This window comes from Micromonospora sp. DT201 (genome assembly GCF_049841575.1).
Lineage (GTDB): Bacteria > Actinomycetota > Actinomycetes > Mycobacteriales > Micromonosporaceae > Micromonospora.
In genome coordinates this window covers 83,602-126,110 of the sequence record NZ_JBNCKP010000012.1, presented here as the reverse complement: position 1 = coordinate 126,110, position 42,509 = coordinate 83,602, and the positions used below count along the sequence as shown (strand labels likewise).

At 69.2% G+C, this 42,509-nt stretch carries 31 protein-coding genes and 2 pseudogenes (1 of these 33 running past the window's edge); 12 read left to right on the top strand and 21 right to left on the bottom strand.

The annotated features are described in order from the left end of the window. From ACLQ28_RS20385 to eccD, 7 genes and pseudogenes are all read right to left on the bottom strand, one after another. Positions 1-1,753: pseudogene (locus ACLQ28_RS20385) on the bottom strand (hypothetical protein); the annotation flags it as partial. Between the two features lie 89 nt (positions 1,754-1,842). Beyond that, positions 1,843-4,293, bottom strand: a complete 2,451-nt coding sequence (locus ACLQ28_RS20380; protein ID WP_425687865.1) for a hypothetical protein — start codon at positions 4,291-4,293, stop codon at positions 1,843-1,845. Between the two features lie 66 nt (positions 4,294-4,359). Continuing rightward, positions 4,360-4,815: a hypothetical protein gene (locus ACLQ28_RS20375; protein WP_425687864.1), complete on the bottom strand. Its 456-nt coding sequence runs from the start codon at positions 4,813-4,815 to the stop codon at positions 4,360-4,362. Between the two features lie 232 nt (positions 4,816-5,047). Next, entirely contained in the window at positions 5,048-5,338 is a 291-nt protein-coding gene (locus ACLQ28_RS20370; protein ID WP_363719791.1) for a WXG100 family type VII secretion target, read from the bottom strand. Positions 5,339-5,369: 31 nt separating this feature from the next. Then, a complete protein-coding gene (locus ACLQ28_RS20365) occupies positions 5,370-5,699 on the bottom strand; it encodes a WXG100 family type VII secretion target (protein ID WP_363719789.1) in 330 nt (109 codons plus the stop codon). Between the two features lie 84 nt (positions 5,700-5,783). Continuing rightward, on the bottom strand, positions 5,784-7,187 hold the full coding sequence (eccB, locus tag ACLQ28_RS20360; protein ID WP_425687863.1) for a type VII secretion protein EccB: 1,404 nt from the start codon (positions 7,185-7,187) through the stop codon (positions 5,784-5,786). Positions 7,188-7,190: 3 nt separating this feature from the next. Beyond that, positions 7,191-8,549, bottom strand: a complete 1,359-nt coding sequence (gene eccD, locus ACLQ28_RS20355) for a type VII secretion integral membrane protein EccD (RefSeq protein WP_425687862.1) — start codon at positions 8,547-8,549, stop codon at positions 7,191-7,193. A gap of 262 nt (positions 8,550-8,811) precedes the next feature. Between eccD and eccCa the strand changes: the two genes are divergently transcribed. Beyond that, positions 8,812-12,744, top strand: coding sequence for a type VII secretion protein EccCa (gene eccCa, locus ACLQ28_RS20350; RefSeq protein ID WP_425687874.1), 3,933 nt, complete (start codon positions 8,812-8,814; stop codon positions 12,742-12,744). 70 nt (positions 12,745-12,814) lie between these two features. On the opposite strand, the gene ACLQ28_RS20345 is transcribed toward eccCa, so the two are convergent. Both ACLQ28_RS20345 and ACLQ28_RS20340 read right to left on the bottom strand, forming a co-directional pair. Further along, positions 12,815-14,056: a S8 family serine peptidase gene (locus ACLQ28_RS20345; RefSeq protein WP_425687861.1), complete on the bottom strand. Its 1,242-nt coding sequence runs from the start codon at positions 14,054-14,056 to the stop codon at positions 12,815-12,817. Positions 14,057-14,209: 153 nt separating this feature from the next. Next, positions 14,210-15,517 carry a LysM peptidoglycan-binding domain-containing protein gene (locus ACLQ28_RS20340; protein ID WP_425687860.1) on the bottom strand — a complete coding sequence of 436 codons (1,308 nt, stop codon included), beginning with the start codon at positions 15,515-15,517 and terminating at the stop codon, positions 14,210-14,212. 200 nt (positions 15,518-15,717) lie between these two features. On the opposite strand from ACLQ28_RS20340, the gene ACLQ28_RS20335 reads away from it, so the two are divergent. After that, complete coding sequence (locus tag ACLQ28_RS20335; protein WP_425687859.1) at positions 15,718-16,080, top strand: hypothetical protein; 363 nt, start codon at positions 15,718-15,720, stop codon at positions 16,078-16,080. Between the two features lie 21 nt (positions 16,081-16,101). On the opposite strand, the gene ACLQ28_RS20330 is transcribed toward ACLQ28_RS20335, so the two are convergent. The 7 genes from ACLQ28_RS20330 to ACLQ28_RS20300 form a co-directional block, all read right to left on the bottom strand. Continuing rightward, positions 16,102-18,120, bottom strand: a complete 2,019-nt coding sequence (locus ACLQ28_RS20330; protein ID WP_425687858.1) for a hypothetical protein — start codon at positions 18,118-18,120, stop codon at positions 16,102-16,104. Next, entirely contained in the window at positions 18,117-19,325 is a 1,209-nt protein-coding gene (locus tag ACLQ28_RS20325; RefSeq protein WP_425687857.1) for a VWA domain-containing protein, read from the bottom strand. The genes ACLQ28_RS20330 and ACLQ28_RS20325 overlap by 4 nt, the downstream gene beginning before the upstream one ends. Continuing rightward, on the bottom strand, positions 19,322-21,652 hold the full coding sequence (locus tag ACLQ28_RS20320) for a DUF5682 family protein (RefSeq protein WP_425687856.1): 2,331 nt from the start codon (positions 21,650-21,652) through the stop codon (positions 19,322-19,324). Before ACLQ28_RS20320 ends, ACLQ28_RS20325 begins: the two co-directional genes overlap by 4 nt. A 3-nt stretch (positions 21,653-21,655) precedes the next feature. Next, complete coding sequence (locus ACLQ28_RS20315; RefSeq protein ID WP_425687855.1) at positions 21,656-22,771, bottom strand: ATP-binding protein; 1,116 nt, start codon at positions 22,769-22,771, stop codon at positions 21,656-21,658. Continuing rightward, complete coding sequence (locus tag ACLQ28_RS20310) at positions 22,768-26,454, bottom strand: DUF4132 domain-containing protein (RefSeq protein ID WP_425687854.1); 3,687 nt, start codon at positions 26,452-26,454, stop codon at positions 22,768-22,770. Before ACLQ28_RS20310 ends, ACLQ28_RS20315 begins: the two co-directional genes overlap by 4 nt. A 143-nt stretch (positions 26,455-26,597) precedes the next feature. Continuing rightward, entirely contained in the window at positions 26,598-27,314 is a 717-nt protein-coding gene (locus ACLQ28_RS20305; protein ID WP_425687853.1) for an oxygenase MpaB family protein, read from the bottom strand. 240 nt (positions 27,315-27,554) lie between these two features. Further along, a complete protein-coding gene (locus ACLQ28_RS20300) occupies positions 27,555-27,956 on the bottom strand; it encodes a response regulator transcription factor (protein WP_425687852.1) in 402 nt (133 codons plus the stop codon). Positions 27,957-28,068: 112 nt separating this feature from the next. Between ACLQ28_RS20300 and ACLQ28_RS20295 the strand changes: the two genes are divergently transcribed. From ACLQ28_RS20295 to ACLQ28_RS20285, 3 genes are read left to right on the top strand one after another with little or no spacing between them, the layout of a single operon-like run. Next, positions 28,069-28,782, top strand: a complete 714-nt coding sequence (locus ACLQ28_RS20295) for an ABC transporter ATP-binding protein (RefSeq protein WP_425687851.1) — start codon at positions 28,069-28,071, stop codon at positions 28,780-28,782. After that, positions 28,779-29,528, top strand: coding sequence for a hypothetical protein (locus ACLQ28_RS20290; protein ID WP_425687850.1), 750 nt, complete (start codon positions 28,779-28,781; stop codon positions 29,526-29,528). Before ACLQ28_RS20295 ends, ACLQ28_RS20290 begins: the two co-directional genes overlap by 4 nt. Then, entirely contained in the window at positions 29,525-30,166 is a 642-nt protein-coding gene (locus ACLQ28_RS20285; protein WP_425687849.1) for a hypothetical protein, read from the top strand. The genes ACLQ28_RS20290 and ACLQ28_RS20285 overlap by 4 nt, the downstream gene beginning before the upstream one ends. Before the next feature lie 6 nt (positions 30,167-30,172). Here ACLQ28_RS20285 and ACLQ28_RS20280 read toward each other — a convergent pair whose 3' ends face one another. From ACLQ28_RS20280 to ACLQ28_RS20270, 3 genes are read right to left on the bottom strand one after another with little or no spacing between them, the layout of a single operon-like run. Beyond that, positions 30,173-30,835 carry an RraA family protein gene (locus ACLQ28_RS20280; protein ID WP_425687848.1) on the bottom strand — a complete coding sequence of 221 codons (663 nt, stop codon included), beginning with the start codon at positions 30,833-30,835 and terminating at the stop codon, positions 30,173-30,175. Continuing rightward, the gene (locus ACLQ28_RS20275) at positions 30,832-31,548 is read right to left on the bottom strand and encodes a PIG-L deacetylase family protein (protein WP_425687847.1); all 717 of its coding nucleotides are present in this window, start codon (positions 31,546-31,548) and stop codon (positions 30,832-30,834) included. The genes ACLQ28_RS20280 and ACLQ28_RS20275 overlap by 4 nt, the downstream gene beginning before the upstream one ends. After that, a complete protein-coding gene (locus ACLQ28_RS20270) occupies positions 31,545-32,480 on the bottom strand; it encodes a DUF6282 family protein (protein ID WP_425687846.1) in 936 nt (311 codons plus the stop codon). Before ACLQ28_RS20270 ends, ACLQ28_RS20275 begins: the two co-directional genes overlap by 4 nt. A gap of 295 nt (positions 32,481-32,775) precedes the next feature. On the opposite strand from ACLQ28_RS20270, the gene ACLQ28_RS20265 reads away from it, so the two are divergent. The 4 genes and pseudogenes from ACLQ28_RS20265 to ACLQ28_RS20250 form a co-directional block, all read left to right on the top strand. After that, positions 32,776-33,792 carry an ABC transporter substrate-binding protein gene (locus ACLQ28_RS20265; protein WP_425687845.1) on the top strand — a complete coding sequence of 339 codons (1,017 nt, stop codon included), beginning with the start codon at positions 32,776-32,778 and terminating at the stop codon, positions 33,790-33,792. 77 nt (positions 33,793-33,869) lie between these two features. Beyond that, positions 33,870-34,649 (top strand): ABC transporter permease, encoded by a 780-nt coding sequence (locus tag ACLQ28_RS20260; RefSeq protein WP_425687844.1) that lies wholly within the window; start codon positions 33,870-33,872, stop codon positions 34,647-34,649. A 7-nt stretch (positions 34,650-34,656) separates the two neighbouring features. Next, positions 34,657-36,666 carry an exo-alpha-sialidase gene (locus ACLQ28_RS20255; RefSeq protein ID WP_425687843.1) on the top strand — a complete coding sequence of 670 codons (2,010 nt, stop codon included), beginning with the start codon at positions 34,657-34,659 and terminating at the stop codon, positions 36,664-36,666. Continuing rightward, positions 36,642-37,307, top strand: a pseudogene (locus ACLQ28_RS20250) (glycoside hydrolase family 18); the annotation flags it as partial. The gene ACLQ28_RS20255 and the pseudogene ACLQ28_RS20250, both read left to right, overlap by 25 nt. A 55-nt stretch (positions 37,308-37,362) precedes the next feature. On the opposite strand, the gene ACLQ28_RS20245 reads toward ACLQ28_RS20250, so the two are convergent. Then, on the bottom strand, positions 37,363-38,202 hold the full coding sequence (locus ACLQ28_RS20245) for a helix-turn-helix transcriptional regulator (RefSeq protein WP_425687842.1): 840 nt from the start codon (positions 38,200-38,202) through the stop codon (positions 37,363-37,365). A gap of 103 nt (positions 38,203-38,305) precedes the next feature. On the opposite strand from ACLQ28_RS20245, the gene ACLQ28_RS20240 reads away from it, so the two are divergent. Further along, the gene (locus ACLQ28_RS20240; RefSeq protein ID WP_425687841.1) at positions 38,306-39,013 is read left to right on the top strand and encodes an SDR family NAD(P)-dependent oxidoreductase; all 708 of its coding nucleotides are present in this window, start codon (positions 38,306-38,308) and stop codon (positions 39,011-39,013) included. A 276-nt stretch (positions 39,014-39,289) separates the two neighbouring features. Here the strand turns inward: ACLQ28_RS20240 and ACLQ28_RS20235 are convergent, their stop codons facing one another. Further along, positions 39,290-40,126, bottom strand: a complete 837-nt coding sequence (locus ACLQ28_RS20235) for an endo alpha-1,4 polygalactosaminidase (RefSeq protein WP_425687840.1) — start codon at positions 40,124-40,126, stop codon at positions 39,290-39,292. A gap of 755 nt (positions 40,127-40,881) precedes the next feature. On the opposite strand from ACLQ28_RS20235, the gene ACLQ28_RS20230 reads away from it, so the two are divergent. Together ACLQ28_RS20230 and ACLQ28_RS20225 are read left to right on the top strand one after the other, a co-directional pair. Next, positions 40,882-42,210, top strand: a complete 1,329-nt coding sequence (locus ACLQ28_RS20230) for an alpha/beta hydrolase (protein WP_425687839.1) — start codon at positions 40,882-40,884, stop codon at positions 42,208-42,210. A 45-nt stretch (positions 42,211-42,255) separates the two neighbouring features. Next, positions 42,256-42,509: the 5' portion of a hypothetical protein gene (locus tag ACLQ28_RS20225; RefSeq protein ID WP_425687838.1), read on the top strand. Its footprint extends 172 nt past the window's final position; 254 of the gene's 426 nt are visible here — the first part of the coding sequence; it begins with the start codon at positions 42,256-42,258; its stop codon lies off the right edge, out of view.

Sequence of the window (42,509 nt, the reverse complement as noted above, 5' to 3'; positions counted from 1 at the left end):
GGATCGACACACCACCGGAGCCCGGTAGGCCGTCGATCGGCGACGGAATATCGTCGAAGTCACCGGCGCCGGGAAGCCCGGTCGGCGGCTTGGCCGCCTGATTGCCATCACCAGGCCGACCGTTCAGACCACCCAAACCAGGAAGACCACCCAGACCACCACCGAGACCAACCCCGCTACCTCCACCGGGCAACTCGGCACCACCACCGGTCAAGCCGCCTGCGCCGGCACCACCGCCCGGCAGTCCACCGGCGCCGACACCACCCGGCAGTCCACCGGCGCCGACACCACCACCCGGCAGGCCACCAGGGCCGGCACCACCGCCGGTCAGGCCACCTGCGCCGGCACCACCGCCGAAGTCGGAACCAGACGGCAGTCCTCCGGTTGATCCACCCGCACCGCCGTCCAGACCACCGCCACCGACAAGGTCCTCCAAACTGGGACTGCCACCACCACCAACGCCACCACCACCACCGACGTCGGCCAGCCTGGAACTGCCACCACCACCGAGAACATCGGCCAGGCTGGGAGTGCCACCACCACCGCCACCGAGACGACTACCGCCACCGGCAACGTCGCTCAGCTTCGGGCCACCACCACCACCGCCACCGAGCTTGCCGAGAATGTCGTTCAGGTTGGCACCACCACCGCTACCGCCAGCGCCCGCGGTCGGCGGCGGAATCGGCACGTACGTCTGCAGGTCGACCATATTCGTGTAGGAACGCTCAAAACTGTCCCGCAACTCCTTGAACCGCTCAGACATCGCAAGATGCAAAGTGGCCGCAGCCTTGACGAAGGCCGCATGCATTCTCGCGTCAAGCTGCTGCAACGCCTCAGCCGGCTTCTTGAAGTCGTATATACCCGGCTTAGCGCCATCGCCGATGTCGATCTCAATCAGCCACTCTTTGAGGTCTTCCCAAACAATCAGGTCGCCGTTGTCCCATGCCGTGGTGTTCCAGCCCTCGGTGGTTAGCCCCAAATCGTCGATGGATTTCTCGATAGCGTGCATCGCCCGCGCGACCATCGTGTTCGGTTGATTTTCCGGCCGACCCGCGAATTCTGCCCACACCTGGCGGATCTGCGTCCAGAAACGCTGCGCGGCATCACCGTTGTCATGCAGCATCCGCACCCAGTCGTCGGAGGTCTGAAGATCCTGCCGCAACAGCTTCATCTCGCCGTGCAGATTCTTCATCGCATCCGACAACGCCTGGGACGAAGAGCCCTGAAAACCCGAACCGCCGGAACCGAGACGGTCGATCTCGGCCTGGATGCGCTGCGCCGAACCGTCCAACCACATCGACAGATTGTAGAACGACTCCGCCGCCGTATGGAAACTCTGCGGATCCAACGGCAACGGAGTAGGCGGAGCGTCCAAAATGTCCCGCGAATGGGTCCAGAACTCATTCCAGAAATATTCGTGCGGCGAATAGCCGCCACCCGACTTCGAGAACCAGTCGACCCGCCCCTTGATAATCCAGTACGCCTCATGCGAGGCATAGTTGGCCGATACGTAACGAGCGGTCCTCCGGTAGATGGTGAACTCGTTCGCGTTCACCGTACCCATCGAGTCGTTCCACGGCTGGTTTCCGGACTTGATATAGGTACCCGCCAGGGTCAAACTGAGCCAGCCCGGCCGGGTGAACCGCCGACTGTCCATGTCACCGGCGCCGAGCACGTCGATGAGACCCTGCTCCCAGGCCGGCAGACCCATCGGGTCGGTGCCGGGCAGCGTATTGGGATTCGGCTGGGTCATCGGAGTTCTCCACTGAATGCAGAGTCGAGTGGATTCACGCCAGTTCTGACCTGGGCACCCTGGTTACGAATTTTCATGCTCAAGTCCTTCTAGCTTTGCCGGTTGTTCTGCCGGCCGGTTTCCCGGGCCGGGCCGTACGGGGACGCGGGCGTGCCGGGGCCGCTCGGCGACCCGGCAGTACGCTCCCCCACCGAGTCCGGGACCTCATCACGGCCAATGACCCCTGGCATGACGTTCGGATCCGTACCCCACACCTCTTCTTCCTCGGCCAACCAGGTGGTGCGCTCACGCTCCTTCTCCTGCTGACCACCACCTGCTCCCCCCATGCCACCCATCGGCGGCATCATGGGCGGGAACCCTCCCGCGGCTCCGCCCGCACCCGCCGCCCCGGTAGCCCCCGGGATCAAACCGTCCATCCCAGAGGTAGGGGCCACCGGCGCCGGGCCGAGCGCGCCGACCATCAGACCATTCGGCAACGGGGCACTGGGCTGCCCGGTAAGACCGCCACTACCGGACCCCACACCACCCACACCACCCAACTCCGGCAGATCGCCGCCAGCGCTACCACCGAAGAAGTCGTTACCCCCCACCCCACCCACACCCGAACCACCCAGGCCGGGGAACGAACCACCCGAACCCGCACCACCCAGATCGGGAATCGACACACCCGAACCCGCACCACCCAGACCCGGGAACGAACCACCCGACCCCGCACCACCCAAACCGGGAATCGACACACCCGAACCCGAACCACCCAGACCCGGGAACGAACCACCCGCACCCGGCAGGCCATCGATCGGCGACGGAATCTCGTCGAAGTCACCGGCCCCGGGAACCCCGATCGGCGGCTTGGCCGCCTGATTGTCATCACCAGGCCGACCGTTCAGACCACCCAAACCAGGAAGACCACCCAGACCACCACCGAGACCAACCCCGCTACCCCCACCGGGCAACTCGACACCACCACCGGTCAGGCCACCAAGGTCGACACCACCGCCTGGCAGCCCACCGGCGCCGACACCACCACCGGTCAGACCACCGGCACCGGCGCCGGCACCACCGCCGAGGTCGAGACCAGACGGCAGTCCTCCGGTTGATCCACCGACACCGCCCTCCAGACCACCGCCACCGACAAGGTCTTCCAGACTGGGACTGCCACCACCACCAACGCCACCACCAATGTCGGCCAACCCGGAACTGCCACCACCACCGAGAGCGTCGGCCAGGCTGCCACCACCACCGCCAACGTCGGCCAACCTGGAACTGCCACCGCCACCGCCACCGCCACCGCCACCGAGAACGTCGGCCAGGCCGGAACTACCACCACCACCACCGAGGCCACTACCACCACCGGCAACGTCGCTCAGCTTCGGGCCACCACCACCACCGCCACCGAGCTTGCCGAGAATGTCGTTCAGGTTGGCACCACCACCGTTACCGCCAGCGCCCGCGGTCGGCGGCGGAATCGGCACGTACGTCTGCAGATCGACCATATTCGTATAGGAACGCTCAAAACTGTCCCGCAACTCCTTGAACCGCTCAGACATCGCAAGATGCAAAGTGGCCGCAGCCTTGGTGAAGGCCTCGTGCATCCTCGCGTCAAGCTGCTGCAACGCCGTAGCCGGCTGCTTGAAGTCGTAATCCCTCGACCCAAGACCATCGCCGATATCGATCGGAATATACCAGTTCTGGAGGTTGTCCCAAATGGTCAGATCGCCATTCTTCGCGGCGCTCAGGTTCCAGCCGTCGGTCTTCCTGCTGAGGTCGTCAATAGACGACTCAATATCCTTCATCGCCCGCGCGACCATCGTGTTCGGCTGGTTTTCCGGCCGACTCGCGAAATCTGCCCACACCTGGCGGATCTGCGTCCAGAAACGCTGCGCGGCATCACCGTTGTCATGCAGCATCCGCACCCAGTCGTCGGAGGTCTGAAGATCCTGCCGCAACAGCTTCATCTCGCCGTGCAGATTCTTCAACGCATCCGAAAGCGCCTGCGACGAAGAACCCTGAAAACCCGAACCGCCGGAACCGAGACTGTCAATCTCGGCCTGGATGCGCTGCGCCGAACCGTCCAACCACATCGACAGGTTGTAGAACGACTCCGCCGCCGTGTGGAAACTCTGCGGATCCAACGGCAACGGAGTGGGCGGAGCGTCCAAAATGTCCCGCGAATGGGTCCAGAACTCATTCCAGAAATATTCGTGCGGCGAATAGCCGCCACCCGACTTCGAGAACCAGTCGACCCGCCCCTTGATAATCCAGAACGCCTCATGCTTGACGCCGCCCGTGTTCGACACCGAAGCAGCGGTCTTCCGGTAGAGGGTGAACTCGTTCGCGCCCGGCGTGCCCATCGAGTCGTTCCACGGCTTGTTGCTGGCCTTGATGTAGGTGCCGGCCAGGGTCAAGCTGAGCCAGGCGGGCCGGGTGAACCGCCGACTGTCCATGTCGCCGGCGCCGAGAACCTCGATGAGACCCTGCTCCCAGGCCGGCAGACCCAACGGGTCGGTGCCGGGCAGAGTACTGGGATTCGGCTGAGTCATCGAGGTTCTCCACTCAACGCAATGACATCCGCGTCGCCGTCATGAATGAGGTGCGCCGGATCTCGCTCAGGTAGTGGAGCCGCCCTTACCGCCCGCGCCACCCGCACCGGCGCCACCCGTGCCACCGGTGCCACCCGGGGCACCGGTGCCACCCGGCGCACCTGGGGCACCCGGCGTACCCGGCGCACCCGGCGTACCCGGCGCACCCGGAACCGAGGTCGGACCGCCGAAATACGAGTTGAACGCGGCGTACGAGCCGTTCGCTCGCTCGACGTCGTCGCTCGACGCGATGATGTGGGCAATGCCCTGGGCGTGGCTCGACAACCTCTGGTCGAAGGTGGTCAACTTCTGGTCGGCTTGGCCGCCGACCGTGGTGATCCTCGTCTTCACGTTGTTGCCGGCCGTGAACTTGTCCGAGCCAGCCCGGATCTGCAGGAGGCTGAAGCGCTCGCCGTGCGGATGGCCCGGGTCGAGCGGATTCACGCCGGCCCTGACCTGGGTAACCTGGTTACGAATCGTCATCAGCTTCTCCGCCAGAGCCCGGAGGTAAGGCTCATCGACTTTGATCTTGTCTGGCACGGCAACAGGTCCTTTCGGAGATCCAAGGCGGTATTCGTTGGAGAAGATCGATCGGGCGGCACGAGCGCATCGTCCCGTGCCGCCCGCCGGATGCGCGTCGCGCGCTCATCCTTGATCAAACAGCCAGCCGAGGGGCGGACATTGGACGACCGCTGTCCGCCCCGAAGGTGACAACTCAGCGCTGGAAAAGGCCCGCGCCCCGCTGGTCGGTGTCCATGTAGTTGTTGTTGATCTTGACCAGGTTGCTGGCGTGACCCCGAAGCGCGTTCTGCATCTCCGTCATGCCCTGGCTCCACAACTGCTGGGCCTGGTCGTAACCGTCGATCGCCAGACCGCTGTTCGCGTTCTTGAAGACCGAAGCCCGCTGCTCAAGCTGCTCCAGCGACGCCGCCAGCTTCTCGGTGATGCTCTGGAGGCTGGTTGCGCCGTCATCCATTGATGAGGTACGAACCGAATAGTTAGCCATTACGCTTTCCTCCTCGAATTCCGGGTGAGAATCAGGTCCAGCTCGCGGCCGCGGTGGAGACCGGCTGAAGCTGAGCGTGCATGATGTTGTCGTCTTCGGTGCTCTGGGTCAGGTTGGCAAACTCGTTCATGCTGTCCCGAATCGACTCGAGCGCGGCCGACACCTTCTGCAGACCGGCCTTCCACTCGTCGAGGCCGGCGCTGTAGGTGTTCGACGCCTTGCCCTGCCAGCCACTGGCGAGGTCGCCCTGCGTCGCGTTCGCCTGGTTCAGCGCGGTGGCCTGGTCGGAATAAGCGGTACCGAACGCCCTGATGAGCTCGACGGTGGTCGCCTCATCGGTAATCTGCAATCCTGCTGGCATGACACACTCCTAACTGACCGGAAATCACATCAAGCTGAGTACGGGATGACTCATTTCCTGGACGGACGGGCATCTGCCTGTCAATCACCCCCTCGCCGAGGACGGATCGAGCAGCGGCCCGGTCGGCAGCATCTCCAACAGCCGACGCGGCACCGGGCGGGCCACCGTGGTTGGAAAGCCGAGCTGGGCCGCCACCGCCGCCGAACCCACCGGATACTTCACCCCGGTGTCCGTCAACAGGTAGAGACCGGAGCCGGCCGCCTGGCTGGCCCGACCCGCCAGCACAAGACCGCCGAGGCCCGGTGCCACGGCCACCGCGTTGACGGTGCGCGAGCTGAAGGTGACCCCCGCACCGGCCTCCACGTTGCGGGTGGGCGGCACCGGTAGATCCACCGTCACCTCAACCCCACCGTCCGCGATGGACTGCCGCACGCACCAGGTGCCTTGATCCGGGGTGGCCGCCACCCGCGGCGGGGTCGTCGGGAGGTCCGCCGCGAGCGCGGGTCGGCGGGAGACCGGCAGCGTGGCCAGCGCGCCAGGGCTGAGCTCGCTCGGCTGCACCGGCCGCCCGGCGTACGCCTTCGCGGTCTCGGGATCGGCGGCGGCGACCGTGTACGCGAATGGGGTCAGCTCGGCCAGCCCGTCCTGCTGGAGCAGGTAGTGCCGCTCCGGGTTCCCCGGGGTGTGCGCGGTGAACAGCTCACCGACAAGGGTTTGTCGACCGTCGACCATCGGCCCCGGCTTACCCCGCCCCGGTACGTCAGGTGGCCCGATGTCCGGCCCCACCGGGACCGATTCCAGCCAACCAGCCCAGACCGGGAACGCGCCTCCGTCGAAGCCGAGCACCCGGGTCAGCCAGGGCTGGGTCAGCCGCAGTCGCCGCCCTTGCCACACCAGGAAGGTCTGCTCCTCCGATTTGACCAGGATCGCCTGATTCGAGGTGAGCGGCCGATCGTCGCGCGGCCCGTCACTCGACTCGATGTGCAACGTGGCTACCGAGTAGACGGTGCCGGCCTGGTCCGGTTCGACCACCGCGCAGACCGTCCACACCTGCTGATCGACGGTGCCGGCGGTTGGCAGCGCGTCCGGCGCGCCGACGATCCCGAGCGGCTGACCGTGCGCCACCTCCCGCATCGACTTGCGGGACACCGTGACAACCTTCGGCTCCTTGCCGAACAGCATTCGAGCCGAGGTGTAGTTGAGCACCGGCCGGAGCAGCCCGTCGACGTAGACGTACCGGGTGCCGGTCTCCTTCTCCACCACCAGAACGCCGGGCTGTCGCCACGAGCTGGCCCCACCCGGAAACAGCGCGCCGACGACAGTGAAGCCCACCACGACGAGCGCGGCGACCAGCACCCCGACGATCGTGCCCAGCACCATCCGGCGGTTCGGGTTCTCCAGGCCGTCCGGCTCGGCACCGACCAGGGCACCGGTCAACCTGCCCAGCACGTACGTCTGGGCCTCCACCTGGTCACGACGCGACTGCACGGCTCAGCCCGCCAGCGCCCGGACGGCCTCGTACACGCCGAGGGCGGCGAGCAGCACCGGGACCAGGGCCACCGTGGAGACAAGTTGCAGTATGTCGCCGATCCGTCCCCAGTACGGCATGAGCCGACGCTCCGGCAGCCAGCGGCCCAGGGCGAAGAGCACCAGGCCGCCCAGCAGCGGCACCGCGACGGACAGAGCCAGCCGAACGGGTGTAGCGGCCGACGCCACGCTGATCAGAGCCAACACCACCAGCCCGGTGACCGCCGGCAGGGCGTGCGCGAGGCGGTGCCATCCGCTGGTCATCGGCCGCAGGGCCAGCAGCCGGATCAGGCAGACCAGGGCGAGCACGGTCCACGGCGCCCAGCCGCCGGCGCGGGCGAGCACCACCAGACAGACCCCGACGACCAGCGCCATCCCGGCGTACAGGCCACTCATGTACCGGTCGGCCACCGCGGTCCGCGCCAGCAACTGCTCGCTCGGCTCCGGGTCGATGTCCTCCTGCAGGTGCTCCGGCTCCGTCGGCAACGGCGGCAGGTAGATGCGGGCGAGTCGGAAGGCGAGCAGCGGCACCCGGATGGTCGCCACGGTGGCGACCACCGCGATCACCGCAGCGGCCTGCCCCGCGTTGAGCGAGACGAACGCCGCCAGGGCCGACCCGAGAGCGCTGAGGAGCCCGGCCGAGATGATCGCGGCAAAGAACGGTCCCGCCCAGCCGACCAGCATCGCGGTCAGCGCAGCCGTGGTCACCACGGCCACCGAGGCGCTGAACAACTGCGGCGAACCGACGACCAGGGCCGAGCTGTCCCGGGTCAGATCGGGAACGATCATGCCGGCCAGCCCCGCGTACCCGATCGCGCCCACCGCCGCCACGATGCCGAACGCCCGGTCCGCCCCGGCCCGGGTGAGCCCGAAGGCGCCGCCCATGCAGAGCAACAGGACGACACCGGCGCAGATCGCCCGGCCCAGGGGCGGGCCGGACAGGGCCAGCACGGTGGCCCCGAGCGCCAACACGATCGCGAACAACCCCAGGGCGCTCCAGCGGATCATCTCCGGCCGCCACAGGGCGGAACGGCCGCGTACTCCGGTGGCGAGGCCGTCGGCGAGGTCATCGAAGTCCACCGGCGGAATCTGGTCCGAGCGAGGACGTAGGTAGACGGTCTCGCCGTCCTGAAGCCCGAGCAGGGCAGCCGTGCTCTCCTCGTCCAGCGGCGGACCGCCCAGCCGTTGTAGCACCCAGCCGCCATGATCGAGCCCCGCGTCGGCGAGGTTGCCACCGAGGTGGTGCAGCAGGGCGGGAAGCAGGTCGGCGACCAGCACGTTCGTTGGTACGGCGACATCGATCTGCCGACCCGGTCCAGACACGACGAGTCGGCACATCTCCACAGGCGCGGCGACGCTCACGTCCCCCTGACGGCCCGCACCCGCCGCTGGTTCAAATTTTCCTTCATCAGCTTTCGGAACACTTTGACCCGATCGGGTCTCCGGTACGTCGTAGCAGGGGTGGGCTGGTCAGATCTGACGGCCCGACGTGAGCAGAGGATGCGGGCGTCACACCCGCTACGTGGAAGGCTGCCCCTTGAGTACGGTGCTGTTCCGACGCCCCGCACGCCGCAGCGGCCCGGAGATGCCCTCCGGTGAGATCAGTCTCCAGGAGCCCCCGGTCCTACCCGAACCGCAGGGCGGCGGGATGCGGCAGGCGATGATGGTGCTGCCCATGGCCTTGATGTCCGGGGTCATGGTGCTGATGTTCATCAACCGCAGCGGCGGGGCGTTCACCTGGATCATCCTGGGCCTGATGGCCGTGGCGATGCTGGGCATGGTGCTGGCGCAGTTCGCCGTCGGAGGCGTCGAACGCAAGGCGAAGCTGGGCGGTGACCGTCGCGACTACCTGCGGTACCTCGCCCAGAACCGCAAGCGGGTTCGTCAGCACGTGCTGCGCCAACGGGAGGCCACCGGCTGGCAGCACCCGGACCCGCGCTCGCTGTGGTCGCTGGCGATGACGTCGCGGCGGTGGGAGCGGCGGCCCACCCACCCCGACTTCCTCGAAGTCCGGGTCGGCACCGGCGACCAGCGGCTCGCGGTACGGATCACCCCTATGCAGACCAAGCCGATCGAGGACCTGGAGCCGTTGGCGGCGAAGTCGCTACGCCGGTTCATCCGCGCCTACACGACCATCCAGGAGCAGCCGATCGCGCTCTTCCTGCGCGGGTTCGCCCAGATCCGGCTGGCCGGAGAGAAGACGCAGACCCGTCCGGTGGTCCGGGCGCTGATCGCGCAGCTGGTGACCTTCCACGCCCCGGAGGAGGTCCGCCTGGTGCTCTGCGTCGCCGACGACGGGTTGGCCGCCTGGGAGTGGACAAAGTGGTTGCCGCACCTGCAGCATCCCACCAATCAGGACGCCGCGGGTGCCGCACGGCTCGTCGCGGCCACCGTCGAGCAGGTGGAACAGTTGCTCGGCGAGAGCTTCACCACCCGCCCCCGGTACGAGACGGGTGCCACGCCAAGCCGGGACGAGCCGTTCGTGGTCGTACTGCGCGACGGCGGGCGGCTGGGCAACGGCAGCCGGATGGCGACCGCCGGTTACCGCAACACCGTCCTCATCGACCTGGACGACCCGACCCCGGCTGCCGGCAAGGGCGCGCTCTGCCTGGAGGTCGACGGCGACAACCTGCTCATGGTGCGTCAGGACCGGGTCGGCAACGAGGTTCGCAACCGGTTCGCCGCGCCGGACCGGATCGGATCGGGCCACACCACGGTGCTGGCGCGGCTGCTGTCGCCGTACCGATTGGGTGTGGTCACCGAGACCGCGGCGGACAACCTCAAGTCGGACTTCGACCTCAGCGCGATGCTGAGCATTCCCGATCTGCGCCATATCGACCTGGACCGGCTATGGGCGCCCCGGCCGGTCGCGCAGCGGCTGCGGGTGCCGATCGGCATCAACGCCGAAGGCACCCCCGTCGAGCTGGACCTCAAGGAGTCCGCGCTCGGTGGCATGGGGCCGCACGGGATGCTCATCGGCGCCACCGGGTCCGGCAAGAGCGAGTTGCTGCGGACGTTGGTGCTCGCCCTGGCCACCACCCACTCCTCGGAGACGCTGAACTTCGTCCTGGTCGACTTCAAGGGCGGCGCCACCTTCCTCGGCCTCGACCGGCTACCGCACACCTCCGCGGTGATCACCAATCTCGCCGACGAGGCCGCGTTGGTCGGCCGGATGCAGGACGCGCTCCACGGCGAGCTGGTCCGACGCCAGGAACTGCTCCGCCAGGCGGGTGGGTTCAGTTCGGTGCTGGAGTACGAGCGGGCCCGGCTGCAGGGCGCGGTCCTGGACCCGTTGCCCACCCTCTGCGTCGTCGTCGACGAGTTCAGCGAACTGCTCGCCGCCCACCGCGACTTCATGGACCTGTTCGTGATGATCGGCCGACTCGGCCGGTCCCTCGCGGTGCACCTGTTGCTGGCCAGCCAGCGCGTCGACGACGGCCGGATCGGTCAGCTCGAGTCGCACCTGTCCTACCGGATCGGACTACGGACGTTCTCCGCCATGGAGTCCCGGTCGGTGATCGGGGTGCCGGACGCGTACGAGTTGCCGCCCGCCCCGGGCAACGGCTACCTGCGTACCGACGTGTCGACGCTGATCCGGTTCAAGGCCGGCTACGTGTCGGGCCCGTACCGCAGCACCACCAACCGGGTACGCCAGGAGGTCGTGCAACAGCAGGTGGTGCCGTACTCGCTCGAACACGTGCCGTACCGGCAGCCCGAGCCGGCTGAGCCGGCGGACACCCCGGAGGTGGAGGAGGGCGAGACCGGGCCCTCGGCAGCGCCGAGCGTGCTCCACACGGTGGTGGAGCAGCTCATCGACCACGGACCGCCGGCACACCAGGTGTGGTTGCCTCCGTTGGCTGCCACGCCAACACTGGACCAGCTCCTGCCGAGCCTGGTCCCCGATCCCGACCACGGGCTCACCGCGGCCGGATGGCCCGGCAACGGGCGGCTCGCCGCACCTGTGGGCTTCGTCGACAAGCCGTTCGAGCAGGTCCGTGACCTGCTGATCGCCGACCTCTCCAGCGTCGGCGGTCACGTCGGCATCGCCGGTGGACCGCGCAGCGGCAAGAGCACCCTGCTCCGTACGCTGATCAGCAGCCTCGCGCTCACCCACAGCCCGTACGAGGTGCAGTTCTACTGCCTCGACTTCGGCGGTGGCGGGCTCGCCGCGATGGCCGACATGCCGCACATCGGCAGTGTCGCCAGCCGGCTCGACACCGACCGGGTCGGCCGCACCATCGCCGAGGTGACCAGCCTGATCAGTCAACGAGAGCGGCGCTTCGGCGACCTCGGCGTGGACGGCATGCCGACGTACCGCCAGATGCGCGCCGACGGACGGATCACCGACGACCCGCTCGGCGACGTGTTCCTCGTGGTGGACGGCTGGTTCACCCTGCGTCAGGAGTTCGAGGCCCTGGAGAGCGCGGTCCGGCAGATCGCCGCGCAGGGCCTCAACCTGGGCATCCACCTGATGCTCACCGCATCCCGGTGGTCGGAGGTCCACCACGCGATGCGCGACCAGATCGGCACCCGGCTCGAACTTCGCCTCGGCGACCCGGTCGACTCCACCATCGACCTGCGGATGGCCGCCACCGTGCCGCAGATTCCCGGCCGTGGCCTCACCGCCGACAAGCTGCACTTCCTGGCAGCGCTGCCGCGGATCGACGGCGTCGCCGACCCGGACAGTCTCACCGACGGGGTACGCGCGCTGGCGGCGATGGTCGGCGACTTCTGGACCGGCCCAGCGGCACCACCGGTGCGTACGCTGCCCGCGCTACTGCCGGCCGAGTCGCTGCCCGAGCCGCACGGCGACATACGGATCGCCCTGGGTTTGGACGAGGCCGGGATGCAGCCGGTCTGGCACGACTTCGCCGACCTGCCGCACCTGACCGTGCTCGGCGACAGCGAGAGCGGAAAGACGAATCTGCTGCGCCACCTCGCCCAGTCGGTGACGAGCCGGTACACCCCGGAGGAGGCGCGGCTCTTGATCGTCGACTACCGGCGGCAACTGTTCGACGCCGTTCCAGAGGCGTACCGCCTGGGGTACTCCGTCTCCGTCGACTCCACCAAGCAGACCATCGCGGACGCGGTCGCCGGTCTCGGGCCCCGGATGCCCGGCTCCGACGTGACCCCGGAACAGCTCCGACGTCGGGACTGGTGGACCGGCCCCCGGCTGTTCATCCTGATCGACGACTACGACCTGCTCGCCGGCCACGACAACCCGCTGCTGCCGCTGGTGCCCTACCTGTCGCAGGGTGCGGACATCGGCTTCCACCTGGTCCTGACCCGCGGCGCGGCCAACGTCATGCGGATGTCGATGGACCCGCTGATCCGCCGGCTCCAGGAAACCAACAGCCCCGACGTGGCGCTCTCCTGCCCGCCCAGCGAAGGTCCGTTGCTCGGCAACACCAAGGCGCGCCACCTGCCACCCGGTCGGGCGCTGCTCTGCACCCGCCGGGGTGCCCGGCTCATCCAGACCGCCTGGCGGGAGCCGGCGGCGGCGGAACAACCCGCATGACGTTGCGTGGGGGCTGGACGGACGTCCGGCCCCCACGCCGTCCTGAACCACCAGCCGCGCGAGGCGGCGCTCAGGAGCGCCAGCGGCGGCGCCGACCCCATTTGACCGTCACCATCAGCAGGTACGCGGCGACAGCCACGCCGACCGTGCCGGTGGCCGCCCAACCGGCGATCCTCTTCGCCGGGTCGGCCGGTGCCGGGGCCCGCATCGGGACGAACGCCGCCTGCTCCTTCGGCTGGGGCGTCTCGGCGAGGTCAAGCACGGTCATCGCGCTGTACAGGTCGAGAGTGCCGTACCCGACCTCGGGTGTGGGCCACTTCCCGAGTGGGTGTTCGGCGGTCAACTCCAGCCGACGTCGCACCTCGGCCTCGGGAAGCTGCGGGTAGTAGGCGCGCACCAGCGCGGCGGCACCGGCCGCGTACGCCGCCGCCACCCCCGGGCCGCCGACCGTGTAGTGGCCGGCCCCCCTGGGCGCGACGGTGACCGCACCGGCGGCCGGGGCGAGCAGGTCCACTCCGGAAGCTTCCACGGACTTCTCAGTCGGTACGCCCTTCATGTCGATCCCGCCGACCGCGAGGACGTTCGGGTCGGAGGCCGGGTACCACGGCGGAGGATTCTGCCCGACCGCCGACGGCTTCACGTCGGAAACGGAGGCGACCAGCACGATGTCCCGGGCCAGGGCCGCACGTACCGCCGCCCGCAGATCCGCGTCCGGTGTGGGGGTGCCGACGCCGAGCAGGACGACGTCCGCCCCGGCCGCAGTCGCCGACCGGATCCCGTCGGCGATCGCTCCCGGCGCAATCTCGCCCTTGCGGTCCACGATCCGGATGGGCAGGACGGACACACCGGGGGCGACCCCGACGAACACGCTTCCGGTGACCGGTCGCGCCGCCACGATGCCGGCCAGCGCGGTCCCCCGACCGAGGCAGTCCTGATCGGCCCGGCCGCCGCCGACCACGTCGGTGCCGCGCTGGACCGCCCCGGTCAGCCCGGTGGCCGCAGCGCTGACCCCGGTGTCGACCACCGCGACCACGACGCCGTTTCCCCTGCTCAACGGCCAGACGTCGGCCGGGGCCATCCGGCCGACCGCCCACGGTGTGGTCTTGGCCGCGACCGGTGACTCGCCCACACAGGCGCCGTTGCTGACCTGCGGCAGATCGGGTGGCTGCGGCTCCGGCGCGTACCGGGCCAGCGTGGCCTCGTGCACCGCACCGAAGGCTCCGCCGCTGGCCCGGGCCGGCTGCGCCGGCAGCGCGCCGCTACCGCCGATCAGCAATAGTGCCGCGACGGTCACCCGCACCTTCGCCCTCACCGGTGCCCACCTCCGCTTTCCTGACACACCCGCGACTCGCCGCATCGTCGACTGCACAGCGGCACTCGTCCCGACGACGCTGCCGACCGCTTCCCGGTTCAATTTCGCGGAAAAGTGGCGCAGCGCTCGGGGCCTTGCGGGCACCCTCGTCGGCTACTGCTCGGTCACCAACATCGACCAGCGGCCCCGCAGCACCTCGCCGACCAGCACCGGCACCACCTGGTGCCGGGTACGGGCAGCCAGTCCCCGTGCGGCGGCCAACTCGGCACCCCGCAGCCCGCCGCTGAACAGCACTCCCGGTGCGCCCAGGAGCGCGATGTCGTGGTCGTCGACCGGGTACGCCTCCAGCCGCCGATAGCCGGACGGCAGGTCGGCGCCGAGCGCGTCCCCGACGACGGTCACCACCACTCCGGCCTTGCTGAGCTGCTCCGCGAAGGCCAGGGCCTCCCGGCGGGCGGCCGTTGGCGTACCGGTGACGGTGAAGATGCCCGGTGCGGCGCCGAGGTCGACGAAGAACCGCCACTCGTCCTGCCGGCCAAGCACCACCGGCATCGTCGCCGCCGGGAGCGGCTCGTCCCCGAGCCAGGCGTACGGGGTTCCGGAGGTTTCGGAGTTCATCCCGAGGAGTCGTACGTTGAGCCGGTCCGGCAGATCTCCGGCCAGCGGTCGGAGGTCCACCACCACCCGGCCTGACGTGTCCAACGTCGGTCGTCCGGGTGTCACCGGACCGCTCTCCTCCGGGTTACTGGGTGCCGGCTCGGCCGCACCCGACGTCGGAGCGTCTGACGCCGAAGCGGCCGGTGCCGAAGCGGCCGGTGCCGGATGGGCCGGCCGGGCCGCAGGCTCGACGGCCGTCCCGGCCGGTACCACCGGATCGCGCTCTACTGGAGTCGCCCGCCCGGCCCCATCCACCGGCGCGGCGGTGTTCCGCGACCGGCGACCGCCGCGGAGCAGCCGCAGCACCAGCGCGATCACCAGCGCCATCACCAGCAGGCCGGCAGCGCCGATCAGGTAGGGAGTGGCCCCGCCGCCTGACGATTCGGCGCTGTCGTCGGCGGAGCGGTCCGGTTCAGCCGGGGACTGTGCCGGCAGCGGGCCGATGCTGACGCCCGGCCCGGTCGCGTCGGGTGGCAGTTGGAGAATCCAGCCCGGCTGCAACGCTGACAACGGATCAGCGAGTTGCCCGCCGTCGGGCTGGCGACGGTCCCGGTTGAGGTCGAACAACTCCCGGAACCGGTTGCCGTCGCCGAGTGTCTGCGCCGCGATCTGGTACAGGTACTCGCGCACACCGTTCTGGGGCTGCCCGACCACGTAATACCGTGGCACTCCGGGGCTGACCGCCGGGCCGGTCGCGCTCGGAGTGGGCGTCGGTGCCGGTGCGGCAACTGCCGCCGAGGGCACGAGCAGCGGCCCGGCCAGCGGGACGATGCCGAGTAACAACAGAACGAACCCGGACAGCACCCGACGCCTGACGGTGCCGGGCCGCGACCCCCTCCGGCCCCACTCGCCCCGAGAAGGCCGGGTCATGACCCCGCTGCCCATTTCCGCACCATCCTTCGCTGATCCACACCGCCAGTGGTCCGCCCAGACCGTACGCGAGCCAATCCGAGCACGAGACGCGGTAGCCTCGTCCCGGCCTCGTCAGCCGCGTGGAGGTGGGTGTGGACGTCTCGTACAGCCTGGTCGGCATCCTCGACGAGGACGGCGCCACCGTCCACTACCGCAGGGTCGAGCTGCCCCTCGACCCCGACACCACGGTCGCGGTCGTGCGGGCCATGTTCCGTCGAATGTTCACCGCCGACCCGACCACCCTTGACCGGTACCGCCTGCCCGACAATCCGTCACCTGACCCCCGTCACCCGCACCACAGGATCCCGCCGCGGGTCCAGGCCGACCTGCGCGCCGTCGTCCCCGCCGAGCAGGACAAGTGGCTCTACCTGGTGAACCCCTACACCAACCAGTTCCACGTCTTCGAAGCCGACATTGACCGCGCCTGGCAACACCACGGCACCCACGACCTCTGACCCGACCGCGGCTCCCACTGCTCAACACAGCTCGGCCGCCAGGCTGAGCCGCAGGTAGGCGTCGACCCATGCGCGGGCCGCCTCTTCCCCCCGATCGGGGCCCAACGTCCCGGCGAACCGCTCCACCGCGTCGCTGATCCGGGGCATGCCAACGGTCGAGAGCGTGTGGGCTGAGCCGCGCAGCCGATCGGTGAAGGTCGTGGGCAGGTGCGCGAACCCCCGATGAGCCACCTCGGCGAGCAGCGCGAGTTGCTCCCGTACGGTGTCCGCCAGCGCGTCGGACCCGCTCGACTCGATCTCCTCGACGGCCGCGCCGCTGTGCGCTGGTGCGAGGTCGGGCACGACCAGCCGACCGTCGACGGCGAACGCGAACGGGTCGACCAGAAGCTCACCACCAGTGCGACGTACCGCGCCACTGACGTACCGCACCGGGCCGTGCGCACCACGCAGTGTCGCCGCGATCGTGTCCAACCGGCCGGGCGTCACCGCCGCGTGGGTAGCGGTGATCGTGGCGGTGTTACCCGCCTGGTCCGCCACCACCGCGTCGAGCCGCTGCTGTCCGGCCGAGTAGCGCAGCGACCGGATCTCGGCGATCTGGACGGCGCGCACCAGCTCCGCCTCCACCCGGGGACGCACCACCGCCGGGGGCAGTGCGGTGAGTTCCGCGGAGAGAACGGCGAGATCGGTCACCGTCACGGCCCGGGGGAGGCTGCCCCACAGGCCCGGCGAGGGGCCGACCGTGGTCTGCGCGACCCGGCTGGTCGCCAACCGGATGGTCCGGTTGGCGCTGCGGATCGCTGACTCGGTCACCACGACCCCGTTGCCGAGGGCGCTGAGGGTGGCACCGCCGACGCGCCGGTTGGCCAGTGTCGGTCCGTCGACAGCTCCGGTCCAGGCCCGGCGCAGCACCAGGACGGTCGCGCTGTCGGCGTGCGCGAAGAAGACCTCGGCCACCCGTTCGTCGCCGATCGCCCGGACACGGCAGCCGAGGCTGTCCAGTCGGACCCGACGCAGGGGCGTTTCGGCCGGCTCCTCAGTGCCGAGCACCCGACTGCGTGGGCTGGCCCCAGCATTGGCCACGGCCCGGTGCCGGGCGTGCAGTTCGGCGAGCAGCCCGGCCACCGTGTCCGGACGGTAGCGGGTGCTGCGGTCGTGATACGCCGCCAACTGCCCGGCGAGATCGTCGACCGCCAGCAGCGGCCACCGCAGGCCGGCCGCGTCGAGTTGGCGGCGTACGTCGGCGATGACGGCCGAGATGCCCGGGCCCAGGTGCACCGCGCCGTCGCGCAGCACAGCGTCGGCGAGTTCCAACGCGGGTTCCAGACCGGTGCGGCGCATCCCGGCGGCGGTTACGCCGCCGACCTCGACCTGCGCCTCGGGCACGCCGGGAACGGTTGCGTCGGCGACCCGGAACGCCCAGACGGCAAGAGCGATCACGTCGTCGCGCGCGCCGGCCACCACATCGGTGTGCACGAACCCGAGGTCGTGCGGTACGAGGAAGCGCACCGTCGCGGTGCTCAACTCCACCTGTGGCACCGGATCGGTGGCGCTGGCACGCCGCACCCGGGCCACGTATCCGGCGTGTTCGGCCCGCCGGGCGGCGGCGAGCAGCCGCGTGCCGATTCGGGTGGCGAGCATCTCGTCGGTGAACGATCCCGGCGACCAGTCGGCCACCGCCGCGGCGGGCTCGCCCGCGTCCTCAGCAGGTGCGGCGACGGTTGGATCGGCGTCGGCACCAGCGCCGGCGTCGCTGTTCTGCCGCTGGTAGGTGAGCACGAGTGCGACCAGGTGGCGACAGGTCCCGTTGGCGCCGCAGCTGCAACTGCCCGTGTCGAGCCCGCCGGTGGGCAGGCTGGTGACGACGGCTTCGGCGAAACGACCGCGCACGGTGCCGTCCGGGTCCAGCTCTACCGCCGGTGGCGCCTGGTCGACCTCCTTCGCCGCCCGCTTGACCAGCCCTCGGTTGGTGAGCGCGGCAAGCGCCTCCGGGGTCAGGGCCAGCAGGTCGGCGCGCGAGCGGGCAACCGCCTCCGGGCTCATCCGCCGACCGTCTCGGCGACGAAGTTGGCCAGCTCCCCCGGGGTCATCGCACCCACCGAGGCACCGACGTCAGCCAGCCGCTGGGCGGTTTCCCGGTCGTACGACGGGTTCGCCTGCTCGTCGAGCGCGGCCAGGCCGAGCACCCTGGTGCCCTGGGAGACCAGGTCGCGGACGATGCGCACCAGCCCTGCATCGTCACCGCCCTCGTAGAAATCCGTGATCAGCACGACGATGCAGCGGCGGGGTTGTTCGATCAGCTGGGCGGCGTAGTGCACCGCCCGGGCGATGTCGGTGCCCCCGCCGAGCTGCACCTTCATCAGCAACTCGACCGGGTCGTCGATGTCGCTGGTCAGGTCGACGACATCGGTGTCGAAGGCCACCAGATGCGTCCGCACACCGGGCAGACCCCAGAGGCAGGCCGCGGTCACCGCGGAATGGATCACCGACGCGGTCATCGAGCCGGACTGGTCGACCAGGAGAACAACCTGCCACTGGTCCAGGTGCCGGCGGGCCCGCGAGATGAAGTACGGCGACTCGATGAACAGTCGCCGCTCCTCGGGCCGGTAGTGTCCGAGGTTCTTCCGGATCGTCCTGGTCACGTCGAAATTGCGGGCCTGTTTGAACTGGCTCGGGCGGCGTAGGCGCGTACCGGAGAAGGCCTGTCGCACCTCGGTGGCGAGCTTCTCCACCAGCTGCCGTACCACCGTCTCGACCAACTGCCGGGCCAGTGCCAGCACCTCGGGATTCATCAGGTGCTTGGTACGCAGCACAGCCCGCAGTAGCGCCGGGTTCGGCTCGACCCGACGCAACACGTCCGGGTCGGTGACCACATCGAAAATCTCGTAGCGTTCCACCGCGTCGCGCTGCAGTCGCTCGATGGTCTCCTTCGGGAAGAGCCGGTTGATCTCGTCAAGCCAGTCGACCGTGGCCACCTCGGACGGCCCGGCCTCGCCGGTGCGAATCTCCCGCCGATCGAGGTCCTCGTCCCGGCCGTAGAGCCAGTCGAGGGCGGCATCCCGGGCTCTGGCTTCGGCGCTCATCCGCTGACCGCCGAGGCACGACGACCCCGGAGCGCCGAGGACCAGCCGCCACCGTTCGAGAGTCGGGTCCAGCGCACCGGGCGGCCCGCCGGAACCTGGCCCGCTTGCGTGTGCGCGGATCGGTTCGGAGTGGGTGGGCGAGGGATCCACTGCCCGGTCGGTCATGGGGTGAGCAGTCCTTCCCGAGTCAGCGCGGCATCCACCCGCGCGTCGAGTGCGAGCCCCGCGGCGGCCAGGTCGGCGGCCACCGGAAGGCGCAACAGACCGCGCCCCGAACCAGCCATGCCACGTCGCGCGAACAACCTGCCGGCGATGGTCTCCCGCTCGCGGGGCGGAAAGAACTCGAAAGCCTGCCGCAGTGCCGGCAGCGCCACCGCGAAGTCCCGGTCGTCGAGCGCGCCCAACTGGTCGTCGAGCACCTCGAGAATGCCCTGCTGCCCCAGCACCTCTTCCCGGGCAAGGGCGAACAGCCCGGCCAGCCAGTCGCCGACCGACGACGGCACGAAAGCGCCGCGAACCGCGCGCACCGGGTCGCCCATGTCGTCGGGGCTGAGTGACCAACAGAAGCCGAACGCGGCACCGCGCAGGTCCGGGGGAACCTCGGGATCCACGGCGAGTCGTCCGGCGACCGCCAACGCGGCGTCCCGATCGAGGTCGACCGCGCTGGTGGCGTGCACGATCGCGTCACGCACCGCCACCAGCGCGGCGATCCGCGGCAGGTCGGCTGGTGCGGCGCCACCCCGGATGCCCTCGGCCAGCCAGAGTGCTCGGGTCACCCCGGCCTTGATGACCACGCCGAGCGTGTCGCTGCGCGCCGTGCCGAGCAGCCGGTCATGACGCCAGAGCGCGAGCATCACGGCCAGCATTCGGCCGATCGCCCCGATCTCGGGGGCCGCGGCGATGGCCCGGCCGACTTCGGCCAGGACCCGGGCCGACAGTTGCGCAGCCCCGGCCAGTGCGGCGTCGAAGACCACCTCGGCCAACTGGTCCACGTCGCCGCCCGCGGTGACGACCCGCTCGCCGAGGAACGCGCCGGTCGCCTCGATCAGAGTCGGGCCGTAGCCACCGGCCTCGATCAGAGCCGGCAGTCGGGTCTCGTCGTCTCGTACCGTCCAATCCTCCACCCGGACCGGGTCGATGCCGGTGGCCGGGCCGCTATGCCGGACGAAGCCGGGAATGCCGAGCACGCGCAGTCGGTGCAGCGTGTAGCTGCGCGTACGGTCCGGGTCCTGGCCCAGGGTCAGCTGCAGCTTGCCGGGCTGGTCCAAGCCCTGTCGCCGCAACTCGGTGGCGACCTCGTGCACCAGCGGCGGTGTCGGGGTGGACGGGTGCAGCCGGCCGACCCGAGTGCCGCTGAGCGCGGCGACCATCTCGACCACCACCGGATGTGTGCCGGTGCGCAGGGTGCCCCGCCCGGCCCACGGCAGAGGCACGTCGAGTGCCTCGCCGACCAGCGCGGTGGCCAGCCCGTCGAGCACGTCGGTGCGAGCGGGGTGCTGGTGGCCGCGCACTCGGGACAGTCCTTCCGCCGAGGCCCGGGCGGCGATCAGGCTGGCGGTGGAGACCGGTTGCCGACGCTCGCGTAGTCGGCCCACCACTGCTGCCATCAGGTAATGGGCGGCGTGCTCCGGGCCCGCCTCCCACAGGTGTCGGTAGTATTCCGGGGAGGGCAGGCCCGACTGGTAGCCGTCGAACGCGTCCATCCGACGAAACGAGTACGGCACCAGGTAACTGCCACCGGTCGCCAGGTCGGGACGGGGCGGCACCGGCGGCCAACCATCGCCGGCCTCCCCGTTCCCGGCCGCCCCGGTCTCGTTTCCGGCAGCCTCGGTCCCGGGCGCTCCATTTTCGGGTTGCGAGGTAAGCCGGATCAGTGCCGGCCGGTGGAATCCACCGGTGACGACCACTACCGGCCGTTGCCCGGCGGCGGCGACCGCGGCCCGGATCCACCCGGCCATGTACGCCTCGCGCTCGGCGTCCTCCGCACCGACGTCCAGGTCACCCCGGACCAGGTCGAAGTAGGTGGCGAGCCGTTCGGCCAGCCGGTCATCGGGTTCGATCTCGAAGAGGTGATCCCAGAGGGTGTCGATGTTGTCGACCGCGAAGGTGGCGCAGAGGCGTTCGATGACGTCCAGGTAGCGCCGCTCGGCGTCGGCGTACCGATTGCGCCTTCCGGCGAGCGCCGGGTGCCAGCCGGGCAGGTCGATGAAACGCAGCTCGGCGCCGACCGACCGTCCGGTGGTCAGCGCCAACCACTCCGGCGAGTAGCCGCAGAACGGCACCCACGAGGCGTGCTGCCGATCCTCGTCCCGGTAGCTGGTGAAGACCGCCACCGGCAGCTCGTGGTCGAGCAACAGTTCGTCGAGCCGGCCATTCATGTCCGCTGGCCCCTCGATGAGCACGTACGCCGGACGCAGGGCCTCGATCGTCCGCTCGACCAGCCGGGCACAGGCGGGGCTGTGGTGCCGTACTCCGATGAAGGTCGCCGCCACGGCTCAGCCCGGCAGCAGGTGCCGGGAGTGGTGCAGCGCCTGCCACTGCTCGCCCTGGCGTGTCCGCGCCTGCTGCTCAAGGTAACGCCGCAGTTTGGCGAGATCCTCCGGGCTGTCCTTGGCGGCCGTGCCAGCCAGGCAGGAGACCAGATCGGCGGCGGTGCCCGGCTCACCGCGCAGGAACCAGCCGCGCAGGCCGATCGCGTGCGCGACAGAGACCGCCTCGGCGGTGCTCATCACCGACGAGATGCGCTCCATCGTGTCGCCCCGTGCCGTCTGCCCGGTCCGCAGCTCCCGGAAGGTGGTGACCAGCACCTCCAGCACGTCCCGGCGTGGCTCGACGCCGACACCCGAGCGTTGCAGCAGCGCCGTAGCCTCGGCCGTCACCAACGAGAGTTCGGTGTCGAAATCCTCGATCGGGAAGACGGTCTCGAAGTTGAAGCGCCGCTTGAGCGCCGAACTCATCTCGTTCACACCCCGGTCGCGGGTGTTCGCGGTCGCGATGATGTTGAAGCCGTCCCGGGCGAACCGCATGCTCTCACCCCCGGTCAGCTCGGGTATCGCGATCACCCGGTCGGAGAGCGGGGACAGCAGACAGTCCTGGACCTCCAGCGGGCAGCGGGTGATCTCCTCGAACCGGACCACCCGCCCCTCGGACATGCCGCGCAACAGCGGCGCGGGCACCAGCGAGCGGGTCGACGGACCCTCCGCCACCAGCAGCGCGTAGTTCCAGGAGTACTTGATCTGATCCTCGGTGGTGGCCGCGCCACCCTGGATGGTCAGCGTGGAGTCACCGCTGACCGCAGCGGCGAGCAGCTCGGACAGGAGCGACTTGGCGGTGCCCGGCTCACCGACGAGCATCAGCCCACGGCTGGTCGCGAGGGTGACCAGGGCGCGGTCGACCAACGACGGGTCGCCGACGAACTTGCGCCGAATTCCGAGGGATTCGTCGCCGAGAACGAACCGCCGCGCCGCGCGTAGGCTCAACGCCCAGCCGGGTGGCCGGTCACCGGTGTCGTCATCGCGCAGCCGGGCCAGGTCGTCGGCGAAGCGCACCTCCGCGGGGGGTCGCTGCGCCTGGCCGGTCGGGGCGGGTTGGCCACCGTTCAGCCCGCTCATTGGGTGACCTCCCGGAGTTCCCGGATGATCTCGGAGATGGTGACCTGGTCGAGGTCGCCGATGCGGAGCTCTGGCTTCGTACGCCAGTAGCCGTCCCGGGTACGACTCACCCAGATCGTGCTGAGAGTCTGCTCGGGGAAGATGTCGATCGCGCCCACCGCGATGCCGGGATCGAGGTCGACGACCATCTCCCGGCCGTCGGGGAGCCCCCGCAGCAACCGCCCCTGGTGGCCACCGTCCGCGGGGGCACTGCGCCGCCAGCCCCGTCGTTCCAGACCGAGCAGCTTGCCGGTGGGCACCGTGCACCCCTCGAACCGGGCGAGCCTCGGCTGGTCGCATTCCGCCTCGGCGAGCGCGAAGACCTCCCGGCCGAGCTGCGGGAACGGTTGCAGGATCTCGTAGTCGGCGAAGAGCTCGACCCAGCCGGGCAGGCTCTGGCCCAGGTGGATCGGATGGGCGACCCCGACCACCGCATCGTCGGTGAGGCTGAGCGGGTCGTCGTTGCCGTCGGCGAACGTCCGGTCCTCGGCCACCCGCAGTGCTCCGACGAACGTGCCGGACTCGTCGTAGTGGCCCCAGACCAGCCGCCGGACGATGTGCCAGAGCAACGGATGGGAGAGGAAATACTGCCGGAACTCGGCCACCGGCCAGCGTCGCCCCAGCACCATCGCCTGTTCGAGTCGACGGATCTGGTCGGCAGCGATCGTGCGGACATCCTTCTTCAGCGCGGCGAAGCGCTGGTACGCCGCGGGTGCCAGCTCCGGATCGTCGTTGACGCCCGGCTTCGGCAGCTCCTTGCGCCGCTTTCCGTCCTGGTCTGAGACGTACGGCTTGAGCTGCTCGTCGAAGCCGACCACGAAGCGGCGCGGCCCGTAGTCGAGGGTGGCGCTGCCGGAGGCGTCGAGCCCGCAGTCGGGCACCAACCGGTCGGCGAGCTGGTCCGGGGTCAGTTCCAAGGAGGCGGCGACCGAGAGCACCTTCTGCTCGGCCCGCTCCTTCAACCCCCGGAACTTCACCTTCTGCGCGATGGCGTTCAGATGCATCAGCGCGAGGTCGGAGCCGATCGCGGCGAGCACGTCCAAACCGCTCACCGCCCGGGTGTGCCCGCCCTCGCCCGGCCAGGCCCGGATGAGCGGCGCGAGGCGGCGCACCGTCTCGTCGTCACCGACCTGCGCGAGCGCCAGAAACGCCCAGCCGTTCTTCGACGGCGCACCGGCATCGAGCCAACGCTGGAAGAGCGACCAGCCGAACTCGGCCAGGCTGGCTGGCTCGCAGACCTCCCGCACCAGGGCGATACCCGCGTACGCCGCGTCCGGGGTTGAGATGGCGAACATGGTGAGCAGGTGTCGGACCGCTGTCTCGGGCAGGGCACCCGAGCCGTCGCGGAGCAGGACCGGGGCGAGCACCTTCGGCTCGGCCCACTCCGGCAGGGTTGGCATCCGGGCCGGCAGCAGCTCAAGCGGATCGGTCGCGAGCAGGGTTTCGATCGCCTCGGCCGCCGCCGCGCCGTAGCCTTCCGCAGCCGTGGTCACCTCGCGCTGGTGGCCCGCCGCGGCGAGCGCGACGATGGACTGCTCGGCCTCTCGGCGTGCGGTGCCGGCGGGACCGAGCGCGAGCGGGACGAGCGCCCGCGACGCGGCCGCCGGATGCCGGGTCAGCCAGGCCAGCGCGACCGGCCGGACCGATTTGAGCCGGCTGAACCAGCTCGCCATGAGCGTCGCGATCTCCGGGCTGGCGTACGGCAGCAGTGCGCCGGCTGCGGCGGCCGGCGACCGGCGGGCGGCGTCGATCACCATGCCCAGCCCGTCCAGCTCGAAGCGGCCCGCGATGACACGCGCCACCGACCCGCTGTCCCAAATGTCCTCCAGTCGCCACGCCACGACCAGCGGTCGGGCGAGCTCGTCCGGCGCATTGGTGAAGAAGGAGGTCTGGTCCATCAAGCGCAACTCGCCGACGCCCTGTCGTTTGGCGAGCTGGTCCCAGCGCTTGTCGAGGTGCAGCCAACGGGCCATCGCCTCCGGCGCGGCCCAGGACTCCCGTTCGCCGGGCTCCCACCCGATCGTCGGCTGGTCGGGGCAGCTGAGCCCGGCGACGACAACCGGCTTGCGGGTGGTCCGCTTGCGGTTCCACGGTGGGTCGACCAGCAGCCGTGGCAACCCCTCGACCGGGGCCTCGACCACGGCCGACTGCTCCAACAGGCTCCGGACCCGCTGCGCGGCGTCGTCGGGCAGTGACGGCAGTAGCTGCCGCGCCACCTCGGGCTGCGACGCGACGTGGGTGCGCAGCAGCTCCGCGCACGCCCGGTTGCCCGCGCTGGCCGCGAGCAGGCGCATCGCCCGGACCGGGAACCGCCCGGCCGCGTCGAGGATCGCCGCCGGGGTGAACTTTTCATCGGCACGGTCGAGCAGCACCTGGAACGCCTCGTCGCTGGGGAGCACGGCGAGGATGGCAAGCATCCGCCGCTGTTCCTCGACGTACGGCTGGTCGAGCCACTCGGCCAACACCTCGGCCGCCGCCGGGCCGACCCCTTCCGCGAGGGTGTAGAGGATGGTGGCCGAGTGCACGACCTCGTGCGGCGCGACATGCGCGCGCAGCAGCGCGAGTTGTTCCGGAGTGCTGACGGAGCTCAGCAGCTTGGTCGCGAGTGTTTTGTCGGCCAGGGCGGCGACCGCTGCGCAGTCCTCGTCCACCCACTCGGTCCGGCCGGGAGCGAGGAACGAGGTGACCACCCGGTGCTGGACCCCATGCTCGCGGTAGCCGGCGAGGATCTCGACGGTTGCGGCGTACTCATCGTCGGGGGCGCCAGCGAGCACCGCCCTGATCCGGTCGGCCAGCCCGGTCTCCGGGTGGTATCCGTGCGTGCGGGCGAGTCGTGCCGGGGTACGACGCAGGGGGCCGATGGTGATCTTCCCGTTCGGACCATGCTCCGGACCGCCGCACGACAGGGTGAGGAACTCCATCAACGTGCGAACCGCGAACTCCAGGCCATGATCCCTGATCCACGCGTCACGCAGCACTTTCAGCGCGTCGTGACTACGCCAGTCCCAGGCGAGGTGCGCGTAGAGGGCGGTGGCGACGACGGCGGCGCCGAGCGGGGTGCGCTCCGAGGTGGCCGCGAGGAACGACTTGCCCGCCGTGATCAGCTCCGGCTCGCTCTGCGGATAGGTCAATGCGATCGCGATATCGTCCCGGTGCTGCGACAGCAGAGCTTCGGCCTGCACGCTGGACGAGGGGTCGAGACGCGCCGCCGCCACCCCCGGACCGCCCCGACGCGGATGCCGGCTGCGGTACCAGCTCGGTGGCACGACAAGGGTCTGCTCGTCGAGCGGCGGCGGAGCCTCATCGCGGGCAGCCGAGGCGGTTCGCGCCGCGGGCGCGAGCTCGCCGACAGTACCGTCGAAATTCCGGTCGGTAGCCGAACTGCCGGCGGGGGCGGCGGAGCCGGCTGATGCGGCGGACCCGGCTGATGCGGCGGACTCGGCGTATCCCTTCTTCACCTTCTCCGCGATGAGCTTGTCCACGTGGGTTGCGGCAGCCTGCTCGGAGTCGAAGCTCTTGCGCTGGGTCTGGCCGACGGTCCCCAACCGTCCGAACCTGACGGTCACCTCCACGCCATCCAGGTTGACCTCCCAGAACTTCGCCGAGGTAGCGCCGACCAACTCGAAGCTGCGCACAGCGGCCACGTCACATCCTTTGGGGTTGAGGGGTTGACTGAGGTGGGTTCCGGCGACGGACAGGTCGTGCCGCTCCCCGGCCTGACTGGAACAGCCGACACGATAACGAGTAGCCCCGACAGTTCCGACGCCATCACTAGTGGCCGCCTGATTCACGCACTTCGGACGTCGAACCGGCCGGCAGAGGTCATCGTCTGCATCGGTTCGCTCGGGACCTCAGCCGACCGGAGCGCACCCAGGAGGCTCGGCGGAAGCGCGCGGACGGCCAGGGCCGTCAGATCCCGTATCGGTGTGCCAGCGAGGTCCTGGTCGCGGGACTTCTCATACAGTTCGGTGAAACGGCGGTCGAATCTCAATTGCCGTTCGACGATCAGATTGTAATGGAATCGCAGTTCGTTAAAGGTCTGCGGAACTCGTCCGCGAGGGGCCAGCACCGCGCCGATGCCCTGCGTCGCGTCCCGGCAATAGGCCTCCCGCTCCTGCTCGTTGAGCCGTCGGCAGGACAACTCCTGCACTCGCAACAGGCTGTAAACGACGATGGTGTAGACGGCTGTCGAATGCAGCGGATCCTGCTGTTGAAATGTTGAGGCGTCGCGCCGTTTCGCCCACCCGAACTTCCGCGATGGCTCAGGACCGCGAGCCAGCCGGAACCACTGTTCGTCATCGCCGAACACGCCAGCCATGGCCAGTTCGAGCAACTCCTCGACGGCGTTGGCACGGCCTCCACCGCGGGCTGCGCGCGCGATCGACGCGGCAACCGGCTCGTACGCGAAAACCGTAATGGCCGCCGCCCAGATTCCGCCCAGAACCGGTAGTCGCACGGCGTTCAATTCCTTGATGACCGATGACCCGGCCTGGTGGGTACCCACAGGTGACTCACTCGGCAAAAAGGGGTGCGACTGGCTGTGCAATTTGATCCTCCGGTCGGGAAGTTGACTCCCTTTCGACGCGATGGGGCTGCGGAAGGTTCAGAACGGCCGCCTGTCGGGAACATCACAGGTCAGGCGACCGGGGCCACGAAGGCACGCCGGAGACGGCAACATTCATCGAAACAACGTCCTGCCAGGTCCACCCCAAGCCCTCGTCGGCTGCTCCCAGCCACCTCGGTTTCAGTGGCGTGGCCGCACCAGCCCTGCGTCGAACGCCGCGATCACCAACTGTGCCCGATCCCGTACGGCCAGCTTCGCCATCAGGTGCGTGATGTGCGTCTTAACCGTCTTCACCGAGATCACCAGGGCAGTGGCGAGCTCGTCGTTCGACAAGCCGCCGCCGATCAGTGTCAGCACCTCGACCTCACGGCTGGTCAGCCGCCGCAGTGTCGGCGTCGGCCGATCCGGCCGGGGAGCCGTGACGTAGTGCGCGACGAGCCGGGTGAGGATCGACGGCGGCAGTATGACCGCGAGCGGGCCCTGCGCGCCGACCGTGCACATGGCCATCACCAGGACGCTGATCACCACGACACCAACCGGCACGGCCTTGGACTTCCCGGAGGGGCGCGGATGGGCGTTCACCACCCCGACTGTAGATCTCAGACCAGGGTCTGACGGCCCGTGGACCGACCCGGCCGTCGAAATCCGAGAACGGTCGGATGTACGAGGGCCGGAACACCTGTTGACTCGGCTCATGATCACGATCGATCGCGTCAGCAAGACCAAGAGCAGGACGCAGATCCTGTACGACGTCAGCTTCGAGGCCCGACCCGGCCGGGTCACCGGCTTCCTCGGGCCGAACGGAGCCGGCAAGACGTCGACGCTACGTATCCTGCTCGGCCTGGACCGCCCGCAGAACGGGACCGCACTGATCTGCGGGCGCCCGTACCGGAAACTGGACCGTCCGCTCACGACGGTCGGCGCGCTGCTCGACGGCAGCGGGGCGCACCGGGCCCGCACGGCCCGCGCCCACCTGCGTTGGGTAGCCGCCAGCAACGGTTTGCCGGACTCCCGCGCCGACGAGGTCCTCCAGATCGTGGGCCTGACCGGCGACGCGCGCAAGCGCGCCGGCCGTTTCTCCCTCGGTATGAGCCGCCGGCTCGGGCTCGCCACCGCCCTGCTCGGCGACCCTGAGGTGCTGGTCCTGGATGAACCGGTCAACGGCCTCGACCCGGCCGGGATCCGCTGGATGCGCGAGTTCCTCAAAGACAGCGCCGCGCAGGGCCGCACGGTCCTCCTCTCCAGCCACCTGATGGGCGAATTGGCCGAGATCGCCGACGACGTCATCGTGATCGACAAGGGCCGGATCGTGATCCAAGGCAGACTCGCCGACGTCACCGGCGGTCATCGCACGCTTGAGGACGCCTTCTTCGCGCTGACCGCCACCGAGGCGGGTGGCCCGTGGTGAGCCTGGTCCGCGCCGAACTCCGTAAGCTGCTCGGCCTGCCCACCGCATGGGTCGGCCTGGTGCTGGGCACGCTGGTAGCACCCGTGGTCGTCCTCCTGAACGCGCCATACACCCGCCGTGCGATGGCCGCAGGCACCCTCACCGACACGTCCGACCTGGGCCTACGCGACTTGGGTATCGGCCTGATCGGTCCGATGGTCCTCGGCGTGATCGTGGTGAGCAGCGAATACACGGCCACTGGTCAGGACACCCCCGGCGCCTGCCAGTTCACCGCGACGCTCGCCGCAACTCCCGACCGGGTGCGTCTGCTCATGGCGAAGACCACCGCACTCGTGCTGGTCGTCGTGGCACAGGCAGCGGTCACCGCAGCCGCCACACTCACCCTCACCCAGGTGCTGCACGGCGAACACGCGCCGGCACCCGCCCTGGCCCGAGTGGCCGCGGCCATCTTCTACTGGACGCTGACCACACTACTGGCGTACGCGATCACGCTGATCACTCGCAGCGGCATCGTGCCGCTCACGCTGCTGATCATCAACAGCTCCGTCGTTTCCGTGTCGTACCTGCTGACGAAGGTCACCAGCCTCGCCGTCTACCTGCCGGACATCGCCGGGACGCAGATGTTCCTCCGCAGCGGGGACTTCCCCGTTGAGATCGCTCCGGTGACCGCCGGACTGGTGATGACCGCCTGGGTCGTGGCGCTACTCGCGGTCGGCGCGGTCCTGTTTCACCGGCGGGACGTGTGAACGCCGCCCGCGCGGAACTACGCAAGCTGCTGACCCTGCCGTCGCTGCGCCTGACCGCACTGCTGACCTGGACCGCCAACCTGGTGCTGACCTACGCGGACAGCGCGGCCGAGTCCCCCGGTGAGCCGCTCGGTGACAACGCGGCCCTGGTCCCGCTCGGCTACGCCCAGGCCGGCTTTCTGGTGCTCGGCGTACTGGCGGCCGCATCCGAGTACGAGGAGGGCGGCCAGATCCGCACCACACTGCTCGCGATGCCCCGGCGCCTGCCACTGCAGGCGGCGAAAGCCCTTGCGCTGGCCGCTCTGACGCTCCCGTTGGCCGCCGCGACGGCGATCACCAGCACCCTGCCGGCTGGCGGAGCCACCTGGACGCCCGCCGCGGCCGGGTACCTGACGCTCACCACGCTGTTCGGGGCGGCAGTCGCCAGCGTCGTCCGCCGCGCAGTGTCCGCCGTGATCCTGTTGCTCGGTCTGTACTTCATCGCGGGTCCGCTACTGCGCGCCTGGTCCGCCAGCAGCGCCGCCTACCTGCCGGACACCGCCGCCCTCGACCCGTCCCGCGGCGCCCCGGCAACGATCATCTGGACACTCTCCGCCCTAACGCTCGCCGCTTTCACCTTCCACCGACGCGACACATAGTCCAAGTCAGTGGCTGCCTGCGGACTCGTCCTGCGCCCGCAACCCGTGCAGGTCGTAGCTGAACTCACCGGCATCCAGCCGGGCCCGCAGCCGGGTCTCCTTCTCCATCCGACTCCTCGTCGCGGTGGCTACCTCGGCCGCACTCCCCCGCGCCACGACCACGGCACCGTCGGCGTCGAGGACCACGACGTCACCCGGGTCGACGGTCGCCCCACCCACCCGCACCGAGACGTCGAGCGAGCCCCGCTCGCGCTTGGTCGCTCCTCGCACCCGGAGCCACCGGGCCCAGATGGGCAGCCCGAGTTCCCGCAGCTCGTCCACGTCGCGCACCGCGGCGTCCACCAGCAGGCCAGCCGCGCCAGCGACCTTCGCCTGGGTGGCCAGCAGCTCGCCGATCAGGGCGACCGGGGCGGGCTCGGGCATGGTGAGCACGAGCACCTCGCCGGGGCGCACCAACGTCATCGCCTCGTGCACGGCCCGGTTGTCGTCCTGGCCGCAGCGGACGGTCCGTGCCACACCGGCGACCCGGGTGCCCGGAACGACCTGGACAAGATCGACGTCGATCAGGCCACGCCGGCCAGCGGCCTCGAAGACGGCGGCCACCCCGCCGGCAGTCAACGTGTCGATCACGCCCGGCCCGACGGCCGCCGCGTCGCGAAGCTCGCTCACAGTGCCCCCACCACGTTCGGGATCAATCGCTGAAACGCCTCCGCCTGCCGGATGGCGGCATCGCCGGTCACCCGGCGGGCGTGGTTACCACGCTGATCGGCCCGCTGCGTGTAGTACTCACGCAGGTAGCCCTGGGCGCCCATCGCCGCCATCGCCTCCTGCTTGGCCGGCATCACATCGGTGATGTCGACGAAGACGGTGGGGACGAACCCGCACAGCTCGGGCTGGTGCGGTTCGAAGACCAGGAACTCCGAGGGCGGGGCGGTCCGGAAGCCGCTGGACACCCCGGCTCCCGCGGTGAGCTGCCGGGCGGTCGCCACCGCGGTGTGTGCCACCGGGTGATCCGGGTTGAACGGGTCGCGGTCCGGGTGGGTGAGCACCACGTGCGGGGCGTACTCCCGCATCAGCGCGGCCAGCCGGTCGATGGCCTCGTCCCTGATCCGCAATGGGTAGTCGCCCAGATCGAACGCCTCCAAACGGGCGCCGACCGCAGCAGCGGCTTGCTCTGCTTCCGCGTGCCGCAGCCGCTTGACGTTCTCCACCGTCTGGTTCGGGTCCTTCCAGAGCTCACCGGACTCGCCCCGCTCCCCGTAGGAGAGCGCCAGCACGACGGCCTCACCACCGGCCGCGGTGTGCTTGGCGATCGCTCCCGCGGCCCGCCAGACGAAGTCCGCCGAGTGGGCACCCACCACGAGCATCCGCCGTGCGCTCATGCTGGCACCGTCGCCTTCGGCGTCGCCAGACGACGCGAGTTGACCACCGCCATGACGTGGATCTCCTCATCGGTGAAGCCGGCGTCGAGCAGGCGGTCGGCGAAGAGCGCCAGACCGTCCTCGACCGGCGGGTTGAAGGGTTGCCCAAGGTCGCTGGAGAGGATGGAGTGCGCCACGCCGACCGCCCGGATGGTGGCGAACAGCTCCGCCCAGGCGACCTTGCCCGAGTGCGGGGTGGTGAAGCAGCGCTCCATCAGGGCACCAGCCTCGACCAGCTCCCGCTGCTGCTCAGCCGGCAGCCGCTGCGAGGTGAACTCGGGATGGGTGACCACGATTCGGCGTACCCCTTCTTGGCGGGCGGCCCGGACGAGGCTGACGATCTCGACGCCGCTCAGGTGGCCGGTGGCGAGCGCGATGTCATGCCGGGCGATCACCCGCAGCACCTGGCGTACCCGCTCGAGGACGTGCCCCTCGTCGTCGACGACCTCGACCGGCTCCGGCACGATGCCCTGGCTGTGCAGGTCGGCTTGGAACGCCCCCCACATGGCCGGCGTGGCACCCGGCAGATCGGTGGCGGTGTTGCGTCGCTGGTTTCCCGAGTCCACTGTGGGCATCCAGACGATCCGCGCGCCCTGCCGTGCGGCGACCTCGACGGCGACCGGGTTGATGCCGCCCATGGCGCCGTTGAGAGTGATTGCGCCGAGCGCGTCGACGTCGGGGACCACCTTACGGACGACCGCTGCCCGCTCGGCCGTGGCCACGTAATGGGACTTGAGGACGAAGCCGGCGAGCCCGACCTCGGCGCACCGGTACGCCAGATCGACGTCGTCGATCCGCCGCGCCATCACGTCGGGGGCAACGTGTACGTGCGTGTCGTAGGCACCGCGGACCAGGGCGCGGGCGCGGGCGGACGGGACAGGGTGATCAGACATCGTGCTCCTTCGAACGGACTACTCGGCAACTGGCTTCTACCGCCTCGATGCCCATCATTGACCGGTAACATGATCATGCCTCGGGTGTCCATTGTCGATAGCAAGTGAGCTGCGAAAACGCCTCCTTCGCTAGATCGACATACCGAAATGGGCGAATCAGTCCGGTGACAGCCGTAGCAACATCATCTACGATCCTTGATCGGCGAGAGCGATGTGAACAGCCCGACCCATGCGATCAGCGTCGGCATGAGTGCGCCCTCGTCACCCCCGAGACTTATCAACCTGGAGGTATCACATGGTCAAGCGCCCTCGCGCGCTGGTGGCGACGTTGCTGGCCGCGGCTCTTGCCGTGACCGGTTGCAGCGGCTCCGACGACAAGAGCGGTGACCCAGCCGCCAAGGGGACCGACAAGGTCGCTTACATCACCGCCTTCGGCGCTGTGGGTCGAGACGCGTTCGCGTGGGTGGCGAAGGAGAAGGGCTATTTCGCCGAGGTCGGCATCGAGGTCGACATCAAGGAGGGCGCTGGCAACCAGCAGAACCTGACGGCCCTCAAGGCCGGTCAGGTCCAGTTCGCCGCGCTCGACTTCACCGGTGCCGTGATCCAGGCCGGTAAGGGTGAGTTCACCGACTGGCGGGCCATCGCCGCCGTACACCAGCAGACGCTGATCTCGGTGATGACGACCGCGGACACCAACATCACCACCCCGAAGGACCTGCAGGGTAAGACGCTGGCGACCGGCGCCGGGTCGGTGACCGAGCTACTCTTCCCGGCCTACGCTCGGCTGGCTGGGTTCGACCCGAAGACGGTGAAGATCGAGGGCGTCCAGACCACGGCACTCAACGGACTCATGGCGAGCCGGCAGGTCGACGCGCTGGGTACGTTCCTGCTCAGCCGCGGCGCGTTGCAGACCGCCTCCAAGAAGGAGGTTGTGGTGCTGCCCTACAGCGACTACCTGCGGGACCTTTTCGGCAACGCGATCATCACCACTCCCTCGCTCATCGCGAAGGACCCGGACCTGGTGCAGCGATTCACCAACGCGGTGCTCAAGGGCCTGCAGTACAGCATCGAGCACCCGGAGGAGGCCGCGGCGATCCTCAACAAGGCGAAGCCCACCTATACCGTGGCGGCCGGCAAGGGTGAGATCGATGCGATGTCCCCGCACGTTCGCCCCACGAAGGGTGCCCCGATCGGCTTTATGGCTGAGGAGCAGGTGGCTCAGACCATCTCCGTCCTCCGGGCCGCCAATCTGATTCCGTCCGGCCTGACCCCGGAAGAGGTCGTCGACCTGAGGTTCGTGAAGAAGCCCTGACGCAGGGCACCACCCACGGAGCCACCGAATGTGGGCCGCGACTGTGCGGCCCGCTCTCGAACATCGGGAAGATCATCGTGACTGACAGTTTCTCGCCGTCACAACGCTGGCCGCACGTCGGGCTGCCCACCTTCGGTGCGGTGCTCACGATCGCGCTCTGGTGGCTGGCCACCTGGGCCTTCGACATCGAGCCGTTCTTCCTGCCCGCACCCCCAGACGTGGTCGACGCGTTTGTCCGGCTCCCCGGCTACCTCGCCGAGCAGACCTTGGTCACCTTCCTGGAGACGGTGATCGGGTTCGGGATCGCGACCGTGGGTGGGCTCCTGCTCGCCGTCCTGCTCGCCGCGTCCCGGACGGTCGAGCGGATGGCCCTCCCCATGATCGCCGGAGTCAACGCGGTGCCAAAGGTGGCGCTCGCGCCGCTGCTCCTGGTCTGGATCGGGTTCGGCTACGAAACCAAAGTCGTGATGGTCGTGCTGCTCTGCTTCTTTCCGGTCCTGGTCTCGACCATGGCCGGGCTGACCTCGACCCCGAACGAACTCGGCGAACTCGCCCGCTCCCTCTCCGCCTCGTGGTGGCAGACCTTCGTGAAGGTTCGACTCCCGTGGGCCCTGCCGCAGGTCTTCGTCGGACTGAAGGTCGCGACCTCGCTGGCCATCATCGGCGCGACCATCGGCGAGGTGATCAACCCCGAGGCCGGGCTCGGTGCGGTGATCGCCAGCTCCGGCCAGTCCGCCGACACTCCGCTCGCGTTCGCAGCGCTGACCCTGCTCGCACTCATGGGCACGCTGCTCTTCTACCTGATGGCCGGCCTCGAACGCCTCGTCGCCCCGTGGACACGGGAGATCTCGTCGTAGTAGTGCCATGAAACCCCGGATGCTGGGGCCATGCGGCTCGCCTGCGCCGCCGTCGCGTTGCACTAGGTTGATCATCGTGCCTAACCGATCCCCTGTGGACTCTCACGATGCCGAAGCGGAGAGCCTGCCCGCTCTCCTCCGTCGTCTCCTTGCCGCCGCGGTGGCCCTGGGCCTGTCGGCGACACTGACTGTTCCGTCCACCGCCCACGCGAGCGGCACGGTGTCCTCGTCGGCGGCGGCGGTCGGCACCGAACAGGTGCTGTTCAGGACCGCGACGGCCGGGTACGGCTGCTTCCGCATCCCCGCGCTGGTGCGAACCAAAACCGGCAGCCTGCTCGCCTTCGCCGAGGCCCGCAAGTCGCCGAGCTGCGCCGACCGAGGTGACATCGACCTCGTGTCGCGCCGCTCCACCAACGGTGGCCGCAGCTGGGGTCCGATCCAGGTGGTGCTTGCCGGCACGGACTCCGATCCACACGCCCCGTTCACCCGGGGCAACCCGGCTCCGGTGGTCGACGAGATCACCGGCCGGGTCCTGCTCGTCACCACATCCAACGAGGCCACCCCGACCGGTCAGCGTCTGCCCTGGATCCAGCACAGCGACGACGACGGTGTCACCTGGAGCGCGGCGAAGCCGCTCGGCGCGACCTTCACGGGTGCCAACAACGGCTGGTTCGCCTCCGGTCCCTCGCACGGCATCCAGCTCACCAGAGGCGCGTACGCGGGTCGGCTGGTGGTGGGCGCGCATCAGGTTCCCAACGCCAGTACGAGCTACACCGGGGTGCTCTACAGCGACGACCACGGCGACACCTGGCAGGCGAGCCAGGCCGCCAACTCGTTTGTCGCCGGGGTGCTACAGCCGGGCGAGGTGTCGGTCGCCGAGCTGCCCGACGGCAGCGTCTACGCGGCGGCGCGCAACAACATCGGCGGCGCCGCCAATCACCGCACCAGGGCGGTGAGCACCGACGGTGGCACCACCATGCCCGCCTCCGCTGTCATATCCTCCCTGGTCACACCGGATGTCCAGGGCGCGGTTCTCACTCTTCGCCAGACGTACCAGAAATCGTCGGGTGACACTCTGATCTTCTCGGGCCCGGCCGACCCGGCGGACCGCAAAATCATGCGGATCCGCTACTCGACGGACCAGGGGCTCACCTGGAAGAGCCCCACCAAGGGTTTGCTCACCAACAGTCGGGCGAGCTATTCCGACCTCGCGGAACTCACCGACGGCGAGATCGGCCTGCTGTACGAGGGCGGGGCCAGCTCGTCCAACGACGAGATCCGGTTCAACCGGTTCACCCCGGCCCAGATCGGACTGCCCGGCGCCTTCACCGGCAAGGTCTCCGGGCAGCCCGTCCCCGCCGCTGGTGCCACCACCCCGGACGCGACCGCCCAGGCCAACGACGCCTACCTGCACGGCAACGCGACGCTGCGCGGCGGCCGATTCGATCAGGGACTCGCCCTGGACGGCGCCGGGGACTTCGTCGACCTGCCGTACGCCAGCTCGCTCGACCCCGGTGCGGACGACTTCACCTTCTCCACCTGGTTCCGGTACGCCGCCACCGGCACCAGCCCACCGCAGGTGCTCTTCTGGGGTTACGGCGTCGGTGCCGACAAGCCACAGGTCTGGCTGCGCGCCAAGCCCGCCGAGGACCGCCTGCTCGCCGTGGTGCAGGGCATGAGCGGCCAGGTGACCGTCGGGCTGCCGGACACCTCCGCCACGGTCGCCTTCGGCAACGACACCTGGCACCACCTCTCCCTGGTCCGAACGGGCGATCGGATCCAACTCACGGTTGACGGCGGGGCCACCGCCACCGGCACCGGGGTCGCGGGCCCGGTCACCGATCTCTCGCCGAACGTCGCCGAGGGGCTACGCATCGGTGCCAAGCCGGACAGCACCGCCAGCGACTCCTTCACCGGCGGCATCGACGAGTTCCGGCTCTATCGGCAGGCGCTCACCGGCGACCAACTCGACCAGCTCCGCACCAGCGACGCGGGGCCGCTGCGGGCATCGACCTGAGCTCCACCGCTGTCGCCGACCGGTTCATCGCGACGATCGTGCCGATCCTGACGGCCTACCACTTCGACGGCATCGACATCGACATCGAGACCGGCCTGACCGGCAGCGGCAACATCAACACCCTGTCGACGTCGCAGGCCAACCTGATCCGGATCATCGACGGCTTGCTGGCCCGGATGCCGTCGAACTTCGGCCTGACCATGGCACCGGAGACGGCCTACGTCACCGGCGGCAGTGTGGTCTACGGCTCGATCTGGGGCTCGTACCTGCCGATCATCAAGAAGTACGTGGACAACGGCCGGCTCTGGTGGCTGAACATGCAGTACTACAACGGCAGCATGTACGGCTGCGCCGGCGACTCGTACCCGGCGGGCACAGTGCAGGGCTTCACGGTGCAGACGCAGTGCCTGAACAACGGCCTCACCATCCAGGGCACCACCATCCGCGTGCCGTACGACAAGCAGGTCCCGGGCCTGCCGGCGCAGAACGGGGCGGGCGGCGGCTACATGTCGACGTCGTTGGTCACGCAGGCCTGGAACTCCGTGCCCGGCATCAAGGGCCTGATGACCTGGTCGGCGAACTGGGACGGGTCGAAGGGGTGGACCTTCGGCGACAACGTGAAGCGCCTGCAGGGCCGCTGACGGATGACGGCGCCGGGCGTACCCGTCAGCCGGCCTCCCGGCATGCGCGGGCCAGCTATCCGACCAGTGCCTGGGTGCCGAGCACGGTGAGCAGGGCGAGACGGTCGGCGTCCTCGGTCCCGGGCTCGGCCGTGTAGATCATGATGCGCAGATCGCTGCCCGCCACAGTGAGCACGTCGCAGTCCAGCGTCAGGGGGCCCACGTGCGGATGGTCGATGGTCTTGCGTGCGGCTTCATGACGGCCAACAGTGCCGGAATCCCACAACTTCGCGAACCGATCGTTGTTCGCGCTCAACTCCGCGACCAGTTGCCGTAGCTGCTGGTCGGCCGGATAGCAGCCTGCGGCCGCACGCAGGTCGGCAACCAGCGCCGTCTCGAACGCTCGCAGGGACTGCGGGGTGTGGCGGGCTCGGGTACCCGGGCCGAGAAAATGCCGCCACACCGCGTTGCGCTGGTTGCCACGCCATCCGGACGGATCACCCATCAACGCCGCGTACGGCGGATTGGCCACAAGCAGAGTCCAGGACGCGTCGTAGACCCCGACGGGTGTCCCGGTCAGCCTGTCCAGCAGCCGCTGGACGCTCGGGGTGATGTAGGCGGGTACCGTTTCCGGACCCGGCGGTGCCAGCCCGGCCAGCCGGAACAGGTGTGCGCGCTCGGTTGCCGACAGCCGCAAGGCCCTGGCCAGGGCTTCGACGACCTGCGCCGACGGATTGGACGCGCGGCCCTGTTCGAGGCGGGTGATGTAGTCGACGGAGATCCCGGCCAGCAGGGCAAGCTCCTCACGGCGCAGTCCGGCCGTACGTCGGTCCCTGCCGGCGGGCAGCCCGACGGCCTCGGGCGAGACGCGGTCGCGCCAGCGGTGCACCGCCTGCCCGAATTCCGTCGTCGACATGCTCACCAGTGTGCACCGCTCAGTTGTGGTGTTGCCTGGTACTGGCGGTCCCAGGAAGAAGGGACGACTGGCCAACCGCACCGACCGGCTGGAGCCTGGAGGCATGACAACAACACTGATCACCGGTGCGAACAAGGGACTCGGCTTCGAGACCGCCCGTCGACTCATCGCCGCAGGCCACACCGTCTATGTCGGCAGCCGGGACGCCGAACGCGGGCGCCGCGCCGCCGAGCAGCTGGGCGCACGGGCCGTCCAGCTCGACGTCACCGACGACGCGTCCGTGCAGGCCGCAGCGAAGGCTATCGAGGCTGGTGGGGGGCTGGACACACTGATCAACAACGCGGGCATCGAGGCAAGGGGTGCCGGCAACATCGTGATCGGCGCCGCGGACGTGACCGCCGACATGATGCGGGAGACTTTCGAGACGAACGTCTTCGGCACGGTCCGTGTCACCCACGCGTTCCTGCCGTTGCTGCAGCGTTCGGCCGCCCCGGTCATTGTGAATCTCAGCAGCGGCCTGGCCTCGCTGGCCCGGGTCACCGACGCGGGCACCCCGACGTACGCCTACCCGGGGATCGCCTACCCGGCGTCGAAGGCCGCCGTCAACATGATCACCGTGCAGTACGCGAAGGCGTTCCCGAACATGCGGATCAACGCGGTCGAGCCTGGCTTCACCAAGACCGATCTGAACGGGAACACCGGTATCCAGACTGTCGAGCAGGGCGCCGAGATCATCGTCCGCATGGCGCAGGTGGGCCCCGACGGCCCCACCGGAGGCTATTTCGACGCTGATGGCCCTCTCCCCTGGTAGGAGGAGGGGCAACTAGGTGGAGGAGACCGGCCTGGGGCGGCAGCAGGCATCGCTACGTCGCCCGCCTCGCGCCAGAGCGACAGGGCCTGTCGGTAGCACTCGGTGGCCTCGGGATACTGGCCCAGGCGTCAACTGGCCGGCCTGCGGCGGGCCCGGACGACGACCGGCGGCGTTGCGGTTTCGTCCGGATACAACACCGGTATCCGAACGAAACCGCACCTTGCCGGACCGCAGCCCGGACTCCGCCTCGGCTCGACCGCCCTTATGAAACCGGCCCTAGCAGGCGTTGTAGATATACTTGGAGCTACCCGGCGCGGTGACATTTACATCGCGACGGACCACTGACACAGTCGCGCCTACCGCTGCGCATGCCTTGGTGTAGGCGTTGTCCGTGTACTCGATGTCGATAACGTTGTTGCCGTACACGTCGGTGTAATCGCCGCACTCGTTGTAGCGGCCGCATTCCTCTGCGATCGCGAAGTCGAGACCGGCCGCCTTGCCCCTGGCCCTGAGTTCGGTGGTGTTTTTCTGGCCGATGGCGAGTCCGGCGGCGTGTGCGTGGGGAGCCAGCAGCTTCAGGTAGTCGATGGCGTTGGTGATGCTGAGCAGGTCCTCGGAGCGGTCGTAAGAGTCGATGTTGTCGGGCTCGACTGCCTGGAAGCCGTCGGCGGCGCAGCCGTCGATCCAGGCGTTGACGATCCCGGCGACCGCGGTGCGCTTCGCGGCGGTAGAGATGTCGAGCAGGATTTCGTTCCAGTCGCCGTCGACGACGTATTCGCCGGAGGAGTCGCGCAGCAGCAGGTCGTCGTGGTTCTGCTGCCACCAGGTAACCTCCCCGGGCTGCACCTGGAAGGCGTTGACGTAGCAGATGTTGTAGAGGCCGGCGGCCGGTGCTGCCTCGCGGTCACGGCTGACCACCGTGACACCGGTCGGCGGAGTGTAGGCCTTGCCGATTTGGTAGTCGAACTTGGCGTTGACTGGCGGCAGTGTGAACACAGCCGCCGCGGCAGGGGTAGTGGCGGCGTCGGCGTGTGCGGCTACGCCAACAGCGATGGCGGCAGTGAGCGCGGTGGTGCCGCCGACGAGACAGCGGGCAAGGGTACGCAAGACCACGGCTAGGACTCCGGAGTGGCTCAGGATCAGCCCTGCCTCGAGTGTGGAATCACTCCGGCGAACCGGTGTCTCATCAGGACCACCGACTGGGCTCGATCGTGTCGAACGCCGAGGAGTTGGCGTTGCTGACGATTCAACTGATCATGCGGGCGTCTGTCAACGCCGATCTGTCGCATATGGATCGCAAGCTCCGCACGGCAGCTGCTGCCGGCGGCGGCAGGCGCAGCGAACTGATGACCTTCCAAGATGGCGGCGAAGGTGGCGAAACAGGCTCGTCAGGCAAACCAGACTGCCCTCTGCTGCCGCGCCGCCCTCCGCACTCCGCCCTGACACGGAGGGCCCGCCGCCTTCACTTGTTCGGGCCAGCACCGGCCATTGCGGTGCGGGAGGGCGGATCGAGGAGCGTCGCCCGCCCGCTGCCGCCGTGCACCATCAGGGATGTTCTCGAAAGGTAGCGACGTATCCCGTCGGGGGTTTCCCGGAGATCACCCTGGAACCGTCAACGATCCATTCTGGTCGAACTCGGCCCGTGCTCGAATTGCGGCAGCTCATCCCATCGGCGAATGGAGTTGCCTTTCATGCCAAATGCCATCCGTGCTGCTGTAGGTGTGGGAGCCGTCGTCATGGCGTTGCTCGCTCCCATGGCCAACCCCGCGGGCGCGGAGCCAAGCCCGGCAAACGGAAACGGTCCCAACGGCTGGCGGGCCGCCCCGATCGCCTGGAATCCATGCCCGCAACACCTTGAAGACAGAGGCATGCGCTGCGCCACGCTCGATCTCCCGATCGACTGGGCCCGCCCGCACGCGGCGACATTCCCATTGGCGATCGTCAAACAGGTCGCGACCGACCCAGCAGCGCGAGTCGGCCCGTTGCTCGTCGGCACGGGCGGCCCCGGCCTGTCCGGGGTCGACTACGTACTCGAGGCGGACAAGAACTTCAGCCCCGAGATCCGCCGAAGGTTCGATATCGTCGGCTTCGACCCGCGTGGCGTCGCCCGCAGCAGCCCGGCGGTCTGCTCGGCCTCCCTACTGGCCGAGATGCCCTTCCCCATAATCAGCAACCAGGCGGAGTACGAGCATCAGATCGCCTACAACCAGCGACTGTACGACGATTGCCGGGCACGTACCGGACCGCTGTTCGACCACGCTGACACCATCAGCGTGGCCTACGACATGGACGCCATTCGAGCCGCCCTCGGAGTCCGGCAGATCAGCTACCACGGCGTGTCCTACGGCACGCTGATCGGCCAGGTGTACGCCGAAAAGTTCCCCCATCGGGTCCGGGCCCTGGCACTCGACAGCGTCATGGACCACAGCCTGAGCACCAAACCGTTCCTGGTCGATCAAGCGGCTGCCGTCGAGGACTCCTTCGATGAGTTCGCCGCGTGGTGCGAGCGGAGCGAGGCTTGTGCGCTGCATGGCCAGAGCGTGGGTGCAGTCTTCGATGACCTGATGCGCCGCGCTGCGACCGGCACCCTGGTGGATCCGGCCAACGGCAGGAGGCTGACCTGGTTCGATCTCAGCGACAAAGCATTCAACGAGTTCTACGACCCCGACTGGTCGGGTTTGGCCAGTTGGCTCGACTCGTTGGACAGGTCCGCACCCGGCGCGACAACGCCGGCAACGCCAGCGTCGGCAACCGATGAGGTGGTCCAACTGCCCCTACCGGTGGTCTGCGGAGACTGGTCGCTGCCCATCGACGGCTACCCCCAGATGGCCCGGTACCTCGACAAATCGCTGGCGGTGGCGCCGCGCCTACGCATCTCGACCGGCGCTATCGCGCCCACCATGGTGTGCCTCGGGTGGAAGGGCAAGGTCAACAATCCACAACACCGGCTGCGGGTAAACACCTCGGTGCCGCTGCTACTGATCAACGGTCAGCACGATCCGGCCACTCCTTACAACTGGGCGCGGAACGTCGCGGACCAGTTGGGAGCCAGGGGCCGGCTCGTCACCTACCAGGGCTGGGGCCACGCGGCGTATCTCCGTACCGCATGCACCACCAGCTACGTCGACCGATACCTGATCGACCGGAAGCTTCCGCCGATCGGGGCGGTCTGCCGAGCCGCAGCCCCACCGGAGTAACCCCGGCAGCCCTCCCCCGAGGAACTGACCGAGCAGCTCATCCGGTTGATCGACATCCGCCTGCTCGACCCTCTCGAAATCCTGGTCGACAGCCACGACGCCATCGACCCGCTGCGCGCCGCCATTCGGAAACGGGCCCGATCCTGGGCCACCACGATCGTCAGCGGCGACGACCGGGCCGCCGTCAGCGTGGTCATGCGCGCGATCGCCACCCTCTACCCAGGGGACGGACTGTTCGACCCACCCCTCGACTGGTGGCGCAGCCCTTTCGGCCAGGCCGTTGCGCGACGGGTCGGCCA

Coding starts and splice junctions, on each gene's coding strand:
- ACLQ28_RS20380 (WP_425687865.1), bottom strand. CDS start 4,293: ATGACTCAGCCGAATCCCAGTACTCTGCCCGGCACCGACCCGTTGGGT.
- ACLQ28_RS20375 (WP_425687864.1), bottom strand. CDS start 4,815: ATGACGATTCGTAACCAGGTTACCCAGGTCAGGGCCGGCGTGAATCCG.
- ACLQ28_RS20370 (WP_363719791.1), bottom strand. CDS start 5,338: ATGGCTAACTATTCGGTTCGTACCTCATCAATGGATGACGGCGCAACC.
- ACLQ28_RS20365 (WP_363719789.1), bottom strand. CDS start 5,699: ATGCCAGCAGGATTGCAGATTACCGATGAGGCGACCACCGTCGAGCTC.
- eccCa (WP_425687874.1), top strand. CDS start 8,812: ATGCCCTCCGGTGAGATCAGTCTCCAGGAGCCCCCGGTCCTACCCGAA.
- ACLQ28_RS20330 (WP_425687858.1), bottom strand. CDS start 18,120: ATGAGCCCGGAGGCGGTTGCCCGCTCGCGCGCCGACCTGCTGGCCCTG.
- ACLQ28_RS20325 (WP_425687857.1), bottom strand. CDS start 19,325: ATGACCGACCGGGCAGTGGATCCCTCGCCCACCCACTCCGAACCGATC.
- ACLQ28_RS20315 (WP_425687855.1), bottom strand. CDS start 22,771: ATGAGCGGGCTGAACGGTGGCCAACCCGCCCCGACCGGCCAGGCGCAG.
- ACLQ28_RS20295 (WP_425687851.1), top strand. CDS start 28,069: ATGATCACGATCGATCGCGTCAGCAAGACCAAGAGCAGGACGCAGATC.
- ACLQ28_RS20275 (WP_425687847.1), bottom strand. CDS start 31,548: ATGAGCGCACGGCGGATGCTCGTGGTGGGTGCCCACTCGGCGGACTTC.
- ACLQ28_RS20270 (WP_425687846.1), bottom strand. CDS start 32,480: ATGTCTGATCACCCTGTCCCGTCCGCCCGCGCCCGCGCCCTGGTCCGC.
- ACLQ28_RS20265 (WP_425687845.1), top strand. CDS start 32,776: ATGGTCAAGCGCCCTCGCGCGCTGGTGGCGACGTTGCTGGCCGCGGCT.
- ACLQ28_RS20255 (WP_425687843.1), top strand. CDS start 34,657: ATGAAACCCCGGATGCTGGGGCCATGCGGCTCGCCTGCGCCGCCGTCG.
- ACLQ28_RS20245 (WP_425687842.1), bottom strand. CDS start 38,202: ATGTCGACGACGGAATTCGGGCAGGCGGTGCACCGCTGGCGCGACCGC.
- ACLQ28_RS20240 (WP_425687841.1), top strand. CDS start 38,306: ATGACAACAACACTGATCACCGGTGCGAACAAGGGACTCGGCTTCGAG.
- ACLQ28_RS20230 (WP_425687839.1), top strand. CDS start 40,882: ATGCGCTGCGCCACGCTCGATCTCCCGATCGACTGGGCCCGCCCGCAC.